The following is a 57,260-nucleotide window of genomic DNA, read 5'->3' as shown; positions in this document are numbered from 1 at the left end:
GGTGCTGCGCCGTTGCAACCACCCCACAAATGAGAGCCGAAATCAAAGGTATGTCAGACCTGCGTGATCCGCCCGATCCCTCCCTGCTGCTTGAATGGTACGACAGGCACGCCCGCCAGATGCCATGGCGCGTCGGACCCAAGGCACGCGCCCAAGGCATGTGGCCTGATCCCTACCGCGTATGGATGTCCGAAATCATGCTGCAACAAACCACCGTTGCCGCCGTCAAAAGCTATTTCGAAGCGTTCACCACCCGCTGGCCCACGGTCAGCGATCTGGCACAGGCGGAAGACGCAGATGTGATGGCCGCATGGGCCGGGCTTGGGTACTACGCCCGCGCCCGCAACCTGCTCAAATGCGCGCGCGTCGTGCAACACGATCATGCAGGCGTGTTTCCCAACACCTATGACGGCTTGATCGCGCTACCGGGAATCGGCCCCTACACCGCTGCCGCCATCGCCTCGATCGCGTTTGACCTGCCGGAAACCGTGCTGGATGGAAATGTCGAACGGGTGATGGCGCGGCTGTATGACGATCACACGCCGCTGCCCGCTGCGAAACCTGTGCTGATGCAATACGCCTCGGCGCTGACACCGCAGACACGCCCCGGCTGCTATGCCCAAGCGGTGATGGATCTGGGTGCCACCATCTGCACCCCCCGCAACCCCGCATGCGGTCTTTGCCCGTGGCGCAAATCTTGCGCGGCATGGGACGCGGGCACCGCCAAGGAGTTGCCCAAGAAATCACCGAAAAAGCGCAAACCCACCCGGTTCGGCATTGCCTACCTTGCCCGCCGGGTAGATGGCGCATGGCTTTTGGAACAACGCCCGGACAGTGGCCTGCTGGGCGGCATGCTGGGCTGGCCCGGCAGCGACTGGGGCGATGCACCGACCGAAGATCCCCCGATCCGTGCCGAATGGCGCACCCTTCCTGCAGAGGCGCGGCACACCTTCACGCATTTCCATCTGCGGCTCACGGTGAAAACTGCGCTAGTGCCAATGGACCGGGCCCCCGCACGCGGCATGTTCATCGAACCAGACACATTTGACCCGAACGACCTGCCAACGGTGATGCGCAAGGCGCATGCGTTGACACTGGGCAAATAACGCAACGTCACGTCAATATTGGTCGACGGCGGTTCTGCCGTTAGTGTGAATGATGTCTGGAAACATATTGGCCCCCATGTCTGACAGCACTCTGCATACGTCCTCAGACCGCCTTCCCTTGAAAGCGGCCCTGCCGTTCTGGCTTTCGCTGTTCATGATCCCACTTGTGCTATCGGCAGCGCTTGTCGGAGGCATTTGGGTGGTGGTGCCCATCATCGCCGCATGGGGCGTCTTCGCCACGCTTGATGCCGCCTTGGGCCTTGATGCCAACAATCTTGATCCACAGACAAAGGACAGCGCACTCTACTGGCACCGAATGATCACGCTGATCTGGCCACCGCTTCAGTTCCTGATGATCTTTGGCCTGATCTGGTACATTCCCCGGGTCGACCATCTGAACCCGCTTGAAATCTATCTGGTGACGGTAGGAATGGGAGTTTTATCGGGCAGCGTCGGCATCGTCTACGCGCATGAACTCATGCACCAGCGCAACAGGCTGGAACGCTGGCTGGGCGACATCCTGATGTGCATGGCGCTTTACGGGCATTTTCGGTCCGAACACCTGCTGGTGCACCACCGCCATGTCGGCACCCCTCGCGATCCGGTCACGGCCCGCTACAACGAAAGCTTCTGGCGGTTTTATCCACGTGTCCTCAAGGGATGTTTGCTGTCCTCGTTTCGCGCCGAACGCGACATGCTGGCCCGCAAGACACTGCCGTGGTGGCATGCCAGCAATCCGTTCTGGCGCTACTGGGGGCTTCAGGCCGCGTTCCTGTTGCTGGCCTTTGGGCTCGGCGGCTGGCTTGGGGTGCTGATCTTCGTGCTACAAGCCTTGTCGGCGATCTTCCAGTTGGAGGTCGTGAACTATGTCGAGCATTACGGACTGACGCGAAAATATCTTGGCGACGGCAAGTACGAGCATGTCAAACCGCGTCACAGCTGGAATGCATCACACAAGGCGTCGAACTGGTTTCTGATAAACCTGCAACGGCACTCCGATCATCACTACAAACCGGATCGGCGCTTTCCTCTGTTGCAAACCTATGAAGAGGACGAGGCGCCGCAATTGCCCTATGGCTATCCGGTGATGACCTTTTTCGCACTGTTCCCGCGCAAATGGCGGGCGATGATGAACCCCCGCGTCACTGCATGGCGCGAGAGGTACTATCCCGAGATCGACGACTGGTCCGACTATAACAAGGCCCGGCACGGACTGTAATCCGGCACCGGGCCAAAACGCTTCGAAGCGTTTTCGGCAATCCTTCGAAGGATTGCCGCGCAGTTCAAAGCTCGGCGAGCAACGCCTCGCCACCGGACACTTCGCAAACGCCGGGGCTTTCCTCGACATGCAGCTTGGTGACTTTGCCATCTTCGACCAGCATCGCATACCGCTTGGAGCGGGCGATCAAGCCAGCGGGCGGGGCGTCGAAATCCATACCGATGGCCTTGGTGAACGCGCTTTCCGCATCGCCCAGCATGGTGATGCCGGCTTCGGTCGCGCCGGTGGCCTCGCCCCAGGCTTTCATCACGAACGGATCGTTGACCGACACGCAGATGATCTCGTCCACGCCTTTTGCGGCAAACTGGTCTTTGGTGCGGATAAAGCTGGGCACATGCGCTGAATGGCAGGTCGGTGTGAAGGCGCCGGGAACGGCGAAGATCACAACTTTCTTGCCTTTGGCATGGTTGGCCAACGCCACGGCCTCAGGGCCGTCAGCCCCCATTTTCACAAGTGTTGCGTCTGGAAGTGTATCACCCTGTGCGATTGTCATCGTCGGTCCCTCGTTGATGAATTGCATTCTCGATGCTCTGCCATATAGGGTCGCGCGCAACCAGACCAATGGCAGGGCGGAAAAAGGTTTAGCGATGAAGCATGTAATTGTAGTCGGCGCCGGGCAAGCCGGGGCATCCTGTGTTGCCCGATTGCGTGCCAAAGGGTTCGACGGCCAAATAACTCTGATCGGCGAAGAGCCGTTTCCGCCGTATCAGCGCCCGCCTTTGTCCAAGGCCTACTTGCTGGGCGAGATGGAGCGAGACCGGCTGTATCTGCGGCCTGAGAGTTTCTATGCGGAACAGGACATCACGTTGAAGCTTGGCACCCCGGTGACGGCGATTGATCCGGTGGAACAAACACTGACTGTGGGCGATGACGTGCTGCACTATGACGATCTGGTCCTGACCACCGGCTCAACCCCGCGCCGCTTGCCTGCCGCTATTGGCGGGGATCTCGACGGGGTAATGGTCGTACGCGGGTTGCAGGACGTGGACGCAATGGCGCCACGCTTTGCCAAGGGCGCGCGGGTGCTGATTGTGGGGGGTGGTTATATCGGGCTTGAGGCGGCGGCCGTGGCGGCCAAACTAGAACTGAGCGTGACACTGGTCGAGATGGCCGACCGCATCTTGCAACGAGTCGCAGCCCCTGAAACCTCGGACTATTTCCGGCAGGTCCACAGCAGACATGGTGTGGATATTCGCGAAGGCGTCGGATTAGATCATCTGACCGGAGCGGAGGGTCGGGTGACCGGCGCTGTGCTAAGCGATGGCAGCACTGTCGAGGTGGATTTCGTGCTGGTCGGTGTGGGGATTGTTCCGAACACGCAACTAGCCGAGATGGCGGGTGTCGAGATCGACAACGGCATCGCGACGGACGCGCAGGGACGCACGTCGGACCCGCACATCTGGGCGGCGGGGGATTGCGCCTCGTTCCCGTTAAATGGTCAGCAGATGCGGCTTGAAAGCGTGGGCAATGCCATCGACCAAGCAGAATGTGTGGCAGACAATATTCTGGGAAGCGACCGCCCCTATGAGGCCAAGCCGTGGTTCTGGTCGGATCAATACGATGTCAAATTGCAGATTGCGGGTCTCAGCACCGGCTATGACAAGATCGTCACGCGCCATGGTGAAGACGGGGTAGTGTCGTTCTGGTACTACGCAGGCGACCAGTTGTTGGCCATCGACGCGATGAATGATCCGCGCGCCTACATGGTGGGCAAGCGGCTTATCGAGAGCGGAAAGTCCCCCGCACCGGATGCGGTGGCTGATCCGGCCACCGACCTCAAGGCGCTGCTCAAGGCGTGAGGATCATTGCGGGCACATGGCGCGGACGGGCGCTGACCAATGTGGGCAAGGGTGATCCCGGTGCGCATCTACGACCCACGACGGACCGGGTCCGCGAAAGCCTGTTCAACATGCTTGCGGGCGGGCGATTTGGTGATCCGTTCGAGGGTGCACATGTGCTCGACCTTTTTGCAGGGACCGGGGCGCTTGGGTTGGAGGCGCTGTCGCGCGCGGCGGTGTCGGCAGTGTTTGTCGATGACGGGCGCAAGGCGCAGTCTCTGATCAAGGAAAACCTCAAGCTGTTGCGCTGCGAAACGGGACGGGTGATCACAAGGGATGCCACGCGGTTGCCACTCTGTGATACGGATCCAGCCACGCTGGTGTTTCTTGATCCGCCCTATGGCAAGGGGCTGGGGGACAAGGCGCTTGCGGCTGCGGTGAAAGCCGGTTGGCTGGCCGAGGGCGCGCTGATCGTTTGGGAAGAAAACGTGCCTCAATTGGCGCCTGAAGGTTTCACCCGACTGGATGCACGGCGCTATGGCGACACGCATGTGACCGTGTTGCGATTTGGGAAAATGGCTGACCTGTGATAGTGTTGTTCTATGGATATCTACAGCCCGACCCTTGAAGAGTTGCGTGTGCTGGAGACGCGCGCGCAGGCAGACACATCATCGCCGCGGCGTGACGGGCCGGTTTTGATGGCCGATTGCACCACGCCGCTGGCCGGAGAAACGCTCTTGTCGCTGCTTTGGAAGCGCTGGGACAGCGAGGACTGAACCCGCGCGGGTGGTTTTGCGTCGACTCAAAACGACGCGGCACCGATGCCGCGTCACTTGTTGTTAGGACTGCGCCTTATCCGTCCGTCCCGCTGGCGGTGCCTCGGGTCGCCTCGACGGCGTTGCGCGCGTCTTCGACTAGCTTAACACCGTCAAGCCCACGTTCGGTCATCTCGGCGATCCAGCCCTGCGTGACCTCATCGCCCAGCGCCACGATCTTCGCTGTGACCTCTTCGCTGAGCGTCGCAATCTCGTTGCCAGCATCTTCCATCAGGACGAACCCGTCGCGATCACCCGTGTCGTGGGCTCGGCCTGCCATTGCAGACGTCTCAAGACCCGAATTGGCGTCGATCACCGCTTTCAGGTCATCGGGCAGCGCGTTGTAGCTGTCGGTGTTCATCGCCCAGATGAAGTAGAGGTTGTAGAGAGACTTGTCGCCTGCCACGTCTGTATGGCTATCGGTCAACTCGTCGAGTTTCAGCGAGGGCGACATTTCCCATGTGATCACACCACCATCGACCACACCTTTGGACAGCGCTTCGGGGAATTGCGGCACCGGCAGGCCGATGGGTTCGGCCCCCAGTTTGTCGAGCAGCAGTGTCGCCGGACGCGATGGGCCGCGCAGTTTGAGGCCTGCGAAATCGCTCAGGTCTTCGATGGCCGCGCCTTTCTTGTGTACGATACCCGGCCCGTGCATGTGGGCGGCGATCAGGTGGACATCGGCGAAATCGTCCATCAGGTGCTTTTGCGTGAATTCCCACGCCGCGCGCGAGGCTTCTTCGGCGCTTTTGGTGACCATGAAGGGGAGTTCCAGCGCCTCGGCTTCAGGGAAACGGCCCGGTGTGTAGCCTGGGATCACCCAGCCGCCGTCGATCACGCCGTCGCGGATCAGGTCATATTGCGCTGTGGCTTTGCCGCCAAGCTGCATGAAGGGATAGATCTCTATCTTGATGCGGCCGTTCGATTCTGCTTCGACTTTTTCGACCCATGGGTCGAGGAAGTACTTGGGGTTCGCCGAATTGGGCGAGACGAAGTGCTGGAACCGAAGGGTAACCTCCTGCGCGATACCAGTGGTTGCGGTGATGCCAAGCATGGCGGTGAGAGCGGCTGTCTTGAGAAAGGTCATGTCAGCGCCTCCTGTATGAAGCTATGTCCAAACGCTGCTGCACTGCAGCGCAGGGGGTATCTATGCTGTCCCTGTTACAGTTGCAAATCGTTCGCAACGCGGCGTGCCCTCGGATTGACCATGAAGTCTATGGCGTGATTGGCGAAATTCCCGATATGGGGGAATTAAAATCAATTCCTCCCCCATAGCGATAAAGCTGAAAATCAGAATTGCAGCATGGCGGACAGTAATGTTATTCACAAAATTGAATTTATCTCTGGGAGGAGACACAATGCTTTTGCGCCCAACCCGCCGGTCCTTTCTGAAAACCGCCGCCGCAATGCCGGCCTTTGCGCTTCCGGGCGCGCAGGCATTTGCTGAACTGGGTGGGCCGGAGGGTGGCAATCCCGGCTATTTCCGTTTCACCATGGGTGAGGCCAAGATCACGATTGTCTCTGACGGCTACCTGAGCCTGCCGACTGATGGTCTGGGCGTGAATGCCGATCCGGCCGAGGTGCAGGCGTTTCTGGCCGCGCACTACCTGTCGACCGAAACCAACACATCCCACACCAATCACCTGATCGTCGAGATCGGGGGCAACACCGTTCTGGTCGATGTGGGATCCGGCAACCGGTTCATGGACACCGCCGGGCGGCTTTGGGCCAATCTGGATGCGGCAGGGATCGACGCTTCTGGCATCACGCACGTGGTCATCACTCATGCGCATCCGGATCACATCTGGGGCGTCCGTGACGATTTCGATGAGGCGATCATTCCGGACGCGGCCTATTACCTTGGCGAAACCGAGCATGATTACTGGATGCAGGACGGGCTGGCGTCGCAGGTGCCTGCCGAGATGCAGCAATTCGTTGTCGGTGCGCAGAATTCGATCAATGTCGATGGTGCTGAATGGGAGCTGATGTCGGACGGGTTCGAAGTCGTGCCCGGTGTGCGGGTGATCGATTCGCCCGGCCATACGCCCGGCCATATGGCTGTGGTGGTGGAAAGCGGCGGGCAGCAGTTGATCGCTTTGGGCGATGCGATGAGCCACGCCTACACCAACTTTGCGCATCCCGACTGGTACAACAGTTTCGATGCTGACGGGGATCAGACCGTGGCGACGCGCACGCGGCTCTTGGATATGGCGGCGACGGATCGGATGGCGGTTCTGGGATATCACTTCCCCTTCCCCGGTGTCGGACATGTGATGCGCGATGGCGATGCCTACAGCTTTGTTCCCGCGCTTTGGAAGTTCGACTGACGGGCCGCGCGGAGATTTGCAGCGCGGTGGGACCACAAGAGGTGCCCCAGCGCGCCGAGCGCCGCAATTCCGGCTGCGGCGCCCAGCCATGTGAGGTCACCGACGGTTTGCACAAGGCCACCCACAGCAGAACCTGACGCAGTGCCAACATAGATCGCGGCAGCGTTGAGGGCGAGCACGACGCCCGCGAGGTTTGGCGCAAGCTGCATCAGGCGCACCTGTTGCGGTGCCATGAAGGACCAACCGAAGGCGGACCAGACGAAGGCCAGCACCAGCACCATCCACGGGGCCAGCGGCAGGCCGGAAAAGATCGGCATTAGAATGATCTGACCCAGACAGAGCAGCACCAGCGATGCGACAGACCCTAGACGGTCGGTGAGAAACCCACCCAGCAGGTTGCCCACAACAGCGCCTGCACCGAACACCAGAAGGACAAGCGTGATCCCGTCACGGCCAAAGCCCATCGTCTGTTCGAGCAGTGGCGCGAGATAGGTGAAGAGAATGTAGATCGCACCAAGGAAGGTTGCGGTGAACAGCACCGCGCCCATGATCAGCCCATCTTTCAGCGCGCGGCCCAGATCAGAAAGCGACACCGGCGTAAAGCGCAGGCCAGCAGGCACTCGGACCCAGATCAGGATCGCGGACAGGATCGCCAGCGCCAGCACCATCCAAAAGGCCATGCGCCAGCCAAAGGTATAGGCGATCCAGCCTCCTGCAGGGACACCGATCACCTGAGACAACGTCAGACCGAAATAGAAGGCCGAGATGGCCTTGCCCTGCGCGGCAGGTGCCGCCAACGCCATAACCACCGCAGCGCCCACAGGGGTGACCACGCCAGCGCCAGCGGCGGCCAAAGCGCGGGCGATGTAAAGGATTGTCACGTTCGGCGCGAGGGCCGCCAGCAGTGCGCCCAGCGCAAAGATCGCCATTCCAGCGGCGATCACACGGCGTCGGCCAATCCGACCGGTGACGGATACCAAAATCGGAGACAGGACTGCATAGGCCAGCGCATAGGCGGTCATCGCCCCTCCGGCTGCAGCGGTGCTGACATCGAGGTCAGAGGCCAGCAGAGGCACCATGCCGATCACTACGAAAGCGCCCATGCCGATCACAAAATTGCAGGCCGACAACAGCGCGATGAGGCCGACGGGCGGTCGGCTTGTATCTGTCTGCGATGTCATTCGGGTTATCCTTCGCGCGGTGCTGCGGCGCGGCTGAGGCGGTCGTTGATCGCGATACCTAGCCCTTCGTGTGGAATAGGCGAGACTGCGATTGTGCCCCCGGCCATTGCATCGAGGCGGTGCAGATAGTCAAAGAGATGCGCCGCTGCCTCGACCAAATCCTCGGCTTCGGACAGGTTGAGGTCGCAGTCCACATCGCCGAACCCGAGACGCAGGTCTCCCGGCTCCCATTCGGTCGCGTTGAGGCGCACCAGCGCTGTCGGCGCGTAGTGGGACATCAGTTGACCGGGGGCAGAAATTGCCTCGGCCTTATGGCGCACAGCAAGGTGGCGACCGAGTGTCTGTGCCAGTTCCTGTTCGGTGATGCCTCCGGGGCGCAGCAAGACAGGTTTGTCGGTGAGACCGACAATGGTCGATTCGACACCAACCTTGCACGGTCCACCATCGAGAATCGCAGCGACCCGCGCGCCAAGGCTGTCGGCCACATGGCGCGCCAGCGTGGGGCTGATTTGACCGGACCTGTTGGCCGAAGGGGCCGCAACGCCGCCACCAAATGCGCGCAGCACAGCGCGCGCAGAGGCGTGGACCGGAAGGCGCACCGCGATTGTATCTAGACCCGCGGACACCAATGGCGAGATCGGACTGTCCCCCTGTTTGCGCAGGACCAGTGTCAACGGGCCGGGCCAGTAGGTCTGCGCCAGAAGCTCTGCCTCTGGGGTCCAGTGGACGTGCTGTTTGAGCATGTCGAGATCGGCAAAGTGCACGATCAGCGGATTGAAGCTGGGTCGGCCCTTGGCCTCGAAAATCCGTGCAACAGCGTGATCGTCGCAAGCATCCGCACCCAATCCGTATACCGTCTCGGTCGGGAAGGCGACCAACCCGCCCGATCGCAGAACAGCCGCGGCTGCGGCGTGGCCCATTTGGGTGTCAGGCAACATATCAGGCAAGGTGGTGTTCATGAGTTATGACGCCGCGTTCTTGTTGATGGGGTGGGCCGCATTCGTCAGGGTCGCATCAAAAGCTGTCGGTTGCTTAGCGATCCAGCTCGCAATTGCCAAGCCACAGAACTTAAGTCCTGACGCCCGAGGAAAGTTGACTATGTCGTACCGCGCCCCTGTTTCCGAAATCCGTTTCCTGTTCGACCATGTGGTCGGCTTTGGCCAGGTTGCCGCAACAGAACGGTTCGCCGAGGCGACGCCCGAAACTGTAGAGGCCGTCCTGAGCGAAGCGGGAAAGCTGTGTGAAGACATCCTGTCGCCGCTTCAGCGTGCAGGCGATCTGCATCCAGCACAGCTCGAGAACGGGATCGTGCGCACGTCGCCGGGATATGCCGAGGGCTACCGCGCCATCGCAGACGGTGGGTGGATCGCGATTGCGGCTGATCCGAAGTACGGCGGGATGGGTCTGCCCATGGCCATGACGACTGCGGTCAATGAAATGATGAGCGCGGCGTGCCTTTCGCTGCAACTGGCGCCGTTGATGACGCAAGGCCAGATCGAGGCGTTGGAGCATCACGCCAGCGATGCCATCAAGGACCTGTATCTGCCCAAGCTGATTTCCGGCGAATGGATGGGCACGATGAATCTGACCGAGCCGCAAGCCGGGAGCGACGTGGGTGCCCTCACCACAAAGGCCGAACCCAAGGGCGACGGCACCTATGCGATCACGGGGCAGAAGATCTACATCTCTTGGGGCGACAATGACATCACCGAGAACGTGTGCCATCTGGTTCTGGCCCGCCTTCCAGACGCGGTCCCGGGCACCAAGGGGATCAGCCTGTTCCTCGTGCCCAAACGCCTTCCTGACGATAACGGTGTTCCCGGGGTGGCCAATGGCCTGAAGGTGGTGAGCTTGGAGCACAAGATGGGTCTGCATGGCAGCCCGACCGCCGTGATGCAGTATGACGGCGCGACGGGGTGGCTGATTGGCCAAGAAAACGATGGTATGCGTGCCATGTTCACCATGATGAACAACGCGCGTCTTGGTGTGGGTGTGCAGGGCATTGGCGTGGCCGACGGAGCATATCAGCACGCGCTGGCCTATGCTGAAGGCCGCAAGCAGGGCCGGACCGAGCATAATACGATCACCGACCATGCCGATGTCCGCCGCATGCTGGCGACGATGAAGGCCGACACCTTTGCCGCCCGCGCCATCGCACTTGCCAATGCGGTCGCAATCGACATGGAAACCGCCACCGGACACACCGATTGGTCCACACGCGCGGCACTTCTGACCCCGATCACCAAGGCGTTCGGAACCGATACGGGGATTGACGTTGCGGAACTTGGCGTGCAGGTCCATGGCGGTATGGGATTCATCGAAGAAACCGGCGCGGCGCAATATTCCCGCGATGTGCGTGTGACCGCGATTTACGAAGGCACCAATGGCATTCAGTCGATGGACCTTGTCGGGCGCAAGCTGATGGATGGGGGTGAAGCCGCCTATCGCCTGCTCGACGAGATGGAGGCCGATGCCGAAGCGGCGCGCACGGCGTTGCCGGATTTGGCAGAGGCCGTCTGGCAGGCTTGTGAAACGCTACGAGAAACAACCGAGTGGATGGTCGCGCATGGCGCGCAGGACCGCTTCGCCGGGTCGGTGCCCTATTTGCGGGGCTTTGCCCGGGTGCTTGGTGCACATTTCCACCTCAAGGCCGCACGCGCAGATCGGGGTGGCAAACACGAACGTTTGGCCACCTTCTATATCCACAGCCTGTTGCCCGAACATGTCGGTCTGCTGACCCACGCACGGCAGGGCGCGGATGACCTCTATGCCTTGAGCATGGATGATCTTGCCGCATGAAAGATCGAAGCACAGGCGGAATTCGCTACCCTTGGGACACACCACCAGAAGAAGGCAGCGCCACAGAGGTTGCTGAGGGCATTCTCTGGATTCGCCTGCCGCTGCCGATGAAGCTGGACCACGTCAATGCCTATGCGTTGGACGATGGCGACGGCTGGACCATTGTCGACACAGGTTTCGCATCAAAACGCGGCAAGGCGATCTGGACCCGGCTGCTGGAGGGTCCGCTGCGGGGCAAACCGGTTCACCGCGTGATCGTCACACACCATCACCCAGACCATGTCGGGCTGGCAGGTTGGTTGAAGTCCGAACATGGCGCTGACCTGATTACAACGCGCACGGCGTGGCTGATGGCGCGAATGCTGCAGCTTGACGAACAGCCGGTGCCCAGCGCGGAAACCCTTACTTTTTGGACCCGCTGCGGGATGGCATCCGATGTTCTGGACAAACGCCGAACGGAACGCCCGTTCAACTTTGCCGATTGCGTTGACCCTTTGCCGCTGGGCTACACCCGCATACAGCATGGCGATACGATCAGCGCCGGTGGGCGGACATGGGACATTCATATCGGCAATGGACATGCGCCCGAACACGCCACGTTCTGGTCGCGGGATGACAACCTGATCCTTGCGGGCGACCAAATCCTACCATCGATCAGTTCGAATATCGGGGTCTACGCGACTGAACCCGAGGCTGATCCGGTCGCGGATTGGCTGGAATCCTGCGAACGCCTGTCCACCATCGCGCGGGATGATCATCTGGTTCTGGGAGGCCACAAACTGCCTTTTACGGGTCTGCCGCTGCGTCTGCACCAGTTGATCGAAAACCACCACGGCGCCTTGCGTCGGCTCGAAGCGCATCTGGACACGCCGAAATCGGCAGGGGATTGTTTTGCGCCCTTGTTCAAGCGGACCATCGGTGACGGCGAATATGGCTTGGCTCTGGTCGAGGCGATGGCGCATTGCCAGCACCTTTGGCATGAAGGGCGGGCCACTCGCCATTTGAATGACGCGGGCGCGTGGGTGTTTCAGACCCGGCCCTGAGCTTTTCGTTTTACAAATGCTTCAGGGTAAGTCTCGGAGACAGTCCGGGACGAGGGGCAGCGCCCTACCCGAAGGTTTCACCTCTGGCACGCGCTTCTTAGGCGCGCCCGCCCGCCGACGACAGGACCAGCGGTGAAATGCCAAGACGGCCAAGCGCGGCTTCCCACTTTTCGGTATCCACAGTGTCGAACACCAACTCACTGTCAGCCTCGCAAACCAGCCAGCCATTCTGAGCGATTTCACGTTCGAGCTGTCCAGGTCCCCATCCCGCGTAGCCAAGAACGATCAGGCGTTTGTCTGGGCCTGTGCCCTGCGCGATGCTTTCCAGAACGTCCAGCGTGGCAGTCATCGCAAAGGCGTCATCCACCTGCAACGTCGTCATGTCGGATTGGAAATCCGGCGAATGCAGAACAAAACCGCGGCCCACTTCGACGGGACCACCGAAATGCACGCGTATTTCGGAAAGGTTGCCTGTATTCTCGATCGGCAATTGGTCGACAAGCGTTTCAAAACTCATCTCGGCGGAGGGCTTGTTGATGATCAACCCCATAGCGCCGTCCGAGGAGTGGGCGCACAGGTAAATCAGGCTGTGCTCAAACCGGGGATCAGGCATCCCCGGCATCGCAATCAGCATTTGCCCGGTCAGGTCTGTGATGGATGTTTTCTGGCTCACGAAAAGAACATGGACAGCGATGCGTGGGGTTGCAAGAGCACAGACACGCCCTGCACACGACGGATCGCCCGTTTGTGACTTTTCATCGCGGCGGAAAACCGCCATCTGCTAATGGATGACGCATTTTCTTCGTACCCTCATGACAGTCCTGGCCGTGGCTTTTGGCCTCGTTACTCCGACGGTTTCCGCGGCCTCGGACACGACGGGCCTGTCCCTGGTCGAACTGCGTCCGGGTTGGCGGATGGCTGACGGCACACATATGGCCGCGCTGCACATTGTGCTGGAACCGGGATGGAAGACCTATTGGCGTGCTCCCGGCGATGTGGGGATTCCTCCGCAATTCGACTGGAACGATTCGAAGAACATCCACACGATCTCGGCCAAGTGGCCGACACCTATGGTGTTCTTTGAACAGGGGATGCGATCGGTCGGCTACAAGTCCGAAGTGGTGATCCCGCTGCAAATGACCGCGCAAAACACTGACCAAAACATGTATCTGTCCGGTGAGATGCAAATCGGCATCTGCAAGGACATCTGCATCCCGGCCAATCTGCGGTTCACTGCGACCTTGCCGCCCAATGTCACACGGCCAGACCCGATGATTGCGGCGGCCCTCACGAACCGACCCTATACTGCATCCGAGGCCGGAGTGCGCGGTGTGACCTGCTCAATCGAACCGGGAGCGGACGGCGCACTGGTGCTGCACGCACGTATCGACATGCCATCGGCCGGCGGCACGGAATATGTCGTGGTCGAGGCTGGAAACCCGCATGTCTGGGTTGCAGAGCCCGACAGTCGCCGCGATGACGGTATGCTGCACGCCAGCACGCGCCTTGTTCACGTAGAGGGGGGCAGCTTTGCTTTGAACCGCTCGGATCTGCGGTTTACCGTGATCGGGACTGCCCGCGCCGTCGATATCCTTGGATGTACGTCCTGAGCGTCAGGCCGAGCGGCTGCGCATCCGAGAGACCACAAGCGCGACAGCAGAGAGCAGGTAGACCGTAAGGCAGATAACTGCAGCTCCAACCAAGAAGAAACCAAGGCTTCGTGCAAGTGTCAGGTCTCCGCCCAAAGGCGTGTCCGCCAGTGCCGATCGAAGTATCTCAGGCAGCGCGCCGGTCAGGGCAAAAGCCCCCATCGTTGCGCCCAGCCACGCCACAATCAACGCTGATGCGGTGCCCAAAAGCACACGGATACCGCCCTGTCGGAACCGCAAGCCGCGCCGGGCGGTCTGGGTCAGACGGCCGATGTCGTTCTGAATGGCAATCAGCGACGGCACGATCAGCAGCACGAGGAACATCCCGAACCCCAGCCCATAAACGAGGGTGATCACCGTCGGTTTCAGGAATTGCGCTTGGCTGGATTGTTCGTAGAGCAAAGGCACAAGTCCAAGAACCGTGGTCGCTGTAGTTAGGAAAACCGGGCGCAGTCGGTCGGCAGCGCCGTCAATGATCGATGGGATCAAGCCACGGTCCTGTGCCTTCTCGTCGATCGTCGTCACCAGAACAATGGAATCGTTGATGATGATCCCGGTCATCCCCAAGAGACCGACCACGGTAAACATGCTCAGCGGGACGTCCCATGCGGCGTGCCCATAGATCGTGCCGACCAGACCAAACGGGATCACGGACATAACCACCAAGGGGCGCGTCCAGCTTGCAAACACCCATGACAACACGAGGTAGATCGCAAGCAATGACAGGATCAGGCCCGTACGCGCGTCGTTCAGGAAATCGCCTTCTTGCTCGCTGAGGCCCGACAAGCGGTAGTCCACCTGACGTTCGCTGGCGATGGTGGGCAGGATCTCTGTCTCAAGCGCCAACATGATGTCATTTGCCCGCGCCGGATCGTCTTCCGAGATGTCCCCGGTGACGGAAATCAAACGGATGCCGTTCTCGCGGCGAACTGTGGAAAACCCGGTGCGGCGTTCGACGCTGACAATATCGGCCAACTGCACATACGCGCCCTCAGGCGTGCGCATTTGGGTCCGTTCAAGAAAATCCGCTGTTAGTTCACCGATGGGCAGTTCCACGCGTATCTCGGCGCTGCGAGGGCCGTCGGGATAGGTCGCCGCTTCGACGCCACCAAGACGCGCGCGCAGAACGCTGCCCAGACCGTCGATGGTAAAGCCCAACGCCTGCCCTTGCGGCGTGAGTTCGAGGATCAGTTCTTCCTTGTCATAGGCAAGGGTGTCTTCGACAGCCGACACTTCGGGATACTGAAGCAGCGCGGTTTTCAAATCCTCGGACGCGGCCTTGAGCGTGTCGGCACTGGCGCCATAGAATTGTACGTCCAAAGCATCGCTTTGAGGTCCGCTGCCCCAGCTTCGAAAGCTGATGGTTTCCACCATCGGGTGGCGCGGCACGCTGTCCTGCAATTCGGTCACGAACGCGCGGCTGGAGAAAGGGCGAAGATCGGCGTCTATCAATTCAATCGAGATGCCGCCCAGCTGATCCGCGTCCTTGGTGTCAGCCCCGGCGATGCCGCGCCCGGCATTGCCGCCGACTTCGGCGATCACGTAGTCAATCGGATTGACGCCATGCCGGTCTTCAAAGCTTTTCGCGACATCTTCGACCGATCTCTGGAAGATACGCATCATTTCGAACGTGTCTTCGCGGGTGGCACCGGGGGCCATTGCGAAATTGCCAGTGACAGAGCTTTGTTCCGGCGAGTTGAAAAACCGCCATTGCACATCGCCCCGGATGAACAGCGCAGCCTGAGAGGCCAGCAGCACCACAGCACCCGCCAACACCGCATAACGCGCCTGAATGATCAACGCCATGAAGGGACGGAACATCGTTTCACGCATCCAGCGGAAGCCCCGGTTCACCACGCGGGACGGGATATCGTACCAGTGTTCCTTGGCACTGTGGGCGATGGCATGGGCCATGTGGTTCGGCAGAATGAGGAAGCATTCCACCAAAGACGCAGCAAGAACAGCTATCACGGTAAAGGGAATGTCGGCTATCAGATCGCCAAATCGACCACCAATCGCCACGAGACCAAAAAACGCAATGATCGTGGTCAGCGTTGCAGCAAAAACTGGCAGTGCCATACGTTGTGCTGCACGTTCCGCCGCCTCGACCGGGGGAAGGCCAGATCGCGCCAGATGATCGGCATGTTCGCCCACGACGATGGCATCATCGACAACGATGCCCAGCGTGATGATGAGCGCAAAGAGCGAGATCATGTTGATAGTGATCCCACCCGCATACATCAGCGCAATCGCCGCCATCATCGCTGCAGGAATGCCTGCGGCCACCCAAAAGGCTGTACGCGCATTCAGGAACAGGAACAGCAACAAGACCACCAGTCCAAGACCCGTCAGACCATTATCAAGCAGGATGTCCAGACGCCCGGTAATCGCTTCGGCGCGGGTGCGGATGAGGTCGACGGACACACCAGCGGGCAAAGAGGCTTCGAATTCTGTCGCCACCTCTTCGACTTTGCGCTGAATCGCAATCGCGTCGCCTTGATCGCTGCGGTCGACGCGAATGGAGATCGCAGGGTTTTCGCCCACGAAGTAGCTGCGTTCGCGATCAATACCTTCGATAATGATCGTGCCCACATCCCCTACGGTGAGGTTTGATCCATCAGGGTTCGACCGCAGCACAATATCCGCGATCTGTTCGGCGCTGCGCTTTTCGACACCAGTGCGGACGCGGGTGTTGGCATTGCCGACGTCGCCCGCTGGATCGGCATCAACCTCTTGTGAAATCGCTTCGGCGATCTGCCGCATGGAGATATCAAAAGCGATCAAGTTGGCCGAAGGCACTTCGATCACGGTACGCGGAGCAGAAAGGCCCCGAATGGTGGTGCGGGTAACCCCTTCGGCGAACAGCCGGGCGCTCAGTTCATCGGCAAATCTTGCCAGTTGATCAACGCCCACGGGGCCCGTGATGACCAGGTCGGTGACCCGGTCCCGCCATGTGCCACGACGGACCACTGGGTCTTCGGCATCGGCGGGCAAAGTGGACACCGCGTCAATCGCGGTCTGCACATCGTCAGCGGCGCGTGACATGTCCCAGCCGGGTTCGAATTCCAGCCGGATACTGGCACGTCCTTCGCGCGACGTCGCTTCAGAACTTTCAACACCTTCCACGGACAATACGGCTGGTTCAAGCACCTGCACGATACCACGATCCACATCATCGGCACCTGCGCCATCCCAGACAACCGACACATCGACATCATCGACGATCACATCCGGAAAGAACTGCGCGCGCATGTTCGGGATCGACACCGCACCTGCCGCAAGCAACAAGATCAGCAGAAGGTTTGCGACCGTCCGGTGGCGCACAAAATAGCTGAGGATGCCCCCGGCCTTGCCTGACAGAACCCGCACCATGCCTTAGCCCCCCATCCGGGATTCGATTCGTTCAACGACCTGCGCAGGCACGGTGCCTTGGGAGAGCTGTTGCAGAATGCGCTGGCGCGCCTCCTCCGGCATCCGCGTGTTGGACTGCACAAAAGCCGTCAAACGCGCGCGGCGTTCTTCGGTGAGTTCGACCATTTCAGGCTCTTCCGGCGCAGCCTGCCCAGCCTCGCGCAATGGGCGCACCTTGATACCCGCGCCGAGAAGCGGGGTCCGTTCGGCCACAACCTCGCGCCCTTCCAAACCCCGTGCGCGCACCAGAACATCATCGCCCTGACGGCGCAGCAGGTTTACGGAAAAGACCTCTAGCCGGTCTTCCCCTTCGATCACCAACACCTCGTTCGCCGCGTTCAATGCAGATGCAGGCAAATGCGCCACATTCTCCAATGGCGGCTCATCGATCTGCACGGTCACGAAGTCTCCGGGACGGAAACCCGGTGCGCTGTTCAAGGTGGCAAACAATTGCCGCCCGGTCTGGCCATCGCCCACGGCAGCGCCGGCGCGGCTGAGCGTGCCGGTCGCAGTCAGGTTGGTCCCGAAGACGTCCAGAATTACAGTGACATCCGACTGTGTCAGTTGCCCGCTTTCGTCCAGCAAACGTGCGAATTGTTGGGTCGAGACCCGAAACGCCACTTCGAGCGCGTCCGCGTCGATCAGGCGGGCAAGTTGTTCGTTCGACGACACCAGCCGCCCCTGCACCACCGACACATCCGCCAAGGTGCCCGAGAAATCCGCCGTGATCAGCGTGTCATCCAGTCGTCGCTGGGCTTCGGCCTCGGCAATGACGGCACGGGACAGGCGTGTTGTTGCCTGATCAATGCGCGCCTCTGCCTGTGCGACGGCTTGTCTGCGAGACAGAACCGCCTGCCGCGCCTGCGCTGCTGCAAGTTCAGCGACTTCGACTGCCGCTGCAGTACCGACGCCGCGATCCTGCAAATCGACCTGCCGCTGATACGCGCGTTCTCGCAGCGTCGCTTGTTCATCGGCGGCGACGAGTTCATCGCGTGCAAGAATGATTGCGCGTTCCGCCTCGCGCTTTTCGGCCTCGGCATCGAGGATATCGCTTTCAACCCGCTGCAACACCGCTTCGGCATCGGTCGGATCAATCCGCACCAGCATTTGGCCTTCGGTGACGGATCCGCCTTCAATGAACTCGGGCGCGATTTCAAGAACACGTCCGCCAACCGCCGCGCGCAGTTCCAAAGTCCGCACACTGTCGATCTGACCAAAGGCTGTCAGAACCGGTGTGACCGTTTCGAAGTTCGCGGGCACGATATTGACCGCAAACACACGTTCACGCTGCGGAAAGCTGCGCGGTTCTTGCGCCATCCGCTCTTGCACCGCATCGCGCACTTGAACTCCGGCGTAAGCCAAGAGCCCAAGCGTCAGCGAAAGTAGAAAAAGCCCGGTCAGGCTACGGCGCAGAAACCGCATAAACGACAATCCTCATTATCCATTCTGCCTAACAGGTAGCCAGAACTGAATGTTTTCCAATAACACATCTCTTCGTTACACGAAGAGAATTGCTATTTCCGTCGCAGATGCTCGTCCAATCGCGGTAAAATCTCGACAAAGTTACAAGGCCGGTGCCGGTAATCGAGTTGCAGGCTCAGAATTTCGTCCCACGCATCCTTGCAGGCACCGGGGCTGCCGGGCAGTGCAAAGAGGTATGTACCATTGCGCACACCGCCCGTTGCACGGCTTTGAATGGCGCTTGTGCCGATTTTCTGGAACGACACCATCGTGAACACGGTGCCAAAAGCGTCGATCTCTTTTTCATAGACATCGCGATGCGCCTCGACCGTTACATCACGACCGGTCAAACCTGTGCCACCTGTGGAGATGACAACGTCGATATCGGGTTGATCGCACCATGCGCGGAGCTGGTCTGCGATCTGATCACGCTCGTCTTGGATGATCTTGCGGTCCGCCACGATATGCCCTGCACCTTCGATCCGCCCGACCAGCGTGTCGCCAGAGCGATCTTCGTCAAGTGACCGCGTATCACTGACCGTCAGAACGGCGATACGGATGGGCAAGAAGTCTTTGGAATCGTCAATACGGCTCATGGATCAGGCTTTCATGGTCAGTCGCGCATTCAGGTCGAGCAGATCGGCCCAAGCCTCACGCTTGGCGGACGGGTTGCGCAGAAGGTAGGCTGGATGGAACATCGGGATCACGGGCAGCCCTTCGGCCTCGGCCCATTGGCCGCGCAGGCGTGTGATGCCCCGTTTGCCCAAAAGAGCCTGACACGAGATATTGCCCATCACAACCAGAACTTCAGGTTTGGCCAGCGCGATATGGCGCTTCAGGAAGGGCAGCATCATCGCCATTTCATCAGGCTTTGGGTCGCGGTTCTGCGGCGGACGCCACGGCAAGACATTGGTGATGTAGACTGCGTGTTCGCCGTCACGGTCTCGGCCGAGATTGATAGCGGCCAGCATTTTGTCCAGCAACTGCCCAGCGCGACCGACAAAGGGTTTGCCGATGCGGTCTTCGTCGCGCCCCGGCGCTTCGCCGATAATCATGACCCGCGACCCGGCCACACCATCGCAAAACACCAGATTTCGTGCGCCTTTCTGAAGCTCGCAATGCGGGTAGGCGGCCATCGCCGCCTGCAATGCGGCTAGGTTAGGTGCCGCGCGAGCTGCTGCTTCGGCCTCGGCTACCGGATCAACCTCTGGCACCGCGTGAACCGGAACAGAGGGCGCGGCAACGCCGGAACCGACACCCGCTTTCGGCGGCGGCGCAGCCTGTTCAAAGCGATTGATGGGCGTTTCCGAGATTGTCTCGGTCACACCCATCTCAAGCTGCCATTCAAGGGCAGCACGCGCAGCATGCCAGTCTATTTGCGAATCCATGACTGCAACCTAGCCTGAGCGACAGGCCGACAAAAGCGGCGTTACACCGCCGCCCTTGGTGTTCAGGTCACAACGGGGGGAACTGCCCCGGATAGCGCTTCCAGTTGGGAAGGATGGGCTGTGGCGCAGAGTACGTCTGAACGTGTGACGGGGCAGGAGCGACCTTTCCCATCATCGTTGGCGCATGGCGTGCAGGGCCAGCGCCGGCAACACATCCCTGTTCAATCATTGCTTTGGAGATCGCGTCGTAGTGACCGCGCGCACTGGCAAGCTGTGCAGACTGGTCAACGCTGATTGGCAAAGCAAAAATTGCCGGCCAGAATATTAGGGCGCTTGCCGTGAAAAACACGGTGTCAGATTGTGCAGCTTTTCGCTGTTCGGCGGTAACGTGTCGGACGTAACCGGCAAGAGTAACCCGCTCGTTGTACAGTTCCTGGCAGTTGGCACCGCGATAGACGATGCTGGGAATGTATGTCGCAGGCACGCGCTGCGCCTGTTCCGCGCAGGCAGAGAGAAAGAGCCCGGCCCCTAAAAAGAGGCCAGTGAAGGTCTTGTTAATATTCATGTTTTCCCCACAAGTTCTACGAACGATTGTATTGACCATGACGAATGTCGTCAACTATATGGAGAGTAATTTTTTAGGTTTATCGCTACATTTAGATTTTGCGGTTCGCTGCCGAGGTCCCAAAGGAGTTGGCTTGCTGCATCGCAATAGGACTCCTATAACCGGGCTGCTCCGGGTTCTAAGGCTCTCATATGATCTTCACACAAAGACACCTGCTTGGGATCGAACCCCTTCGCCCTGACGAAATCACAACGCTGCTTGATCTGTCAGACCAATATGCCGACCGCAACCGTAAGCGAACGCCGAGTACGGATGTTCTGGCGGGGATGACGCAGATCAACATGTTCTTCGAAAACTCCACCCGGACGCAGGCCAGTTTCGAACTGGCGGGCAAACGTTTGGGCGCAGATGTGATGAACATGGCGATGCAGGCGTCGTCGGTGAAAAAGGGCGAAACCCTGATCGACACCGCGCTGACGCTGAACGCGATGCATCCCGATCTTTTGGTAGTCCGACATCCGCATTCAGGCGCGGTAGACTTGCTTTCACAAAAGGTGAATTGCGCGGTTCTGAACGCCGGCGACGGCAAGCACGAACACCCGACGCAGGCGCTGCTGGACGCTTTGACAATCCGCCGTGCAAAGGGGCGTTTGCATCGGCTCTCGATCGCCATTTGCGGCGACATCGCTCACAGTCGTGTGGCGCGGTCGAACATCCTGCTGCTGGGCAAGATGGAAAACCGCGTGCGCCTTGTCGGCCCACCGACACTGATGCCAACCGGTATCGGAGAGTTCGGGGTCGAGGTCTTTGAGGATATGCGCGAAGGGCTCAAGGACGTCGATGTCGTGATGATGCTGCGCCTTCAAAAAGAACGCATGGATGGCGGGTTCATCCCGTCCGAGCGGGAATATTATCACCGCTATGGCCTTGACGCAGAAAAGCTGAGCTTTGCCAAGGACGACGCCATTATCATGCATCCCGGCCCAATGAATCGCGGGGTCGAGATTGACGGCACGCTGGCTGACGATATCAACCGCTCAGTCATTCAGGAACAGGTGGAAATGGGTGTGGCGGTGCGCATGGCCGCAATGGACCTGCTCGCGCGGTCGCTGCGCGAAAGACGCGAGGCGCAGTCCGAAGGCGTCATGGTATGAGCACGGAAATGCACATCAAAAGCAGCGAACGGGGTGTGATCCGGGTCTTTCACATCGACCTTCCCCGCGAGGCGATCGAGCGCTTCACCACACAGGCGGGCACGGGCGAATGGCCGATGCAATACGCTCTTGGCGCGAAATCCCTTCGGTCGGCCTTTGTCGAAGTGATCAACATCCGCGATCTGGGCGATATGTCCCTGTCGCAATATCTGATCAATGCGCATGACGTTTCCGGTGCCGATTTTCAGGCGATGCGCACGCGGCTGGATGCGCTGACCGGGTTCGCGCTAGTGTTGCCGTCGCAAGCGTTTGACCACACAGAACAAGACCTCGCGATCTCCAACCCGCTGCGCTGGATAGGCACATTCAACGAACCGAAAGTTGCGACAATCGCCACCCCGATCCGCACCAACTCTGCCAAAGGCGTGGTCGGTACTGTCGCCGGGGGACCCACACCCAAAACGAACATCGGATTATGGGTTGTTGTTGGTCTTTCTGTCCTGATCCCACTTGCGATCATCATTGCCCGCTTCACGCTTAACTGATTGTATCTGAAAGTTTTTATGATCGAATTCAAACCGGATATGACCACCTACATCCGCGCCCATGCGGTCATGACAGCGTTTGCGATGGCAGCCGGGATGCTGATCCTCTGGGCACTGGGCAATCCACATGTCTGGACTGGTGCGGTTGGCGGATTTGCCGCCGTTGCTCTGCGCGGATGGTATATGGCGGATGAAATCATGGACGAGGTATGGACGATGAACAACACCAGCCTCACAGGCCCATATGAGCGGAAGGCACGACTTGATGACATCACCAAGGTAAGGACGATTGCCGGATCGGTACAGATCATCACCAAATCTGGCGATAAGCACCTTATCAAATACCAGCCGGACACCGGTGCGGTGATCGACCAGATCAACGCAGCGCGTCAGAAACAGGCGGCGTGACATGACCCTTCTCCTCACAAATGCCCGCCTTGTCGATCCAGAGGCAGCAGACGTCAGGCCCGGCGCAATCCTTGTGCGCAATGGCATCATTGCCGAGGTGTTCGACACGCCGACCCCGGAGATCGGTACTGACAAAGTGCCATCCGAAAACCGCCGCGATGCGGGCGGAAAATACCTGGCACCCGGCATTGTCGATATCGGCGTCAAGATCTGCGAACCCGGTGAACGGCACAAGGAAAGCTATGGATCAGCTGGACTGGCCGCTGCGGCAGGTGGCGTGACCACCATCGTCACGCGTCCTGACACCAACCCCGCCATCGACACACCGGAAACGCTCGAGTTCGTACGCCGCCGCGCCAACGAGGCGGCACCAGTGCACGTCCTGCCCATGGCCGCGTTGACCAAGGGGCGCGAAGGGCGCGAGATGACCGAGATCGGTTTTCTCATGGATGCCGGGGCTGTTGCGTTCACCGATTGTGACCGCGTGGTGCGTGACACCAAAGTGCTCAGCCGCGCGATGACCTATGCCCGCGCGTTGGGCGCGTTGGTCGTCGGCCATCCGCAGGAACCCAATCTGTCCGCTGGTGCCGCAACCACATCGGGTAAGTTTGCGTCCCTTCGCGGTCTGCCCAGCGTCACGCCAATGGCGGAACGCATGGGGCTGGACCGGGATATCGCAATGGTCGAAATGACTGGTGTGCGCTACCACGCTGACCAGATCACCACGACCCGCGCCCTTCCCGCACTGGAACGGGCCAAGCGCAATGGCTTCGATGTCACGGCTGGCGTGTCGATGCACCATCTGACGCTCAATGAATATGACGTTGCCGACTATCGCACCTTCTTCAAGGTCAAGCCGCCGCTGCGGTCCGAGGATGACCGACAGGCGGTGGTCGAGGCAGTAAAATCCGGCTTGATCGACGTGATCGGATCGTTTCACACACCGCAAGACGAGGAAAGCAAACGCCTGCCCTTCGAGGAGGCGGCAAGCGGGGCTGTGGGTCTGGAAACCATGCTTCCTGTGCTGATGCGGCTTTATCATTCCGGCGATCTGGATCTGCCAACGCTGTTCCGTGCACTGTCGCTGAACCCGGCCAAGCGGCTTGGTCTGGACTGTGGTCGCCTGACCAAAGGCGCGCCTGCCGATCTGGTTCTCTTCGATCCAGACAAGCCCATTGTGCTCGACCGATTCAAACTGCTGTCCAAGTCGAAAAACACGCCCTTTGACGGCGCGCGCTTGCAGGGTAAGGTTCTGGAAACCTTTGTCAGCGGAAACTCGGTCTACCGGAGCACCTGATGCCAACGCTTGAGACAGGCCTCGCACTCTACGTCCTTTGGGCCGCCATCGGCTACTTGCTTGGCTCGATTCCGTTTGGCTTGCTTTTGACCAAAGCACTGGGTCTGGGCAATCTTCGTGAGATCGGATCGGGCAATATCGGCGCGACCAACGTGCTGCGCACCGGCAACAAAGGGGCCGCTGCGGCGACCCTTCTGCTGGATGGGGCCAAGGGCGCGGTCGCTGTGTTATTGGCCCGCGAGTTCGCCGGCGAAGCGGCGGCGCAGATCGCGGCGCTTGCGGCGTTTCTGGGGCACTGCTTTCCGATCTGGCTTGGCTTCAAGGGCGGCAAAGGGGTGGCAACATTCTTGGGCTTAATGCTTGCCCTTGCATGGCCCGTGGGTCTTTTGGCCTGCGCCACATGGCTGGCCACCGCCGTCATCAGCCGCATTTCCAGCCTCTCGGCGCTGGTCGCCGCATCATGGTCAACGCTGTGGTGCCTGTTGGTCGGTCAAGGTCAGGTGTTTTTCCTGACGCTGATCCTTGCACTGTTGATCATCTGGCGACACCGCGAGAATCTCGCCCGCCTCAAGGCTGGGACCGAGCCCCGCATCGGTGGCAAAAAAGCCTGAAAACAGACGAAACCAGTCTTCACGTCGGCTCGGGTTGCCCTGACGCGCCCTTCAGTATACGAGCGCGTCCAGGTGCCGGGCACCTGCCGCCTGCTGACATTCGTCATGGTGAAGCCCGGAACGTGAACACTGTCTCACCCTCGAAGCATTTCGCAGGTGGGTAACGCAGGCCCCCTCCCCGTCCGAAATGCCTCACTGGAGATGTGAGCAATGTCAGAACGACACTCAAACCAGACAGCCGAAATCCGCGATCCACGACCCCAACCGCGCGTTGCGATGTGCACCGCATACCATGAATGTGAGGCGACATGACGGATCTGTCCCTCGAAACCGCAAAGACGCAGGCAAAGGCGCTTAGGCAGGCATTGCAGGCCAAAGGTACGGTCGTCACGCATGCACAGGCGCTCGAACTGATCGCACAACAACACGGCGCACGCGATTGGAACACCCTGCATGCGCGGATCGCGCACGGTAATGCACCGCACGAACTTGCGCTGGGTGACACGGTGTCAGGCCAGTACCTAGGTCAGGCGTTCAACGGCCGCATCATCGGACTGTCCGGCCCTGAGCATCTGCGGCAGATCGAAATCAAACTGGATCACCCTATCGATACGGTCAGGTTCGACAGCTTTTCCAACTGGCGTCACCGTATCCGGGGCACGCTTGGCGAGAATGGTCAAAGCCACCGAAAGACGTCGGACGGCGTGCCTCAACTGATCGTCGAAAAAGCACGCTGATCACAAAAAAGGGCCGGAACAATGATCCGGCCCTTTCGATTGCATCTCACAGATTTTGGTCACCTTGCCCGCCGGGCAAAATCACTCTGCCGCGTCGCGTTTGGGCAGCACCCAGTCGGCGCGCGGGAAGTGGCAGGTATAGCCGTTCGGGAACCGCTCAAGATAATCCTGATGCTCTGGTTCCGCTTCCCAGAAATCCCCCACGGGTTCGACCTCGGTGACGACCCGGCCTGGCCAGATGCCGCTGGCATTCACATCGGCGATGGTGTCCAGCGCGCACTCTTTCTGCGCCTCGTTCACATAGTAGATCGCCGAGCGATAGCTGAGACCACGGTCATTGCCCTGCCGGTTCGGCGTGGTGGGATCGTGGATTTGAAAGAAAAACTCCAGCAGCTTGCGATACGAAATCACAGATGGATCGAAAATGATCTCAATCCCCTCGGCATGCGTGCCGTGATTGCGATAGGTCGCGTTGGGAACATCCCCACCGGTATAGCCGACGCGGGTTTCCTGCACGCCGGGCAGTTTGCGGATCAGATCCTGCATCCCCCAGAAACAGCCGCCGGCCAGTACTGCACGTTCAGTCATGCCACATCCTCCACTTGATCCAGATAAGCGCCATAGCCTTCGGCCTCCATGTCGTCACGATGGATAAACCGCAGGCTGGCGGAATTGATGCAATAGCGCAAACCACCCCGGTCTTGCGGACCGTCCGGGAACACATGACCCAGATGGCTGTCGCCATGGGTCGAACGCACCTCGGTGCGGATCATCCCGTGGGACATGTCGCGCAGTTCATTGATATGCGCGGGTTCGATCGGCTTGGTAAAGCTGGGCCAACCGCAGCCGGACTCGTATTTGTCGGCACTGGCAAACAGCGGCTCACCACTGACGACATCGACGTAGATGCCGGGTTCCTTGTTATCGAGGTATTCCCCGGTGCCCGGACGCTCTGTCCCGCTTTCCTGCGTGACGTAAAACTGTTCGGGTGACAGCGTGGCAATCACGTCCGGGTTCTTTTCGTATTTGGCCATACGGGCACCTCCATTCGTCGTCTGGACATATAAATGGCGTGCGCAGCCGTAAGTCCAACCCTTGTTACAGCCCGGTCTCGTCCGTGTGAGCCGCAATCCGGGGCCGCCCCGTCGCTTCGACCACGATCCGCGCCTCCACAAACATCTCGCGCGCTTCGATTTCAGCCCGTTTAACCTCGCGCCAGACCTGAACATGCACCGATGCGGCACCTGCCGCTTCGGCGTCTTCAATCGCGGCGGCGCTGAGGGTTGATTCCAGCATCGCCATTGCCGCATCCGCATCGCGGAAATCCTGCGGCGCATCGGGCAGATGCGCCCGGAACAGCCCTTCCGACGGGCTGCTGACCAAGCCCTCGCGCAGCATCCTGATCCGGCCTGTGACAGCCCCGATGGCATTGGCGACATCGCCGTGATCCGGCAACAGCATCTCGGCGTTCAGGTACTGCCCAACCGCAGGATAGGTGGTCTGCGCCGACGCACCCAACCCCACAACGGGGACCGATAGGCCGGCAGTCAGGTGCACCAACCCCGGAGTTTGCCGCAACCCGCGCGCCAGCAGCGGATGCTGGGCGAGTGCGGTCGGATTCTCCATTCCGTCTTCGGCAAACGCCGCCTCCAAGAGCACGGTCCCGGTTGCACGCGTCAGCGCATCAACGATCTGCTCCGCCATCTCTTGCGGAGTCTGGGCATGCTTTTCCCCTGATCCCGCCCGGTTTCGGGCCAACAAGGCCAGTGCCTTTTCCGACGCGGTCGCATCCCAATGGGTGAACCGCCCCAGCACATGCAGCGCATCTGTCGGCGTCGGCCCAGCCACCTGAACCAACCCGCGCGACACCAGAAGGCGCAGCGACTGCGCCTCAAGCCGCGTCTGCACAACAGCGCCCAAGGGCTGTGGCGCGATAGTGATCCGGTCGAGCACCGCCTGCGCGCGCTCTAGCAAGCCAACCGCATCCTGCCCCTCGACCCGACGCACAAACCGCGCATCGTATTCGCCGGGAACTGCGCGGTTCATCTGCTCGTCCAGCGCTTTGTGTACGACCTCAGGCGCATCCTGCGCCACAAGAGCGATCGGAAGCACGCGCCTTGGCCCAAGCGTCACACCACCGGTCAAACCTTCAGTGGCCAAGTGCACTTCGCTGTCACCGCCCAACCCGTGCGTTCGCATCGCCACCGCTTCGACCATGGTGCGATGCGGACCAACCCGTGCGCCATCAGGGTCGATCACCGGCTGACCATTTCGCAGCACGGCAATGTCAGTTGTCGTCCCACCAATATCCGACACCAACGCCTGATCTGCGCCGGTCAACCAGCGCGCACCCACGATTGAGGCCGCAGGCCCGCTCAGAATAGTCTCGATCGGCCGTTCCTGCGCCTGCGCCGCCGACATCAACGCGCCATCCCCCCGCACCACCATCAGTGGCGCATCAATCCCCAATTCTCGCAGCGCCCCTTCGGCCCGCCCGATCAACCGATGGGTCAACCCGATCAGCCGCGCATTCAGCACAGCCGTCAACGCCCGCTTCGGCCCCCCCAGCTTGGCCGACAATTCGTGCGAGCAGGTGACAGGCCGCCCCGTCGCCGCCCGCACTGCCTCGCGCGCCGCCACTTCATGCGCTGGATTGCGCGTACCGAACTGCGCCGCGATGGCAAAGGCCGACACATCCTGCGCCGCCGCCCAATCAGCGATCATCGCGACGTCCAAAGGTGCGACTTCCGACCCACTATGGCTGTGCCCACCGGCTGTCACCAGCACCGGATCACCAGCAAGCGCGTCGGCCAGACCTTGCGCCGCCAGATCGCGTTCAGAGAACCCGATATAGATCAGCGCCACCCGCGCACCTTGCCCTTCGACAAGCGCATTCGTCGCCAATGTGGTCGACAAAGACGCCAAGGCAATGTCCTGCGGAGACACAAAGGACGCCGCCAGCACAGCCTTCACTGCCTCGCTGACACCGATGGCCAAATCCTGCCGTGTCGTCAGCGCCTTGGCACTGGCAATCACCGCGTCTTCGTCGCGCATCAGCACCGCGTCGGTATACGTGCCGCCAGTGTCCACACCCAGTAGAATTGCCATAAACCCGCCTCCTGCGACTGACCTAGCCTAGTCGCCAGACCCGGCCCGCGTGTTTGCGACATCGGCAAGTCGCATCGCGGCCCAACGCGCCGCATCGGCAACGGTTTCGTCGGGATCATCCACCAAGACTTGCGCCACGGCACGCAGACGCGGCGACCCGGAATTGCCGATTGCATAGAGCACGTTGCGCACAAACCGATTGCGCCCGATCCGTTTGATCGGAGACCCCGAGAACCGCTCTCGAAACGCGGCATCGTCCAACTGTGCTAGGTCCGCGAGGTCTGGAGCCTTAAGATCGTCCCGCGCGTGGTATTTCACCTCGGAAGCGCGACTGGCAAACTTGTTCCACGGACACACCGCCAGACAATCGTCGCAGCCATAGATGCGATTGCCCATCAACCCGCGTAGCTCTTCATCGACAGGCCCGTTATGTTCAATCGTCAAATAGGAAATGCAGCGCCGAGCGTCCAACTGGTACGGCGCAGGGAACGCATCGGTCGGACACACATCCAGACAAGCCCGGCACGATCCGCAATGATCCACCTCTGCCGCGTCCGGTGTTAGATCAAGTGTGGTAAAGATTGAGCCGATAAAGAACCACGACCCCAACTCGCGCGAGACGAGATTGGTATGCTTGCCTTGCCAACCAAGCCCTGCCGCCTGGCCCAAAGGCTTCTCGGGCACTGGGGCAGTATCGACAAACACCTTAACCTCGCCACCCGCATCGGCAATCAGCCAGCGCGCCAGCCTTTTGAGCCGCTTCTTGACCACATCATGATAATCGCGGTTCTGAGCGTAAACAGAAATCGCTGCCAGCTCAGGACGCTCCAGTACCTCCAGCGGATCGTGCTCCGGCCCGTAATTTTCCGCCAGCATGATCACCGAACGCGCCTCGGGCCACAGCACCTGCGGCGCGCCACGCCAACGCGAACGCTCGGCAAGCCAGCCCATCTGTCCGTGAAAACCAGCCTCTAAAAACGCTTGCAGCCGCCCAGGAACGTCTGGCACATCCCAAGGTCGGCAAATGCGGCAGGCCGAGAACCCTTCGTTCAACGCCTGCTCTTTCAGTCGGGCCGTAAAATCCATCCATGCTCCCAGCTTCTTCTTTTTTCAAATATGCCGGGGGGTTTGGGGGGCTGGCCCCCCAATCTCCGATTTTTCGGACGAAAAATCGGGCGCGCCTCAGAAATCCAGATCGGCATAATGTGGCGGTTGCGGGAAGCCGGGTACCTGATCGGCAAGGATCGACCGGAACGCCGGGCGCGATTTGATCTTGGCGTACCAGTCTTTGACCACGGCACTGCGGTTCCAATCCACGTCCCGGATATAATCCAGCGAGGACAAATGCGCGGCCGCGGCGAAATCAGCCAGCGTCATCGTATCGCCGGCCAGCCAACGGCGATGATCCAGAAGCCACGCCATATAGTCGAGATGATACTTGATCGCCTTGGCCCCTGCCTTGACATTGGCGCTGTCGGGAAAGCCCTGCTTGGTCACCTTCTTGTTGACCCGCTCATAAAGCAGTTTCGACGTGACCTCGTTGTGGAATTTGTCGTCGAACCACCCCACCAGACGTCGCACTTCGTAGCGCGCATCAAGCGAGCGTGGCATCAGCGGCGGCTCGGGGTATTTTTCTTCGAGATATTCACAGATCGCGGCACTTTCGGCCATCGTGCGCCCGTCGATCTTGAGAACGGGCACCTTGGCAGCGGGATTGCGGCGCAGGAAATCCGGGTCTTTCTCCCAGTATTTCTCTTCCACCAGCTCGCACTCGATCTTCTTTTCCGCAAGGCTCAGCCGGACCTTGCGGCAGAACGGCGACAACGGAACATGATAGAGTTTGGCCATGCGAAACAAGTCTCGAACAAGGGTGAATGGTCCCTCCTAATTGCCGTGAAGCGCCCCGCAATACAATGGGCCGGGGTCCGATTAATCCCCGACGCGCGGTTTTCGTCTCACCCGCACGGGATCAATTCTGGAAACAGGCCGCCCGACCGTCCTGATTGATGGTCTCTGCCCCGCCCCGGATCGACCGCGCGCGACGTTCCACGAAATTGCTGGGATTCGAAGCGGATCGCGTCTTGGGCGACGGCAGGACTGCGGCCAGCCGCGCCGCTTGCAGCGCGCTCAGATCGCTTGCATCGACGCCAAAATAATGTCGTGCAGCGGCCTGAACGCCAAACACACCTTCGTCGAATTCAGCGACGTTCAGATAAAGCTCAAGGATGCGCCGCTTGGACCACATTGCCTCTGACACCGGGGTCAGCACCGCCTCCATGCCTTTGCGCACCCAGGATCGTTGCTGCCACAGAAAGACGTTCTTCACGACCTGCTGCGAAATTGTTGACGCCCCGCGCGCGCCACCCGCTTCGATCGCCGCCTGAATCGCTTCGACATCGAACCCCCAATGCAGGCAGAAATTCGCGTCCTCCGCCGCCACGGCAGACCGGAACATCACCGGCGCAATCTGGTCCGCATCAACCCATACCTGATCAACAGGCGCGCCCAGACGGCGGCCTTCGGACCACATCGTGTGGGTGGTCGGCGGGTTCACCACGCCGAAAAGACCAACGATCACCAACCCCAGAAAGACCAGCCCCAGCCCGGTGCGAAAACCCCATTTCACCAGCCAGCGATAGGGTGCGAGGATCTTGTCGACAACACCGGGTTCCTTGCGGGCACGGCTTCGCTTTGCCTTCGGCTTGTCCAGTCGAGGCCCCTGCTGAGTTGTTGATTTGGGTTTTCCGCCTGCCATAGCCGGCACATTAGGCGCAACTGCCATGCAAGAAAACATCCCCTCTGATCCTGTTCGATCCGAAACGTGCCCGATGAATCCGGTACAAGCTGGGCCACAGAGTGGCGACATGATGAAAACGGTTTACTTTTTTGCCCGATCCCGGAAAACCACGCCCATGCTCTTGGCTCTTGCGCTTCTTGCCTTCTATATCAGCAGCCTTGCTGTGGCGTTTGCCTTCACATTGGCGCGTCAGGCCGTCGTACAAGGCATCGGCCTTTGCGCCGCGGCTGGTGTCGCGACTTTGACATTGTGGTTGCTCATGCGGTCTGGGCTTGTCGAACCGTGGCTCTCAATAGGGATGATCGGCGTGATCGCTTTGCCGGGAGGGTTGATCGGCCTTGGCCTTGCCTTGGGCGGGCTGGTGCGGATCACCGCGCAGCATAGAGGCTGGAAACACGGGCTGGCCTGCGTTTGCGCGGCCACACCCGCCGTTCTGGGCATTTACGCAGCCTTTGCACAATGATCCGCTCATGACATCGACCTCCGCCCGTTAAGGGGCAAGTGGGGAGCGATCCGCTCCCACGTGGTAAGAAGTACCGCACGATATTGCCGGATGGGACGCTCAAAGAGCGTGGCAAAACCAAAGCAGATCGACAGTGTCAGCAGCAAGAGCACAATGTTGTAGGCGGGCAGGGTTTCCGGCAGCGTTGCATCCAGCAGATGCAGCGTTGGGTAATGCACAAGGTAGAGCGAGAAACTGCCGCCTGCGACCCAGCGCACCGTTTTGGCCAGACCACCTTCGGTGCGTTGCGGCCATGTGTCGGCAAGATGACGCACACCCACCAGATGCAGCGCGAGGCATACAGCGATGACCGTGTTCCAAAGTACCTCGTTGGAATAAACCAGAACTGCATGGTGGTCATGGGGCGCCAGCATCCGCGCTGTAAAGCCTTCCAGATCGGCCGGGATCGACGACATTTTCATCATCACCAGCGCTACAATACTACCCACCGCAAAGACCCATGCACGGCTGCGCCCTTGGCCAGCGGTCAGAACCGACGCATGCCGCCAGACCCAGACGCCAACCCACCACGCGGGCAAGAGCGCAAGCGCGGGAGGACCAACCAACAGCACCAGCGTCAGTAGTACGGCGATCCGGACGGCGCCTTTCAGGAACAACACCGCACCAAATATCAGGTAGAACCCCACTTCGTAACTCAGCGACCAGATTGGGCCGTTTGTACCCAGCCGCACCCAGTCACCAGTGCCAGTCCAGAGGTTGGTCAGGGTCAGGCCGCGCCACAGGAATTCACCCAATGACACATCGTGATAGTAGGGCGCCTGATAGGCCGATATGTCCGCCGACGTGCCGACCGCATCAAACACGAGCGTCAGCATCAGGGCCGGAACCAACACAGACATGATCCGCGTGATCCGATTGAAGGCATAGCGCCCCAAGGTGCCATCCCGTTCGGCGGCATAGGCGATGACCACACCGGACAGGACAAAGAACACCGCAACCGCGTCGCTGGCCACGTTCCAGTCGCGCAGGAATTGATATTCACCCCCGGTAAAGCGCGTGTGCGCCATATGTCCGAACAGCACGGTCAGCGCGGCCCCGGCCCGCAGCGCATCCAACCAAAGCGAAAACCCTTGGCTCATGCGCGCGGGATCGGCTTTGGCCTGTCCGCTGCCCCGAGCTTTCCGTAGAACGGCAAGCACGTTTTCCACACTTTCCACAAAGGGTTTGAAAAGCGCGGCACCCAATGTCTCATAGGGTTGTTCGCGGCGTTGGCCCTTTGCGTCCGAAACCCCAAAGGTCAGGTCTTCATAGCTCTCGGGGACATAGAGGGTTCCGAACATCCAATCCCAAATCGCAAAGATCGACCCGTAATTCTTGTCATGGTGTTTCACAGCGACAGAATGATGGATCTGGTGCTGTGCGGGCGAAATCAGGATGTGCTCCATCACCCGCCCATAGCTGATCCAGATGTGGCTATGGCGAAAGTTCGATCCAAGCGTGTTGAAGAGGAAATACGCTGCATTCGCCCCTCCGATGGTCAACATGCTCAACTCACCGACAAGGAAATACAGTGTCAGACCTTGAGCGATGCCGACGAAGAGGGTCATCAAAAGCGAATTGATCATGGGTTCCAACGGATGAACCCGCTGCACCGTCAACGGGGTCAGCACGTCCGCCGAATGGTGGACCGCATGGAACGGCCACAGGGCTTTCCATTCGTGATGTGCCCTATGCGCCCAGTATTTGCAGAAATCACTGACAACCACGACGATAACCGTCACGATCGCAATCCGCATCCATGTGGTTTCAGGCGGTGCATAATCGGCCCCACCGAATTGCGCCAGCAGACCGAAGGCCACTGTGGTCGGAAAGAAAACCGCGCCGAAGACACCCAGCACAGAAAACAGCCGGGATGCAAAGAACAGCTTGATGTCCAACAGGTTGGATCGGTGCCGGTACACTTCTTTCGGCAACAACCAAGATGTGAACGTGCCCGGACTGCCCCGGTATTTCCAGAGGCCAAAGGCAATCAGAATCGTGCAGGTGAGGTAGAAAATGGAGTACCGCACGTTGAAATCGAAGGGCGCATCAAGCGTCGCTGCGACAAAGTCCTGCAGTGTTTCCATATCCCGAACTCCGTAATGGGTCAGGATCGACGTAAGGGGGCATTTGGGCCGTATTGAGGCTCGTTTTTGTCGCCAATACGTAATCAATCGCCCAAAAACACACGACCCGGCCACAGGGCCGGGTCGCTGATCTGGTCACTGATGCCCGATTATTCGGCTGGCACCGCTGTCTTTTCGATACCAAGCGGATGGCTGATCTTGTCCAGCATCTCCTTCGGGCAAACCTGAACAAAATTCGCCAGTTCGATATCCCAATGCTGCAAGATGTCCTGCGCCTTGCGGCTCATGGTTTCATCCACATGCCGTTCAATCAGACCCTTAAGCTGATCCACCCAATGATCCACGGTCACCGGACATGTTACGAGGCTCTCCATGTTCATAAGCGCCTGCGCTTTGCCTTCGGGATCGTAGAGGTAGGCCATCCCGCCAGTCATACCTGCACCAAAGTTGGCACCGATATCCCCAAGGATAACCGCAACCCCACCGGTCATGTACTCGCAACCGTTCGAACCACAGCCCTCGACCACCACTTTCGCGCCCGAGTTCCGCACGGCAAAGCGCTCGCCTGCGCGGCCCGCCGCAAAGAGGTAGCCGTCAGTCGCCCCATACAGAACGGTGTTGCCGATGATCGTATTGTTGGCCGCCACCAGAGGCGACATCATCGGCGGACGCACCACGATCGTGCCCCCTGACAAACCTTTGCCGACATAGTCGTTGGCATCACCTGAGACTTCGAGCTTGAGCCCCGGAGCGGCAAACGCGCCCAGCGACTGGCCCGCAGAACCAGTGAGTTTGACCGTCAGGTGGTTCGGCTGCAGCGCGTTGCGCATCCCGAACTTGCGAACGATGTGGGACGAGGTGCGTGTGCCTACAGTCCGGTGCGTGTTCTGCACCGCGTAGGACAGTTGCATCTTCTCACCCTCCTCAAGGAACCGCGCCGCATCGCGCACGATTTCCGCATCCAGAGTATCCGGCACCGCATTGCGCGGCTTGTTGCGGTCGTAGACAATGTCGTCCGATCCATCGACACGGATCAGAAGCGGGTTGAGGTCCAGATCGTCCAGGTGATCCGACCCACGGCTGACTTGGCTGAGCAGATCGGCCCGGCCGATCACTTCGTCCAGCGACCGTGCGCCGATAGAGGCCAACACGTCCCGCACTTCCTGCGCATAGAACGTGATCAGGTTCACCACTTTGTCCGCATTGCCAGTAAACTTGGCCCGCAGCGATTCATCCTGCGTACACACACCAACCGGGCAGGTGTTCGACTGGCACTGACGGACCATGATACAGCCCATCGCGATCAGCGCCGCTGTCCCGATGCCGTACTCTTCGGCACCCAACATCGCAGCCATGACGATGTCACGGCCCGTGCGCAGACCACCGTCGGTCCGCAGGGTCACACGATCCCGCAGCTTGTTCATCGACAGAACCTGATGCGCTTCGGTCAGACCCATTTCCCAAGGCAGACCGGCATATTTGATCGAGGTCGCAGGCGACGCGCCGGTGCCACCGTTGTGGCCGGAAATCAGGATCACGTCCGCCTTGGCCTTGGCCACACCGGCCGCAATCGTGCCGACGCCAGAAGACGCGACAAGCTTGACCGTCACCTTGCAGCGCGGGTTGATCTGCTTGAGGTCATAGATCAACTGCGCAAGGTCTTCGATCGAATAGATATCATGGTGCGGCGGCGGAGAAATCAGCGTCACACCTTTGGTCGAATGGCGCAGACGGGCGATCAGGTCAGTGACTTTCATCCCCGGAAGCTGACCACCTTCACCGGGCTTGGCGCCCTGTGCGACCTTGATCTCAAGCTCTTCGCACTGGTTCAGGTATTCGGCGGTCACGCCAAATCGGCCCGACGCCACCTGCTTGATCTTGGCAGACGGGTTGTCGCCATTCGGTTCGGGCACGAAATGCGCCGGGTCTTCGCCACCTTCACCAGAGTCGGACTTCGCCCCGATCCGGTTCATTGCCACGTTCAGCGTCTTGTGCGCCTCGGGCGACAGCGCGCCCAGCGACATACCCGGCGTCACGAAACGCTTGCGGATCGAGGTGATGGATTCCACCTGCTCCAGCGGGATCGGCTCTCCCAGCGGCTTGATCGCCAACAGGTCACGCAGATGGATCGGCGGGTTCGCCTGCATCGCCTTGGAATAGGTCTTCCAAATCTCATAAGACGCCTTGTTGCAGGCCATCTGCATGAGGTGCATCGTCTGCGCGCCCCAAGCATGGGTCTCACCCGACTTGCGTGCTTTGTAAAAACCACCAATCGGCAGCACATCCTGCCCGCCCTGAAAGCCCAGCGCGTGAATCTCTTCGGCCTTGCGCTGGAGCCCGTTCAGGCCTATGCCCGAAATGCGGCTCAGCATGCCGGGGAAGTATTCTGCGCACATCGCACGGCTCAGGCCGACGGCCTCAAAGTTCAGGCCGCCGCGATAGGACGAGATGACCGAGATGCCCATCTTGGACATGATCTTGAGCAAGCCCTGATCCACCGCCTCGCGATACTTGGCAACCGCCTCGGTCAAGGTCAGATCAAGCAGACCCCGCTTGATGCGGTCGGCCAAAGAATCCTCGGCCAGATAGGCGTTCACAACGGTCGCGCCCGCACCGATCAGCACAGCAAAGTAATGCGGGTCGATACATTCCGCCGACCTTACATTGATCGAACAGAAGGTCCGCAAACCCTTGCGCGTCAGGTGGCTGTGCACCGCGCTGGTGGCAAGGATCATGGGCATCGCCACCTTGCCGTCACCGCAATACTCATCTGTCAGGGTAATGTGGCCTGCACCAGACCGCACAGCATCTTCCGCCTCGGAGCGGATACGCTCCAACGCGATCTGCAACGCGCCCTGTTCGCCCGTTGCCGGGAAGGTACAGTCGATCTCGCAAAGGCCTGCGTTAAAGTGGTTGGCCAGTTCCTTGAACTGTGCATTGCCGACAAACGGGCTGTCCAGAACAAGGATCTCGGTCTGCGCGCTCGACTCGTCCAGCACGTTCTTCAGGTTGCCGAACCGCGTCTTGAGGCTCATCACGCGGAATTCGCGCAAGCTGTCGATCGGCGGGTTGGTCACCTGGCTGAAGTTCTGACGGAAGTAGTGCGACAGCGGACGGTATTTCTTGGACAGAACCGCAGACGGCGTATCATCCCCCATCGAGGCCAAAACCTCTTTGCCGTCCTCGGCCATCGGCGCAAGCACCTGCTCCAACTCTTCAATGGTATAACCAGCCGCGATTTGGCGACGGCGCAATTCTGCACCTTCATAAATCGGCGCTTCGGACACGCGGCCCAGTTCTTCGTCCAGTTCGTTGATCTTGCCGACCCATTCCCCAAACGGCTGGCTGGCGGCCAGTTTGTTCTTGATCTCGACGTCGTGGTAAAGCTTGCCCTCTTTCATATCGACGGCAAGCAATTGCCCCGGTCCAAGCGCACCTTTTTCACGCACAGTGCCTTCATCGATCGGCACCATGCCTGCTTCCGACCCGGCGATCAGCATGCCATCGCCCGTCACGACATAGCGCATCGGACGCAAGCCGTTCCGGTCCAGACCAGCACAAACCCAACGGCCATCGGTCATGGCAAGTGCGGCCGGGCCGTCCCACGGCTCCATCACAGAATTGCAGTAGGAATACATGTCGCGCCACGCTTCGGGCAGTTCGATCGCCTGCTTGGACCACGATTCCGGCACCAGCATGGTCTTGGCCATCGGCGCATTGCGGCCCGCACGCACCAGCACTTCGAACACCGCGTCCAGCGCTGCGGAATCCGACGCACCATTGGCGATGATCGGCTTGATGTCTTCGGCCATGTCGCCAAACGCGGATGACGCCATGCGGATCTCGTGGCTCTTCATCCAGTTGACGTTGCCCTTGAGCGTGTTGATCTCGCCGTTATGCGCCAACATGCGGAACGGCTGCGCCAACCACCACTGCGGGAACGTGTTGGTTGAATAGCGCTGATGGTAGATCGCAAACGCGCTCTCGAACCGCTCGTCCTGCAGATCGGGATAGAATTCAGCCACCTGTTCGGCCAGCATCATGCCTTTGTAGATGATCGACCGGCAGGACAGCGACGCGATGTAAAGTTGACCGATGCCAGCGGCAGCCGCCGCTTTTTCGATCCGACGGCGGATGACATAAAGCTCACGCTCAAAGGTTTCCTCATCCACGCCCTTGGCGTTGGAGATGATGATCTGTTCGATCTCGGGCCGGGTCGCATTGGCCTTTTCGCCGAGGCACCCAACGCTGACCGGCACGTGCCGCCAACCATAGATGTAATAGCCCATACGCAGGACTTCGGTCTCCACGATGGTCCGGCAGGTCTCTTGGGCGCCGAAATCAGTGCGCGGCAGGAACACCTGTCCAATTGCCATCAGCTCGTCTTTGCGGGGCTCGTGGCCTGTGCGCTTGATCTGATCGTAGAAAAACGGAGCCGGGATCTGCACATGAATACCCGCACCATCGCCGGTCTTACCATCGGCATCGACAGCACCTCGGTGCCAGATCGCCTTGAGCGCATCAATGCCCGCTTCGACCACCTTGCGCGACGGCTTGCCATCAAGACTGACCACAAGGCCAACGCCACAGGACGAATGTTCGTCTTCTTCCGAGTAAAGACCATTCTCCGCCATCCATTTGCGCTTGGCTTCCTCTGCACGGACCCATTTTGCATCATACTTGGTCATGGCGTGTCTCCTTCGACAAAAGGGTTGTTCGCTTCGTATTGCGCCTGCGTCGCGCGCTTGTGGTCGCCTTTGAGCTGCCCGTAAGCGGGTGCGCGGTCGCAGTAGATTTCAGATATGACGGGGAACGAATCCGCCTCGACAAACAGCGCAGGCATCAATTCGTACTCGTCGTCTTCGCCGTTGTTGCGAAGCCAAAGGTTGGTCCCGCACACCTCGCAAAATGTACGCGAGGCAAATGGCGTCGATGCATAACTTTTGGTTGGACCTTCGACATGCACAGCGTCCGGTTTGGCAAGGAAGTATCCAGTGATCGTCCCGGACCAGACCCGACATTTCCGGCAATGGCACACACCAACGGCGGCAACATAGTCACCGTCCACACGGATGCGCACGCCGTTGCACAGGCATGTACCCGCAAGCGTGCCCGTCCGCCGGTAAGGAGCGGCGAGATCGCTCATTCCGCAGCGACGGCACTCGCGCCGTTCAACTGGCGCAGCACGGCCTCGGCACAGTCACGCCCATCACGGATCGCCCAGACGACCAGCGACGCACCGCGCACGATGTCACCCACAGCATAGACACCCGGCAGCGCAGTCGCACCCGAGGTGAATTCGGCTTTGATCGTCCCCCAACGGGTCACGTCCAGCTCCGGCACACCCCACAGCGTCGGCAGTTCTTCCGGCTCGAACCCAAGCGCCTTGATCACGATGTCCGCAGGTTCGATATAGTCCGAACCTTCGATCACCTCGGGCATCTGACGACCGGTCGCATCGGGCAGGCCGAGGCGCATCCGCTCGACGATCACACCATTCACCGGATCGCCGGTAAAGCCTTTGGGCGCGGTCAACCATTCGAACTGCACGCCCTCTTCTTCAGCGTTCTGCACCTCGCGCTGCGAGCCGGGCATGTTGGCACGGTCGCGACGATAGAGGCATTTGACCGACTCGGCGCCCTGACGGATCGCCGTACGCACACAGTCCATTGCGGTGTCGCCGCCGCCGATAACGACCACCTTCTTGCCTTCAGCATTCAGCTTACCGCTATCGAATTCGGACACCTCGTCACCAAAGCTCTTACGGTTTGACGCGGTCAGGTAATCAAGCGCCTTGACGATGCCATCGGCGCCCGAACCCGGACCACCCAAATCGCGCGACTTGTAGACGCCAGTTGCGATGATCACTGCATCATGCTGCGCGCGAATCTCTTCGAACGACATGTCCTCGCCAATGTTACAGTTAAGAACAAAGCGCACACCGCCCATTTCCAACTGCTCGTTCCGGCGCATGACCACCGGCTTTTCCAGCTTGAAGCCGGGGATGCCATAGGTCAGCAGACCACCTGCACGGTCGTACCGGTCATAGACGGTGACCTGCACACCCTGACGGCGCAGCACGTCAGCCGCTGCCAAGCCACCGGGGCCAGCACCGATGATGCCGACGCTTTCCTTACGTTCGTGCGCGGGCTTGATCGGCAGAACCCAACCTTCTTCCCATGCGGTATCCGTGATGTATTTCTCGACCGACCCGATGGTGACAGTGCCGTGGCCCGACTGTTCGATCACGCAATTGCCCTCACACAGACGGTCCTGCGGGCAGATGCGGCCACAAATCTCGGGGAAGGTGTTGGTTGCTTGGCTGACCTCATAGGCCTCCTGCAACCGGCCTTCCGCGGTCAGGCGCAGCCAATCGGGAATGTTGTTGTGCAGCGGACAATGCGATTGGCAATAGGGTACACCGCACTGGGAGCAGCGGCTCGCCTGCTCTTTGGCCTTCGCTTCCGCGTATTCCGCATAGATTTCATGAAAGTCCTCGCGCCGCTCATCGGCAGCACGCTTTGTGGGCATGTCGCGTTCAACTTTGACGAACTTCAACATCGGCTGATTTGCCATGGCTCACATCCTTCCCTTCATGTGGTCGCGATTGATTATAGAAGACCGGAGAGAAAGAAAAGTCACTTATGCTGACCTATTTTTCCAAATTTCGCCGCAGCTCGACTAAAAACATGCTGCATCGCAGCTATTTTAGGTCCGAACCGGACTTAAAATTATCCTTCCCATTGGTTTTAAAGGCTTTATACCCAAGTGAGTTTTTGCTCTTGGACGGCACACCATGCCCCTGACCCATCTGCTTATCCTGGCATTGATTCAGGGCGTTACGGAATTTCTGCCGATTTCTTCGTCCGGCCACCTGATTCTTCTGCCGAATCTGACAGGTATGGCGGATCAGGGACAAGCGTTGGATGTGGCCGTACATGTCGGCACACTGCTGGCCGTCATCCTGTATTTCTGGTCCGACGTGAAGATCGTGACCTCGGGTTTGGGGCGGCTCATCAAAGGTCGGATCGACACCCAAGGTGCGTTCTGGGCTCTGTGCCTGATCATCGCCACCATCCCCGTGATTCTTGTCGGACTTGCGCTCAAGCTGTCAGGGCTGAATGACCTTCTGCGCTCGACCGCCGTGATAGGCTGGACCATGCTGCTGTTCGGTATCGTCCTGTATTGGGCTGATCAAACGGGTCCGATCGTGAAACGTGCCGAAAACTGGAGTTTGAAGGACGCTATCATCATGGGCCTCTGGCAAACGCTGGCCCTGATACCGGGCACGTCACGGTCGGGCATCACGATCACCGCAGGGCGGCAACTGGGCTACGACCGAGAAAGCGCCACACGCTTGTCAATGCTGATGTCGATCCCGACGATCCTCGCGTCCGGTGTCTTGCTCAGCGTCGAAGCGGTACAAGACGCAGATATGAGCATTGTTCGCGACGCCGCTATTGCTGCGATCTTTGCCTTTCTCGCCGCATTAGCAGCGCTGAAACTGATGTTCAAATTGCTGAAATCCGTCAGCTTCACACCATACGTGATCTACCGCGTGATCCTCGGTGTGATCCTGTTGATCATCGCCTATACCTGACCACCCGCGCACGCTTTTCATCAACCGAAAGCTGCAATGCATCCACGCATCGCCCGCCTAATCCCGATGATAGGGCGTCCCGGCGATGATCGACGCCGCTCGATAAAGCTGCTCTGCAATCATCACCCGCACCAGCTTGTGCGGCCAGACCATCTTGCCAAAAGACAGCAGCATATCCGCCTCGGCCCGAAGTGACGGATCAATCCCATCCGCCCCGCCAATGACGAAACAGACATCCGACCGCCCCTGATCGGCCCAACCCTGCAGCTTTTTGGCAAATTCCGGCGAAGACATCAGACTGCCCCGCTCATCCAGACAGATCAGAAGAGACCCGGCCGGGATCGCGGCCCGCAGCAACGCTGCCTCCGCCGTCATCCCACCGTTTTTCTTGTCTTCGACCTCGGTCTCGCCCTCAAAGCGCCAACCAAGGCCGCGCCCTGTCTGGCCAAAGCGAGACAGGTAATCGTCGGTCAGCGCGCGTTCTTCCGAGCGGCCCGCGAGCCGCCCCACCGCGCGAAGATGTACGCGCATCCTAGTTGGTCAGGGCTGTCCCTGCCGGGAGCCACATTTTTTCCAACTGGTAAAATTCGCGAACTTCCGGCCGGAAAATGTGTACGATCACATCGCCTGTGTCGATCAGCACCCAATCACCAGTTTCCTTGCCCTCGATCTTGGACAGGATACCACGCTCTGCTTTGAGCGTTTCGACCAGCTTTTCGGCCAGTGCCGATACTTGGCGGGTGGACCGCCCCGAACACACGACCATGTAATCGCCAATAGACGTTTTGCCGCGCAGGTCGATCTGCACAATGTCTTCGGCTTTGTTTTCGTCGAGTTCAGAAAGAATCACCGCGAGCGTCGCTTCGCTGGCAGATCCGGTTCCGGGTGTGCCGGTCATGGGCAGACCCCCGTCAGTGGCACGCGCCACATCCGTTTGAAAAGACAGGACATCGTCCTCCTAAGTGTAAACGCCGTTCCGCCCCGGCGCTGGGTGAGCAGAAAATAGCATTGCATTGCCGAATTCTCAATGACCTGCGCGAAAATTGGCGATCATGCGCCGTATGGAACCCACACTGTCTTGGTTTCAGTCGCCGCATCAAGGAATGCGCGCCCTTCGCCCTCGCCCCCCATCCAGTCGCGATTGCGCCCATTGTTGACCCATGTCCGCTTGAGATTAAGCGCCGCACCGCGTTCAATCTCAGCCGAAAGGTCGGTCGATGAGAACGACCAAACCGCCTCGACATCCATGTGTTGCGCCAATGTCGGAGCCAGTTCTGCATGCCGCCCGGTAAGGATATTGACCACTCCGCCCGGCACATCCGACGTATCGAGGACCTGATAGAAATCCGTCGCCGCCAGCGGGAACGGTTCCGACGCGACCAGCACCACCCGGTTGCCCATGGCCATCGCCGGGGCCATCACCGACACAAGGCCCAAAAGCGGATGATCATCCGGGCAAAACGCCCCGATCACCCCGCAGGGTTCGCGCATCGCCAAGGCCACCCCCCGCAACGGCACCTGCGCCACGCGCCCGTCGAACTTGTCGGCCCATGCGGCATAGGTGAAGAGCCGGTTTACCGCCACATCCACCTCTTTCGCGCCGGTCTTTGCGCCGGTCATCTGGTTGATCCGTGCCGCAAATTCATCCGCACGCGCCGACAGGTTTTCGCCCAGATAATAAAGGATCTGCGCCCGCAGATGCGCCGTTGTCCCGGCCCAGCCGGATGCACCCCGCGCCGCTTCGACCGCGTTGCGCACATCCTTTCGGTTCGCCAAAGGTGCCTGACCGATCAGCTTTCCCGCCTTGGTGAACACCTCGTAAGCATAGCCCCCATCAGGCCGTGCCTGCTTGCCGCCGACATAAAGCTTGGCCGTCCGGTCCACCGCCTGCGGCTCGGCATCCGGCCCGCTGCTGAACACTGTGATCTTGCCCAGCGCCTTTCCGCTGCCCGACGGCTTGGTGTAGGCCATCATCCCTTCCGGCCCGCCTTCGCGCCCGAACCCGCTTTCGCGCACTCCGCCAAAGGGTGCTGCGGCGTCGAACATGTTGGTGCCGTTGATCCAGACAACCCCCGCCACCAGCTTGGGCGCGATGTCCAACGCGACGTTGATGTTCTCGCTCCACAGCGTCGCCGCCAGCCCGTAGCGCGTGTTGTTCGCCAGATCGACCGCCTCGGACGGTGTACGGAAGGTGGTGCCCACCAGCACCGGCCCAAAGATCTCTTCCTGCATCAGCGGGTCAGCCGTGCTTAGCCCGGTGATCAGCGTCGGCGGGTAGAAACACCCGCTCTCCGGCATCTCGCAAGCCGCGCGATAGGTCTCACCGGCTATGTTGCTGTCGACCAGACGGGTGATGGTCTCCAATTGCTTGGGATCAACAATCGCCCCCACGTCGATCGACTTGTCCAAAGGTGATCCGACCCGCAGCTTATCCATCCGCGCCTTCAGCTTGGCATAGAAACGGTCCGCGACACCTTCTTGCACCAAAAGCCGCGACCCGGCACAGCAGACCTGCCCCTGATTGAACCAGATCGCATCGACAAGCCCTTCAACGGCGCTGTCCAGATCCGCATCCTCGAACACGATGTAAGGCGACTTGCCCCCCAACTCGAGCGTCAGCGCTTTGCCTGACCCCGCCGTTGCCTCGCGAATACGCCGCCCCACGGCGGTGGACCCGGTAAAGGCCACCTTGTCGACATCCGGATGTGTAACGATCATCTCACCGACAGACCCATCGCCGGTGACGATGTTCACCACACCTTTTGGCAACCCGGCCTGACGGCACATATCCGCAAACAAAAGCGCGGTCAGCGACGTGTATTCCGCAGGCTTGAGAACAACCGTGTTCCCAGCCGCCAAAGCAGGCGCGACCTTCCACGTCAGCATGAGCAGCGGGAAGTTCCACGGGATCACCTGACCACAGACGCCATGCGCCTCGCGCCCGGCGAATTCGCTGTCGAACAGCTGCGCCTGCCCGGCGTGATAGTAGAAATGCCGCTGCGCCAAAGGCACGTCGATGTCCCGGCTTTCGCGGATCGGCTTGCCGTTGTCCAAGGTCTCGAGCACCGCAAACAACCGCGCGTGTTTCTGCATCAGCCGCGCCAGCGCATAGATATACCGCGCCCGCCCCGCGCCGCCCAACTTGGCCCAAGCCTTCTGCGCCTTGCGCGCAGCCGCAACAGCCGCATCCACATCGGCCTGCGTGCCTTGCGTCAGATGTGCCAGCACCTCGCCATTCGCCGGATTGCGGCTTTCGAACACCTGACCGGGATCGGTCATCGCGCCACCTATGAAGTGCCCGAACCGGTCCCCCTGATCGACCAGCCATGCCAGCGCATCCGCCGCCGACTCCGGTGCGGTTCCGTAGTCCATACTCTCGAAAATCTCTTGTACGGTCATTGGAAAGTGCCTTTCAAAAGCAGGAAAACAACATAGGCCAGCCAAAGGAGCGCCGCCCCACGCATGACCCATTCAACCCGGCGAGTCCTGTCATGCAAATGGGCGAACCTCTGCAGACCTTCGGGAGGATCGGCAGGCGGCTCAAACGCTGGTTCCGGCCCCAACATCCGCTGCATCAGCGTCGGCAGATCGCGCACCGCGCGTTTCAGTTTGCGCCGCCGCCAGTTCTGCGCCCCCAGCCACATCAGCGCCGAGAGGCCGAACAACAGGACCATCGGGTTATTGCCCATTGTCCCGCCTCACCCAGCCGCGTGTCGCCACGACGCCGAATAGGCCCCGGTCACATGATGCTCCAATTGACGTTCGATATCGCCCAAGAGCGAGGACGCGCCAAAGCGGAACAAATCGTTCTGCACCCAGCGGTCGCCCAACTCTTCCTTCATGAGCGCAAGATACACCACCGCATCCTTGGCTTTGGAAATTCCGCCCGCAGGCTTGTAGCCAACGCGGTAGCCGGTTTCCTCAAAGTAGTCGCGGATCGCCCGGATCATCACCAGCGACACCGGCAATGTGGCGTTCACGCTTTCCTTCCCAGTCGAGGTCTTGATGAAATCCGCCCCCGCCATCATGCAAACCAACGACGCCCTTGCGACGTTCTGCAACGTCCCTAATTCACCCGTCGCCAGAATGGCCTTCACATGCGCCTCACCGCAGGCCGCGCGAAACGCGCGCATCTCGTCATACAGCGCCTGCCAATTGCCGGTCAGCACATGCCGTCGCGAAATCACGATGTCGATCTCTGCAGCACCTGCCTTCACACTCTCTTCAATCTCGGCCACACGCAGGTGAAACGGCGACAGACCCGCCGGGAACCCCGTGCTGACCGCAGCCACTGGAATCCCCGTACCCGCCAGCGCGTCAACCGCAGCCTCGACCATGTCGTGATAAACACAGACCGCGCCCACCTTGAGCCCGTCCATGCCCAGCGCCCCGAGCAAATCACTCCGCACCGGTTGTCGCGCCTTGGCACACAGCCGCGCCACACGCCCAACGGTGTCATCCCCGGCCAGTGTCGTGAGGTCGATGCAGGTGATCGCGCGGCACAGCCACGCCGCTTGATAGGCCTTCTTCACCGACCGCCGCCCCGTCAACGTCGCCGCCCGCCGCTCGATCGCCGACCGGTTCGCGGTCGCCCGCATCACCCAATCCAGATCCAGCGCCATCCCCGGATTGCGCGGCTCAAGCGTCTGCGGCAAATGCACTGCTTCACGTGTCGTCGTCTGCATGGATCACTCACTCCTTGAACGCGAATGCTGACACGGCCACACAGCGCGCACAAGTCACGACGCCGCGTAGCGCGCCTATCGGATCAGGTTCGAGAACCACCGCTTGAACGCACCCTTCTGTGGCCGCAGGATCGGCAAGTGCAGGATGCGCGGTTTCGGCTGATCGGAATAGATCAACTCCGACGCCTCGAAGATCCGCTTGTTGAATTGCGGCGGGAACACGTAAAATCGCAGGTCCGACTTCCACAAAGTCTCGCGGAAGGTCGGCTGGTCGATCTTGAACCCCGCCGCATCATAGGCCGCCTGCCAATCGTCAAAAAACTGCTCCGTCGCCGCGGTCTTGCGATACAGCAGCACCCCGCAATTGATCTCGGGAAAGGTCTCCGGCACCTCGGTCTGCCATATCCGCTTGTGCCGGGGCCTATGCCACAGCATCACATGGGCGCCACACAGATCGAACTTCTGCAACAGATCAAAAAGCGACGACAGATCCGCCCGGATCATCGTGTCATTGTCGAGGTACAGCGTCTCGTCAAACGGGCTGAACTTCAGCGCCCCCACCTTGGGCCGGGTCATCTCGGCCGGAATGACAAAGCTCTGATCGAACCCGCTGGTGTCGTCATCCGCCGCACACCAGATCGCCGCCTGCAAACCCGGGTTGTGCTGTTTCACCGACGCCGCAGACCGCCGCGCCACATCCACATGCGCCTTGCCCCAGGCCACGTACATCACGCCGCGTGTCCGGTTCTGCTCTGACATCCAACCACTCCTTCAGACATCCGCTGCCTAGCGCCCCGCCTGCCCCAAGTAAATCCGCCACGCGCTTTCCCCTTGACCACCCGCACCAGAGCGGGAATGCAGAAAGGCGATGACGACACCGTTCTTCTCTGATCTGCACGCCGATGCACACGGGTTCCTGTCTGACATCGCACAGGAGGACAGCCTGATCCCTGCCGCGGTTCTGGTCACGGCCAGCTATGACGAGACCGTCTTTTCCGACGATCTCTTCACACAGCTGGGTATTTTCCAACCACCCTCTCTCAGCCGCGCCATCCCCCGCCGCAGGGCCGAATTCCTTGCAGGCCGCGCCATGGCGCAAGCCGCAATGGCCTGCCTCGGCCTTCCCCCCAGCCCGGTCGACACCACCCCCAGCCGCGCACCGCTCTGGCCCAAAGGCCTCTCCGGCTCGATCAGCCACGCACGCGGCCGCTGCGCGTGCCTGCTGTCACAAGACACCGGGCGCAGCTTCGGCATCGACACCGAGGCCATCGCCGAAGGCCGCCCCCTCGACGCGATCCTGACACAGACGCTGTCCCAGACCGAACGCGCACTGCTCACGCAGGGGCCCTATCCGGCCAACATCAACGCGACACTGGCCTTCTCGGCCAAAGAGGCGCTCTTCAAGACGCTCTACCCGCAGGTCGGCCACCATTTCGGCTTTGACGCCGCCAATCTGACCGAACCGCCCCACCAGAACAACTTGACCCTGTCCCTGACCACCAACCTCACAGACAATTTGCCGAAAGGCCGCCGCTTCGACATCCACCTGTCGCTCACGCCGACCCATGTGTCGACATGGCTTTCCGTGCCAAATCCCTGATCTTCTTCTTTTCCCAAATATGCAAAAGCGCCTTCTGCCACAGCGCGGACCGCCTTCCTGACTCGAATCACTGGAAAAAGAACAAAATAAGAACATAAAAGAGGAGTATGTTCGCAGAGCTGTCGATCACCTCCAACTTCACCTTCCTCACCGGGGCCTCCCACCCCGAGGAGTATATGGAGCGTGCCGCCACTCTGGGCCTCTCGGCCATCGCCATCACCGACACCAATTCCGTGGCAGGCATTGTCCGCGCTTGGTCCGAGGCCAAAAACCTCCAGCGCCTCCTCCGTGAACGCACCGAACTCGAGGCCAAGAACGGCCCCATCGGCCCCCCCGTGCCGGATCACATCAACCACCAGCGCAGCCACATCCTCATCCATGTCCCCCGGCTGATCCCCGGCGCAAAGATCGTCACCGACACCGGCTTCACTGCCACGGCGCTGGCCAGCACACGGCAAGGCTGGGCACAGCTCTGCCGCCTGATCACCACCGGACGCCGCCGCGCGCCCAAGGGCGATTGCCACCTGACCCTCGACGATCTGGTCCAATGCACAGCCGGTCTCATCTGGCTCCTGCACCCGCCAACACAAGCGAACACGACGCAGCGCGGCGCGGGCGACTGGCAGCCACAGGCAGAACGGCTGTCGCGCCGCTTCCCCGAACAGACCCATCTCCTGCTCAGCCCGCTTTATGACGGTCAGGACGGACCTCGCTTCGACCGGATCGCGAAACTGGCCAAAGATCTGAACCTGCCCACCATCGCCTCCGCCATGCCCATCATGCACCATGGCCGCCGCCGCAAACTGGCCGATGTTGTCACCGCCATCCGCCAAGGCTGCCGCGTCGACGAGTTGGGCACCAAGGCGCTCGCCAATGGCGAACAACGCCTGCGTTCCGAGGCCGAAATGCGCCGCCTGCTCGGCCCCCATGCCGACGCCGTGACCCGCGCCGCGCAACTCGCCGAGGCGTGCCAATTCGATCTTGGCGAACTCCGCTACGAATATCCAAGCGAAATCACCGGGTCCGAGACTGCCCCCCAACGTCTGTCCCGGCTCGCCCACGAAGGGCTGAAATGGCGCTACCCGCACGGCGCGTCCGACAAGGTGAAAAAGCTGCTGGCGCATGAGCTCACCCTGATCGGCAAGCTGAAATACGAGCCCTATTTCCTCACCGTACGTGACATCGTGGCCTTCGCCCGCGACCGCGGCATCCTCTGCCAAGGCCGTGGCTCTGCCGCCAATTCGGTCGTCTGCTACTGCCTCGGCGTGACCTCCGTCAGCCCCGAAATCGGCACCATGGTTTTTGAGCGGTTCGTGTCAGAGGCCCGCGACGAGCCCCCCGACATCGACGTGGATTTCGAACATGAACGCCGCGAAGAGGTGATCCAACACATCTACGAACGATACGGCCGCCACCGCGCCGGGCTTTGCGCCACGGTCATCCACTATCGCGGCAAACGCGCCATCCGTGAGGTCGGCAGCGCCATGGGTCTATCCCAAGACACCATCGGCGCGCTCTCTTCCCAGCTCTGGGGCTTCTTCTCGACCAATGGCCTCGAAGAACACCGCATGCGCGAGATCGGTCTCGATCCCGACGACCACCGCCTCAAACTCACGATGGAGCTGATCTTCGAGATCATCGGCTTCCCCCGCCACCTGAGCCAGCATGTCGGCGGCTTCATCATCACCGAAGGGCGGCTTGATGAACTGGTCCCGATTGAGAACGCCACGATGGAGGACCGCACCGTCATCTGCTGGGACAAGGACGATATCGACGCGCTTGGCATCCTCAAGGTCGATGTGCTGGCCCTCGGCATGCTGTCCTGTATCCGCAAGGCGTTCGACCTGATGACACTGCATCACGGCCAAAGCTACAACCTCGCCACGCTCCCTCCCGAAGACCCGGCGGTCTACGACATGCTCTGCAAAGCCGACAGCATCGGTGTCTTCCAAGTCGAATCCCGCGCACAGATGAACTTCCTGCCGCGCATGAAACCGCGCACCTTCTACGACCTGGTGATCGAGGTTGCGATCATCCGCCCCGGCCCCATTCAGGGCGACATGGTTCACCCCTATATCCGCCGCCGCAATGGCGAAGAGGCGGTCAGCTTTCCCTCGGACGAATTGGGCGCGGTGTTGGGCAAGACCCTCGGCGTGCCCCTGTTTCAGGAACAGGCAATGCAGATCGCCATCGTCGGCGCGGGCTTCACCCCCGAACAGGCCGACCGCCTGCGCCGATCCCTCGCTACGTTCAAGAAACACGGCAACGTGTCAGAGTTCCGCACCCTCTTCATGCGCGGCATGCGCAACAAAGGCTACGACGAGGATTTCGCCGAACGCTGTTTCTCGCAGATCGAAGGTTTCGGATCTTACGGTTTTCCCGAAAGCCACGCCGCCAGCTTTGCCTTGCTGGTCTATGCCAGTGCCTGGATCAAGCACCACCACCCCGGCATCTTCGCCTGCGCGCTGCTGAACTCCCAGCCGATGGGCTTCTACGCCCCCGCCCAGATCGTCCGCGATGCGCGCGAACATGGCGTGACCGTCCTGCCCGTCTGCATCAACGCCAGCTTCTGGGACAACGTGATGGAACCAGACGCCAAGGGTGGCCTCGCCCTCCGGCTGGGCTTCCGCCAGATCAAAGGCCTGAACGAAGAAGACGCGTCATGGATCGCCGCCGGGCGCGGCAATGGCTACCAGAGCGTCGGCGACCTCTGGCGACGCGCCGGGCTGGACCCGGCCACCATCGCCCGTCTGGCCGAGGCGGACACCTTCCGCGACTTGCAGTTAAGCCGCCGTCAGGCGCTGTGGGAGGCCAAGGCGCTCACCACCCGCAAGACCCTGCCGCTGTTTGACGGTGATATCGACGGCGAAGCGATCCATGAACCCGCCGCTTTGCTGCCGCAGATGACCGAGGGCGAACAGGTGGTCGAAGATTACGTCGCCATGCGCCTCACCCTGCGCCGCCACCCGCTGGCGCTCCTGCGGCACATTTTGACACCGGACGCCAACCGTACGGCGCAACCGTACGTTTCAGGAACCAAACCGTACAAGCCACCAATGCCGCTACCATTCACCCGTGCGAACCCGGATTAACAGGAAACGCCATGTTGAACTGCCGCAATCCATCGCTGGAAAACTGCACCGCACGCGTGTCCCGCACCCGATAGGCCCAGCCCATCATCTCGAACCGCTTGAACAGCGCCCGCCCCAAAGACCCTGCCAAATGAGGCCGCCGCGCGCTCCAGTCCAGACAGGTCCGACACACCGGCGCACGAGATTTTACCAACTGGTCAAAATCTACACCAAGCGTTCGAACAAACCCTTGCCCAGCCTCCGTCAGAAACAGATCGTCTCCGCGCAACTCCATGAAATCCCGTGCAAAAAGACTATCGTAAAGCTGTATCCCACGGGAACCAGCCAAATGGTTGTAGCACACCCGCGCCTCGCGCAATTGCGCATCTTTTGGCCCAGTCCGTGTCCTCAGATGCCCCTGACCAGCGGCAAATCCCATGAGCACCTCAAGAACCTGCGCCACATCCTCACCTGCCAGCGCGAAGTACTTGTGTCGCCCCTGACGCGCTTCCTTGACCAGCCCACCCTCCAGCAACCGCCCCAGATGCGACGACGCAGTCGAGGCAGAAACCCCGGCCTCTCCCGCCAACTCACTGGCCGTCAACGCTTTTCCACTCATCAGCGCCGACAGAATATTCGCCCGCGCCGGATCACCAATCAGCGCCGCAATTCGCGCAATGTCAGGTCCATGTTTCATGACGATCACCTTACACGCATGATCAACACGCACAATTCGATCCAGATCGAAATATTAGCGTCGCAATCCATGCCACAAACAGGTCAGCAACCGGAAAGGACACCCATGCTCACCTGCATCATCCGCTACGAAATCGACCCGACCAAGAAAGCGCAGTTCGAAACATATGCCCGCAACTGGGGTCAGGCGATCCCGCGCTGCGGCGCTGATCTGATCGGATACTTTGCCCCACACGAAGGCTCCAGCACTCTGGCCTATGGCATCTACAATATTGAAAACCTTGCAAAATACGAAGCGTACCGCGCCCACCTTGCCGCTGATCCTCTGGGGCAGGAAAACTACGCCTTTGCCCAATCCGAAAGGTTCCTCTTGCGCGAAGATCGCACCTTCCTAAAACTCTGCTCGACGCCACATGGGAACCAGACATGATCGCCATTATCTTCGAACTCATGCCGGCAGACGGCCAAAAAGACGCCTATCTCGACATCGCCGCCACCATGCGCCCCATGGTCGAACAGGTCGAAGGCTTCATCTCGGTCGAACGTTTTCAAAGCCTCACCAACCCCGACAAGCTTCTGTCGATCAGCTTCTTCGAAGACGAAGACGCCGTTCACCGTTGGCGCAAACTGGCCGCACACCGGAATGCGCAATCCAAAGGCCGCACCGGCGTCTTCTCGGATTACCGCCTACGCGTCTGTCACGTCATGCGCGACTACGGCATGTTTGACCGCGATCAAGCTCCCGAAGACAGCGTCAAGGCGCATGGCTAGCGGCTTCTTCTTTTTGCAAATATGCAAACGCAACTTTGCAAATCACACTGCGCCCGATCCCGCGTCACATCACGACTGGCCCGAGGACAAAGCCGAAGGCGGCGGACGAGACAAAAAGAATGGGCGCCCAAAGGCGCCCATGCAGTTCAAAACAAGATTCAGGTCAGATCCCGACGTCGATCATCGCCTTGGCAAGGATCGGTATCGACTCCTTGTTCAAACCCGCGATATTCAACCGCGAGTCCCCAACTAGGTAAATCGCGTGCTCTTCGCGCAGACGCTCAACCTGTTCGGGTGTCGCTCCAAGCCGCGAGAACATACCGCGGTGCTGTGCGATAAAGCCAAACCGGTCCGAGCCTGACAGACGCTGCAATTCGGCCGCCAGCTGCTCGCGCAGACCCAGCATGCCATTGCGCATCTCTTCCAGTTCCGCAGCCCATTCAGTGCGCAGTGCATCGTCGGTCAGAACCATGGTCACCAACCGCGCGCCATGATCCGGCGGAAAGGAATAGTTCTGACGGTTGAGATACGCCAGAGTCCCTTGGTTCAACTTGTGTGCCGATGGATCGGCAGCAACAGCCATCAGCAGCCCCGTGCGTTCGCGGTAGATACCAAAGTTCTTGGAACAGCTGGCCGCAATGATGGTTTCCGGCACCGACGACGCGATAAGGCGGGTCGCCGCCGCATCTTCCTCGAGACCGTCACCGAAGCCCTGATAGGCGATATCGACCATCGGGGTCGCGCCTGTCTTGATCAGCAGATCGACCAGCGCCTTCCATTCGGTGATATTCAGGTTGGCCCCGGTCGGGTTGTGACAGCAGCCATGCACCAGAACGATGTCTCCCGGACCCGCCTTGGCGAGATCTTCCATCATGCCGTTGAAATCCACACCGCGCGACTCGTCGTCGAAATAGCGGTAGGGCACCATAGTCATGCCCATGTGCTTGAGGATCGACAGGTGGTTCGGCCATGTCGGATCGCTGACGAATACCTTGGCGTCAGGATTGGCCATCTTCACCATGTCAAAACCCTGACGCACGGCACCCGTACCACCCGGAGTGGCAACTGCGGCCACGTTCGCACGCGGCACCGCATCGCCCAGAACCATCGCGATCATGGCATCGGCAAAAGCTGGATCACCAGCAAGTCCGGTATAGGCCTTGGTGGTCTCGGCCTCCCACAACTGCTGCTCGGCGTTCTTGATCGCGCGCATGATCGGCGTGTTGCCCGACGCGTCCTTATAGACACCGACGCCAAGGTCGATCTTCACCTCGCGCGGGTCGTCGCGATAGGTCTGCATCAGGGTAAGGATCTTGTCTGCGGGTTGTTCCTTGAGGGACTCGAACATCAATTGTCTCCAGTGGCTACGGGAACCGTGGGGAACATCCCCCATTCGGACCACGAGCCGTCGTAAAGGGAATGGTCGTCTTTGCCCATACGTGCCATCGCCAGCGACAGGATCGCCGCGGTCACGCCAGAGCCACAAGTGGTGATTGCCGGTTTCGACAGGTCGACACCGGCCGCTTCAAAGATCGCACGCGTCTCCTCGGGCGACTTCATCGTCTGGTCTGCATTCAGCAGGCTGGAATAATGCACGTTCTTTGAACCGGGAATATGTCCGCCGCGCATGCCTGGACGAGGTTCCGGTTCTTCTCCACGGAACCGCCCGGGGGATCGCGCGTCAATGATTTCCTGATCGCGCAGCTTGGAGGCGGCAGAGACCTGCGTCACATCCTTGACCAGATGCGCCTGACGCCGCACCGTCATGTGCCGGTCGCGGATGATTGGCGGCATGTCCTCAAGCTCGCGGCCTTCTGCGACCCATTTTGGCAAACCGCCATCCAGAACAGCCACGTCGTTCTGGCCCATCAGCTTGAACAGCCACCAAACGCGGGCGGCGGAAAAAAGACCGGCACCGTCATAAACAACAACCTGATGGCCGTCGCCCACGCCCATAGCTCGCAAACGCGACATGAACTTTTCAATGGGCGGCGCCATATGCGGCAGGTCGGACCTGCTGTCGGAAATATCGTCGATATCAAAGAAGCGCGCACCGGGGATATGACCCTGGGCATATTCTGCTTTGGCATCCCGGTCGCTGCCCGGCATATACATCGACGCATCCAGAATGCGCAGATCGGGATCGCGCATGTGAGACGCCAGCCAGTCTGTCGCAACCAGAGTTTTCGGGTCGTCCTGTGCCATATCATTCGCCACATCTGATTAGGATAAGTTCTGCATAGAACCGACAGGTCCGACTCGCAAGCGATTGACCTCAGCGCGACGGATGATGCGTCAAGGGAAAGCCGCCTCGGCGCTAGCCTGCGTTCTTCAGAAGACGCTGCTTCTGACGGCCCCAATCCCGTTTGGCCTCGGTCTCGCGCTTGTCATGGTTTTTCTTACCCTTCGCGATGCCCAGCTTCATCTTCACCATGCCTTTGTGATTGAAGTAGAGCACCATAGGCACAAGCGTCATGCCTTTGCGCTGGGTCTCGTTCCACAGCCGCGACAGTTCCTTTCGCGACACCAAAAGCTTGCGGCGGCGGCGTTCCTCGTGCGGGAACATCGCGCGATTGTAGGGCGCGATATAAGAATTCACGAGCCACAACTCTCCGTCTTCGACGGCCGCATAACATTCGGTGATGTTGGCACTGTTCTCGCGCAGCGATTTCACCTCTGAGCCTTGGAGGATAATGCCCACTTCGAGATCGTCCTCGATGGCATAGTCGAACCGCGCCCGACGGTTGTCGGCGATCACCTTGTAGTTCGGATTGTCCTTCGGCTTGGCCATCACTGCGGTCTCCTTTGCCCGCGAGAGGGCTAGATATAAGATGTCGCGCAGGTTTTGAAACCGCTTTTGCACAGATCACGGAAAAGGGCGGACCTTGCAGCCCGCCCTTTCGCATTTTGGTTCCGTCACGCGGATCAGCTGAACTTCTTGATCTCACCCGACTTGAGACGCGACCAATAGCTGTTCAGTTCGCGCTTCACTATGGGCATCAAGACGTAAAGCCCGATGATATTGACCACCGCCATCGCAAAGATCGCCGCATCCGAGAAATCGATGACCGGACCAAGGCTGGCCGCCGCGCCAATGATGACGAAAAGGCAGAAGATGACTTTGAAGGTCAGTTCCTGTCCCTTGCCTTCACCAAAGAGGTAGGTCCATGCCTTGAGGCCGTAATAGGACCACGAGATCATGGTGGAGAAGGCAAACAGGATCACAGCCAGTGCGAGGATATACTTGAACCCACCGATGGAAGACGAGAACGCCGCAGAAGTCAGCGCCACACCGGATGTGTCGCCCACGGTCTGGATCGCGGTGCCCGCTTCGTTCAACAGGTAGTTGCCTGTGTTCGGGTCCGAGACAAGCTGACCGGTGATGATGATCACAAGTGCCGTCATGGTGCAGACCACGACAGTGTCGATCAGCGGTTCAAGCAGGGACACAAAGCCTTCGGTGATCGGCTCTTTCGTGCGAACTGCCGAGTGTGCGATGGCTGCCGAGCCAACACCGGCCTCGTTCGAGAACGCCGCCCGCTTGAAGCCCTGGATCAGCGCTCCGACAAAACCGCCTGCAACGCCAAGTCCGGTAAAGGCACCTGCGAAAATCTGGCCAAAGGCCCAACCGATCTTGTCATAGTTCATCAAGATGATGATCAGCGCTGTGCCGACATAGATCACACCCATGATCGGCACGACTTTTTCTGTGACGCGGGCGATGGACTTGAGGCCACCGACGATCACAGCAAACACGATGCCTGCAAAAACGATACCCGTGATCCAGCCGGGATATTCGCCGAACACATTGGTTAACTGCGCATGGGCCTGATTGGCCTGGAACATGTTACCACCGCCCAGCGCGCCAAGGATACAGAAGATCGAGAACATGATCGCAAGGAACCGACCACCCGGCATGCCACGCTCGGAAAAGCCCTTGGTCAGGTAATACATTGGACCACCGGACACGGTGCCGTTGGGGTATTCATTGCGGTATTTAACACCCAGCGTACATTCGGTGAACTTGGACGCCATGCCCAGCAAACCGGCAAGGATCATCCAGAACGTGGCACCCGGCCCGCCAATGCCGATGGCCACGGCCACACCGGCGATGTTGCCGAGACCCACGGTGCCCGAAAGGGCTGTGGCTAGCGCCTGAAAGTGGCTGACCTCACCCGCATCGTTCGGATCAGAGTAGTCCCCTTTGACCAGCGCGATGGCATGGCCGAAGGCGCGGAACTGAATCACACCGAAATAGACGGTGAAGACGGTAGCGGCGACCACCAGCCAGCCGACGATCCACGGAAAACTGGTACCGGGGAAGTTGCTAAAGATCAGGTTGACGAACCAGCCTGTAGAGCTGGCGAAGATGCCGTTGATAGTCTCATCGATGGATTGCGCCGAGGCCGAGAGGGCCGCGAAGAGAGTGAAAAAGACGGCCAGAACCGCCGTCGGAAAAAGACGTGTCATCTGTTAAATTCCCTATGCGGTTATGGAACGATTGTGCAGGGCACTGGGGCGACCTGAACCAGAGACCCGGCGACCGAGCCAAACACGCGGCTCGACAGACCGCCATCGCCATCGCGGCCAATGACCATCTGCGTTGCGCCCTCTTTCTTGGCGACCTCGCACAGCGTTTTGGCGACGTGACCGTATTTGATCTGGGTTTCCACCGGAACACCGGCCGCAGATATGGTGGCTTTCAGAGGTGCCATCAGCGCCTTTTCAGCACGATCCAGCTCTTCGGTGCGGCGCGCATGACGCTCTTCAATTTCTTCTGGTGTCACCC

The 57,260-nt window shown here is 60.1% G+C and carries 53 protein-coding genes; 21 read left to right on the top strand and 32 right to left on the bottom strand.

What is annotated here, in order from left to right:
* Window positions 1-50 precede the first annotated feature (50 nt).
* Both mutY and MCRY_RS17830 read left to right on the top strand, forming a co-directional pair.
* On the top strand, window positions 51-1,106 hold the full coding sequence (gene mutY / locus MCRY_RS17835; RefSeq protein WP_138487772.1) for an A/G-specific adenine glycosylase: 1,056 nt from the start codon (window positions 51-53) through the stop codon (window positions 1,104-1,106).
* A 76-nt stretch (window positions 1,107-1,182) separates the two neighbouring features.
* Window positions 1,183-2,325 carry an alkane 1-monooxygenase gene (locus MCRY_RS17830; protein WP_085632386.1) on the top strand — a complete coding sequence of 381 codons (1,143 nt, stop codon included), beginning with the start codon at window positions 1,183-1,185 and terminating at the stop codon, window positions 2,323-2,325.
* Between the two features lie 64 nt (window positions 2,326-2,389).
* On the opposite strand, the gene MCRY_RS17825 is transcribed toward MCRY_RS17830, so the two are convergent.
* The gene (locus tag MCRY_RS17825) at window positions 2,390-2,878 is read right to left on the bottom strand and encodes a peroxiredoxin (protein WP_085632437.1); all 489 of its coding nucleotides are present in this window, start codon (window positions 2,876-2,878) and stop codon (window positions 2,390-2,392) included.
* A 94-nt stretch (window positions 2,879-2,972) separates the two neighbouring features.
* On the opposite strand from MCRY_RS17825, the gene MCRY_RS17820 reads away from it, so the two are divergent.
* The 3 genes from MCRY_RS17820 to MCRY_RS22990 are packed head-to-tail and all read left to right on the top strand — an operon-like array spanning window position 2,973 to window position 4,939.
* Window positions 2,973-4,184, top strand: coding sequence for an NAD(P)/FAD-dependent oxidoreductase (locus tag MCRY_RS17820; RefSeq protein ID WP_085632384.1), 1,212 nt, complete (start codon window positions 2,973-2,975; stop codon window positions 4,182-4,184).
* A complete protein-coding gene (gene rsmD, locus MCRY_RS17815) occupies window positions 4,181-4,753 on the top strand; it encodes a 16S rRNA (guanine(966)-N(2))-methyltransferase RsmD (RefSeq protein WP_085632382.1) in 573 nt (190 codons plus the stop codon). The genes MCRY_RS17820 and rsmD overlap by 4 nt, the downstream gene beginning before the upstream one ends.
* Before the next feature lie 12 nt (window positions 4,754-4,765).
* Window positions 4,766-4,939: a hypothetical protein gene (locus MCRY_RS22990; RefSeq protein ID WP_171046053.1), complete on the top strand. Its 174-nt coding sequence runs from the start codon at window positions 4,766-4,768 to the stop codon at window positions 4,937-4,939.
* Window positions 4,940-5,015: 76 nt separating this feature from the next.
* On the opposite strand, the gene MCRY_RS17810 is transcribed toward MCRY_RS22990, so the two are convergent.
* Complete coding sequence (locus MCRY_RS17810) at window positions 5,016-6,065, bottom strand: TRAP transporter substrate-binding protein (RefSeq protein WP_085632380.1); 1,050 nt, start codon at window positions 6,063-6,065, stop codon at window positions 5,016-5,018.
* Window positions 6,066-6,336: 271 nt separating this feature from the next.
* Between MCRY_RS17810 and MCRY_RS17805 the strand changes: the two genes are divergently transcribed.
* Window positions 6,337-7,305 carry an MBL fold metallo-hydrolase gene (locus tag MCRY_RS17805; RefSeq protein ID WP_085632378.1) on the top strand — a complete coding sequence of 323 codons (969 nt, stop codon included), beginning with the start codon at window positions 6,337-6,339 and terminating at the stop codon, window positions 7,303-7,305.
* Here the strand turns inward: MCRY_RS17805 and MCRY_RS17800 are convergent.
* Together MCRY_RS17800 and MCRY_RS17795 are read right to left on the bottom strand one after the other, a co-directional pair.
* A complete protein-coding gene (locus MCRY_RS17800) occupies window positions 7,269-8,486 on the bottom strand; it encodes an MFS transporter (RefSeq protein WP_085632376.1) in 1,218 nt (405 codons plus the stop codon). The two genes, MCRY_RS17805 and MCRY_RS17800, sit on opposite strands and share 37 nt — an antisense overlap.
* A gap of 5 nt (window positions 8,487-8,491) precedes the next feature.
* Window positions 8,492-9,445 carry an L-threonylcarbamoyladenylate synthase gene (locus tag MCRY_RS17795; RefSeq protein WP_085632374.1) on the bottom strand — a complete coding sequence of 318 codons (954 nt, stop codon included), beginning with the start codon at window positions 9,443-9,445 and terminating at the stop codon, window positions 8,492-8,494.
* Window positions 9,446-9,584: 139 nt separating this feature from the next.
* Between MCRY_RS17795 and MCRY_RS17790 the strand changes: the two genes are divergently transcribed.
* Entirely contained in the window at window positions 9,585-11,285 is a 1,701-nt protein-coding gene (locus tag MCRY_RS17790) for an acyl-CoA dehydrogenase (RefSeq protein ID WP_085632372.1), read from the top strand.
* Window positions 11,282-12,328, top strand: coding sequence for an MBL fold metallo-hydrolase (locus MCRY_RS17785; protein ID WP_085632370.1), 1,047 nt, complete (start codon window positions 11,282-11,284; stop codon window positions 12,326-12,328). Before MCRY_RS17790 ends, MCRY_RS17785 begins: the two co-directional genes overlap by 4 nt.
* 97 nt (window positions 12,329-12,425) lie before the next feature.
* On the opposite strand, the gene MCRY_RS17780 is transcribed toward MCRY_RS17785, so the two are convergent.
* Complete coding sequence (locus tag MCRY_RS17780) at window positions 12,426-13,001, bottom strand: YqgE/AlgH family protein (protein ID WP_280523437.1); 576 nt, start codon at window positions 12,999-13,001, stop codon at window positions 12,426-12,428.
* 115 nt (window positions 13,002-13,116) lie between these two features.
* On the opposite strand from MCRY_RS17780, the gene MCRY_RS17775 reads away from it, so the two are divergent.
* Complete coding sequence (locus MCRY_RS17775; protein WP_238939845.1) at window positions 13,117-13,938, top strand: protein-disulfide reductase DsbD domain-containing protein; 822 nt, start codon at window positions 13,117-13,119, stop codon at window positions 13,936-13,938.
* A 3-nt stretch (window positions 13,939-13,941) separates the two neighbouring features.
* On the opposite strand, the gene MCRY_RS17770 is transcribed toward MCRY_RS17775, so the two are convergent.
* The 5 genes from MCRY_RS17770 to MCRY_RS17750 form a co-directional block, all read right to left on the bottom strand.
* On the bottom strand, window positions 13,942-17,349 hold the full coding sequence (locus tag MCRY_RS17770) for an efflux RND transporter permease subunit (RefSeq protein ID WP_085632364.1): 3,408 nt from the start codon (window positions 17,347-17,349) through the stop codon (window positions 13,942-13,944).
* A gap of 3 nt (window positions 17,350-17,352) precedes the next feature.
* Window positions 17,353-18,810: an efflux RND transporter periplasmic adaptor subunit gene (locus MCRY_RS17765; RefSeq protein ID WP_085632362.1), complete on the bottom strand. Its 1,458-nt coding sequence runs from the start codon at window positions 18,808-18,810 to the stop codon at window positions 17,353-17,355.
* Between the two features lie 92 nt (window positions 18,811-18,902).
* Complete coding sequence (moaB, locus tag MCRY_RS17760; RefSeq protein ID WP_085632360.1) at window positions 18,903-19,445, bottom strand: molybdenum cofactor biosynthesis protein B; 543 nt, start codon at window positions 19,443-19,445, stop codon at window positions 18,903-18,905.
* A gap of 3 nt (window positions 19,446-19,448) precedes the next feature.
* Window positions 19,449-20,237, bottom strand: coding sequence for a uracil-DNA glycosylase (locus tag MCRY_RS17755; RefSeq protein ID WP_085632358.1), 789 nt, complete (start codon window positions 20,235-20,237; stop codon window positions 19,449-19,451).
* 67 nt (window positions 20,238-20,304) lie between these two features.
* Window positions 20,305-20,802, bottom strand: a complete 498-nt coding sequence (locus MCRY_RS17750; protein ID WP_085632356.1) for a hypothetical protein — start codon at window positions 20,800-20,802, stop codon at window positions 20,305-20,307.
* A 191-nt stretch (window positions 20,803-20,993) separates the two neighbouring features.
* On the opposite strand from MCRY_RS17750, the gene MCRY_RS17745 reads away from it, so the two are divergent.
* The 6 genes from MCRY_RS17745 to MCRY_RS17720 all read left to right on the top strand — a co-directional run bounded on the left by MCRY_RS17745 (window position 20,994) and on the right by MCRY_RS17720 (window position 25,554).
* Window positions 20,994-21,956, top strand: a complete 963-nt coding sequence (locus tag MCRY_RS17745) for an aspartate carbamoyltransferase catalytic subunit (protein WP_085632354.1) — start codon at window positions 20,994-20,996, stop codon at window positions 21,954-21,956.
* Window positions 21,953-22,501 (top strand): aspartate carbamoyltransferase catalytic subunit, encoded by a 549-nt coding sequence (locus tag MCRY_RS17740; protein ID WP_138487773.1) that lies wholly within the window; start codon window positions 21,953-21,955, stop codon window positions 22,499-22,501. The genes MCRY_RS17745 and MCRY_RS17740 overlap by 4 nt, the downstream gene beginning before the upstream one ends.
* Window positions 22,502-22,519: 18 nt before the next feature.
* The gene (locus MCRY_RS17735) at window positions 22,520-22,909 is read left to right on the top strand and encodes a hypothetical protein (RefSeq protein WP_085632352.1); all 390 of its coding nucleotides are present in this window, start codon (window positions 22,520-22,522) and stop codon (window positions 22,907-22,909) included.
* Between the two features lies 1 nt (window position 22,910).
* Window positions 22,911-24,206 carry a dihydroorotase gene (gene pyrC / locus MCRY_RS17730; protein WP_085632350.1) on the top strand — a complete coding sequence of 432 codons (1,296 nt, stop codon included), beginning with the start codon at window positions 22,911-22,913 and terminating at the stop codon, window positions 24,204-24,206.
* Window positions 24,206-24,817, top strand: coding sequence for a glycerol-3-phosphate 1-O-acyltransferase PlsY (gene plsY / locus MCRY_RS17725; protein WP_085632348.1), 612 nt, complete (start codon window positions 24,206-24,208; stop codon window positions 24,815-24,817). The genes pyrC and plsY overlap by 1 nt, the downstream gene beginning before the upstream one ends.
* Before the next feature lie 308 nt (window positions 24,818-25,125).
* A complete protein-coding gene (locus tag MCRY_RS17720; RefSeq protein WP_085632347.1) occupies window positions 25,126-25,554 on the top strand; it encodes a glyoxalase superfamily protein in 429 nt (142 codons plus the stop codon).
* Between the two features lie 81 nt (window positions 25,555-25,635).
* Here MCRY_RS17720 and msrA read toward each other — a convergent pair whose 3' ends face one another.
* The 6 genes from msrA to mtgA form a co-directional block, all read right to left on the bottom strand.
* Window positions 25,636-26,142, bottom strand: a complete 507-nt coding sequence (msrA, locus tag MCRY_RS17715) for a peptide-methionine (S)-S-oxide reductase MsrA (protein WP_085632345.1) — start codon at window positions 26,140-26,142, stop codon at window positions 25,636-25,638.
* Window positions 26,139-26,588: a peptide-methionine (R)-S-oxide reductase MsrB gene (msrB, locus tag MCRY_RS17710; RefSeq protein ID WP_085632344.1), complete on the bottom strand. Its 450-nt coding sequence runs from the start codon at window positions 26,586-26,588 to the stop codon at window positions 26,139-26,141. The genes msrA and msrB overlap by 4 nt, the downstream gene beginning before the upstream one ends.
* Window positions 26,589-26,652: 64 nt before the next feature.
* Entirely contained in the window at window positions 26,653-28,662 is a 2,010-nt protein-coding gene (locus MCRY_RS17705; RefSeq protein ID WP_085632341.1) for a hydantoinase/oxoprolinase N-terminal domain-containing protein, read from the bottom strand.
* Between the two features lie 27 nt (window positions 28,663-28,689).
* Window positions 28,690-29,748, bottom strand: coding sequence for a tRNA epoxyqueuosine(34) reductase QueG (gene queG, locus MCRY_RS17700; protein WP_085632339.1), 1,059 nt, complete (start codon window positions 29,746-29,748; stop codon window positions 28,690-28,692).
* Between the two features lie 96 nt (window positions 29,749-29,844).
* Window positions 29,845-30,510 (bottom strand): FtsZ-binding protein FzlA, encoded by a 666-nt coding sequence (gene fzlA, locus MCRY_RS17695; protein WP_085632337.1) that lies wholly within the window; start codon window positions 30,508-30,510, stop codon window positions 29,845-29,847.
* A 121-nt stretch (window positions 30,511-30,631) separates the two neighbouring features.
* Complete coding sequence (gene mtgA, locus MCRY_RS17690; protein ID WP_085632433.1) at window positions 30,632-31,417, bottom strand: monofunctional biosynthetic peptidoglycan transglycosylase; 786 nt, start codon at window positions 31,415-31,417, stop codon at window positions 30,632-30,634.
* A gap of 109 nt (window positions 31,418-31,526) precedes the next feature.
* On the opposite strand from mtgA, the gene MCRY_RS17685 reads away from it, so the two are divergent.
* Window positions 31,527-31,922: a hypothetical protein gene (locus tag MCRY_RS17685; RefSeq protein ID WP_085632335.1), complete on the top strand. Its 396-nt coding sequence runs from the start codon at window positions 31,527-31,529 to the stop codon at window positions 31,920-31,922.
* Window positions 31,923-31,927: 5 nt separating this feature from the next.
* Here the strand turns inward: MCRY_RS17685 and MCRY_RS17680 are convergent, their stop codons facing one another.
* From MCRY_RS17680 to MCRY_RS17665, 4 genes are all read right to left on the bottom strand, one after another.
* The gene (locus MCRY_RS17680; protein ID WP_085632333.1) at window positions 31,928-34,048 is read right to left on the bottom strand and encodes a sterol desaturase family protein; all 2,121 of its coding nucleotides are present in this window, start codon (window positions 34,046-34,048) and stop codon (window positions 31,928-31,930) included.
* Window positions 34,049-34,197: 149 nt separating this feature from the next.
* A complete protein-coding gene (gltB, locus tag MCRY_RS17675; RefSeq protein WP_085632331.1) occupies window positions 34,198-38,736 on the bottom strand; it encodes a glutamate synthase large subunit in 4,539 nt (1,512 codons plus the stop codon).
* Window positions 38,733-39,194 carry a GFA family protein gene (locus MCRY_RS17670; protein ID WP_085632329.1) on the bottom strand — a complete coding sequence of 154 codons (462 nt, stop codon included), beginning with the start codon at window positions 39,192-39,194 and terminating at the stop codon, window positions 38,733-38,735. The genes gltB and MCRY_RS17670 overlap by 4 nt, the downstream gene beginning before the upstream one ends.
* Window positions 39,191-40,624: an NAD(P)-dependent oxidoreductase gene (locus MCRY_RS17665; protein WP_085632328.1), complete on the bottom strand. Its 1,434-nt coding sequence runs from the start codon at window positions 40,622-40,624 to the stop codon at window positions 39,191-39,193. The genes MCRY_RS17670 and MCRY_RS17665 overlap by 4 nt, the downstream gene beginning before the upstream one ends.
* Before the next feature lie 220 nt (window positions 40,625-40,844).
* On the opposite strand from MCRY_RS17665, the gene MCRY_RS17660 reads away from it, so the two are divergent.
* Window positions 40,845-41,648 carry an undecaprenyl-diphosphate phosphatase gene (locus MCRY_RS17660; protein ID WP_085632326.1) on the top strand — a complete coding sequence of 268 codons (804 nt, stop codon included), beginning with the start codon at window positions 40,845-40,847 and terminating at the stop codon, window positions 41,646-41,648.
* 57 nt (window positions 41,649-41,705) lie between these two features.
* On the opposite strand, the gene rlmH is transcribed toward MCRY_RS17660, so the two are convergent.
* The 6 genes from rlmH to MCRY_RS17630 form a co-directional block, all read right to left on the bottom strand.
* Window positions 41,706-42,179 (bottom strand): 23S rRNA (pseudouridine(1915)-N(3))-methyltransferase RlmH, encoded by a 474-nt coding sequence (gene rlmH / locus MCRY_RS17655; RefSeq protein ID WP_085632324.1) that lies wholly within the window; start codon window positions 42,177-42,179, stop codon window positions 41,706-41,708.
* Window position 42,180: 1 nt separating this feature from the next.
* Complete coding sequence (gene rsfS / locus MCRY_RS17650) at window positions 42,181-42,546, bottom strand: ribosome silencing factor (protein ID WP_085632323.1); 366 nt, start codon at window positions 42,544-42,546, stop codon at window positions 42,181-42,183.
* A gap of 152 nt (window positions 42,547-42,698) precedes the next feature.
* On the bottom strand, window positions 42,699-45,047 hold the full coding sequence (locus tag MCRY_RS17645) for an aldehyde dehydrogenase family protein (protein WP_085632321.1): 2,349 nt from the start codon (window positions 45,045-45,047) through the stop codon (window positions 42,699-42,701).
* Window positions 45,044-45,337 (bottom strand): hypothetical protein, encoded by a 294-nt coding sequence (locus MCRY_RS17640; protein WP_138487775.1) that lies wholly within the window; start codon window positions 45,335-45,337, stop codon window positions 45,044-45,046. The genes MCRY_RS17645 and MCRY_RS17640 overlap by 4 nt, the downstream gene beginning before the upstream one ends.
* A 9-nt stretch (window positions 45,338-45,346) precedes the next feature.
* On the bottom strand, window positions 45,347-46,333 hold the full coding sequence (deoC, locus tag MCRY_RS17635; protein WP_085632317.1) for a deoxyribose-phosphate aldolase: 987 nt from the start codon (window positions 46,331-46,333) through the stop codon (window positions 45,347-45,349).
* Window positions 46,334-46,408: 75 nt separating this feature from the next.
* A complete protein-coding gene (locus tag MCRY_RS17630) occupies window positions 46,409-47,092 on the bottom strand; it encodes a hypothetical protein (protein ID WP_085632315.1) in 684 nt (227 codons plus the stop codon).
* Between the two features lie 109 nt (window positions 47,093-47,201).
* On the opposite strand from MCRY_RS17630, the gene MCRY_RS17625 reads away from it, so the two are divergent.
* Both MCRY_RS17625 and MCRY_RS17620 read left to right on the top strand, forming a co-directional pair.
* Window positions 47,202-47,933 carry a 4'-phosphopantetheinyl transferase family protein gene (locus tag MCRY_RS17625; protein WP_085632313.1) on the top strand — a complete coding sequence of 244 codons (732 nt, stop codon included), beginning with the start codon at window positions 47,202-47,204 and terminating at the stop codon, window positions 47,931-47,933.
* A 107-nt stretch (window positions 47,934-48,040) separates the two neighbouring features.
* Entirely contained in the window at window positions 48,041-51,025 is a 2,985-nt protein-coding gene (locus MCRY_RS17620; protein ID WP_085632311.1) for an error-prone DNA polymerase, read from the top strand.
* Here MCRY_RS17620 and MCRY_RS17615 read toward each other — a convergent pair.
* Entirely contained in the window at window positions 51,003-51,701 is a 699-nt protein-coding gene (locus MCRY_RS17615; protein WP_085632309.1) for an ArsR/SmtB family transcription factor, read from the bottom strand. The genes MCRY_RS17620 and MCRY_RS17615 overlap by 23 nt on opposite strands.
* A gap of 105 nt (window positions 51,702-51,806) precedes the next feature.
* On the opposite strand from MCRY_RS17615, the gene MCRY_RS17610 reads away from it, so the two are divergent.
* Both MCRY_RS17610 and MCRY_RS17605 read left to right on the top strand, forming a co-directional pair.
* On the top strand, window positions 51,807-52,130 hold the full coding sequence (locus MCRY_RS17610) for an NIPSNAP family protein (protein WP_085632431.1): 324 nt from the start codon (window positions 51,807-51,809) through the stop codon (window positions 52,128-52,130).
* Window positions 52,127-52,471 carry an antibiotic biosynthesis monooxygenase family protein gene (locus tag MCRY_RS17605; protein ID WP_085632307.1) on the top strand — a complete coding sequence of 115 codons (345 nt, stop codon included), beginning with the start codon at window positions 52,127-52,129 and terminating at the stop codon, window positions 52,469-52,471. Before MCRY_RS17610 ends, MCRY_RS17605 begins: the two co-directional genes overlap by 4 nt.
* Window positions 52,472-52,634: 163 nt before the next feature.
* On the opposite strand, the gene MCRY_RS17600 is transcribed toward MCRY_RS17605, so the two are convergent.
* From MCRY_RS17600 to MCRY_RS17580, 5 genes are all read right to left on the bottom strand, one after another.
* Complete coding sequence (locus MCRY_RS17600) at window positions 52,635-53,819, bottom strand: amino acid aminotransferase (RefSeq protein ID WP_085632305.1); 1,185 nt, start codon at window positions 53,817-53,819, stop codon at window positions 52,635-52,637.
* A complete protein-coding gene (sseA, locus tag MCRY_RS17595) occupies window positions 53,819-54,676 on the bottom strand; it encodes a 3-mercaptopyruvate sulfurtransferase (RefSeq protein WP_085632304.1) in 858 nt (285 codons plus the stop codon). Before sseA ends, MCRY_RS17600 begins: the two co-directional genes overlap by 1 nt.
* A gap of 112 nt (window positions 54,677-54,788) precedes the next feature.
* Window positions 54,789-55,262 (bottom strand): SsrA-binding protein SmpB, encoded by a 474-nt coding sequence (smpB, locus tag MCRY_RS17590; RefSeq protein WP_085632302.1) that lies wholly within the window; start codon window positions 55,260-55,262, stop codon window positions 54,789-54,791.
* Between the two features lie 134 nt (window positions 55,263-55,396).
* The gene (locus MCRY_RS17585; RefSeq protein WP_085632300.1) at window positions 55,397-56,941 is read right to left on the bottom strand and encodes an alanine/glycine:cation symporter family protein; all 1,545 of its coding nucleotides are present in this window, start codon (window positions 56,939-56,941) and stop codon (window positions 55,397-55,399) included.
* A gap of 20 nt (window positions 56,942-56,961) precedes the next feature.
* On the bottom strand, window positions 56,962-57,260 hold a 299-nt coding region (locus MCRY_RS17580; protein WP_139834113.1), incomplete at its 5' end, for a universal stress protein.

Source organism: Marivita cryptomonadis, assembly GCF_002115725.1.
GTDB lineage: Bacteria > Pseudomonadota > Alphaproteobacteria > Rhodobacterales > Rhodobacteraceae > Marivita > Marivita cryptomonadis.
The sequence above is the reverse complement of the archived record's forward strand: the minus strand, read 5'-3'. Positions and strand labels throughout refer to the sequence as shown.

Coding starts and splice junctions, on each gene's coding strand:
- smpB (WP_085632302.1), bottom strand. CDS start 55,262: ATGGCCAAGCCGAAGGACAATCCGAACTACAAGGTGATCGCCGACAAC.
- MCRY_RS17625 (WP_085632313.1), top strand. CDS start 47,202: ATGACGACACCGTTCTTCTCTGATCTGCACGCCGATGCACACGGGTTC.
- MCRY_RS17620 (WP_085632311.1), top strand. CDS start 48,041: ATGTTCGCAGAGCTGTCGATCACCTCCAACTTCACCTTCCTCACCGGG.
- MCRY_RS17680 (WP_085632333.1), bottom strand. CDS start 34,048: ATGGAAACACTGCAGGACTTTGTCGCAGCGACGCTTGATGCGCCCTTC.
- MCRY_RS17755 (WP_085632358.1), bottom strand. CDS start 20,237: ATGGATTCGCAAATAGACTGGCATGCTGCGCGTGCTGCCCTTGAATGG.
- msrA (WP_085632345.1), bottom strand. CDS start 26,142: ATGACTGAACGTGCAGTACTGGCCGGCGGCTGTTTCTGGGGGATGCAG.
- MCRY_RS17750 (WP_085632356.1), bottom strand. CDS start 20,802: ATGAATATTAACAAGACCTTCACTGGCCTCTTTTTAGGGGCCGGGCTC.
- sseA (WP_085632304.1), bottom strand. CDS start 54,676: ATGGCACAGGACGACCCGAAAACTCTGGTTGCGACAGACTGGCTGGCG.
- MCRY_RS17805 (WP_085632378.1), top strand. CDS start 6,337: ATGCTTTTGCGCCCAACCCGCCGGTCCTTTCTGAAAACCGCCGCCGCA.
- MCRY_RS17585 (WP_085632300.1), bottom strand. CDS start 56,941: ATGACACGTCTTTTTCCGACGGCGGTTCTGGCCGTCTTTTTCACTCTC.
- msrB (WP_085632344.1), bottom strand. CDS start 26,588: ATGGCCAAATACGAAAAGAACCCGGACGTGATTGCCACGCTGTCACCC.
- gltB (WP_085632331.1), bottom strand. CDS start 38,736: ATGACCAAGTATGATGCAAAATGGGTCCGTGCAGAGGAAGCCAAGCGC.
- MCRY_RS17825 (WP_085632437.1), bottom strand. CDS start 2,878: ATGACAATCGCACAGGGTGATACACTTCCAGACGCAACACTTGTGAAA.
- MCRY_RS17830 (WP_085632386.1), top strand. CDS start 1,183: ATGTCTGACAGCACTCTGCATACGTCCTCAGACCGCCTTCCCTTGAAA.
- MCRY_RS17735 (WP_085632352.1), top strand. CDS start 22,520: ATGATCGAATTCAAACCGGATATGACCACCTACATCCGCGCCCATGCG.
- MCRY_RS17720 (WP_085632347.1), top strand. CDS start 25,126: ATGACGGATCTGTCCCTCGAAACCGCAAAGACGCAGGCAAAGGCGCTT.
- MCRY_RS17665 (WP_085632328.1), bottom strand. CDS start 40,624: ATGGCAAATCAGCCGATGTTGAAGTTCGTCAAAGTTGAACGCGACATG.
- deoC (WP_085632317.1), bottom strand. CDS start 46,333: ATGCAGACGACGACACGTGAAGCAGTGCATTTGCCGCAGACGCTTGAG.
- MCRY_RS17610 (WP_085632431.1), top strand. CDS start 51,807: ATGCTCACCTGCATCATCCGCTACGAAATCGACCCGACCAAGAAAGCG.
- MCRY_RS17790 (WP_085632372.1), top strand. CDS start 9,585: ATGTCGTACCGCGCCCCTGTTTCCGAAATCCGTTTCCTGTTCGACCAT.
- MCRY_RS17820 (WP_085632384.1), top strand. CDS start 2,973: ATGAAGCATGTAATTGTAGTCGGCGCCGGGCAAGCCGGGGCATCCTGT.
- plsY (WP_085632348.1), top strand. CDS start 24,206: ATGCCAACGCTTGAGACAGGCCTCGCACTCTACGTCCTTTGGGCCGCC.
- MCRY_RS17630 (WP_085632315.1), bottom strand. CDS start 47,092: ATGTCAGAGCAGAACCGGACACGCGGCGTGATGTACGTGGCCTGGGGC.
- MCRY_RS22990 (WP_171046053.1), top strand. CDS start 4,766: ATGGATATCTACAGCCCGACCCTTGAAGAGTTGCGTGTGCTGGAGACG.
- MCRY_RS17600 (WP_085632305.1), bottom strand. CDS start 53,819: ATGTTCGAGTCCCTCAAGGAACAACCCGCAGACAAGATCCTTACCCTG.
- MCRY_RS17810 (WP_085632380.1), bottom strand. CDS start 6,065: ATGACCTTTCTCAAGACAGCCGCTCTCACCGCCATGCTTGGCATCACC.
- pyrC (WP_085632350.1), top strand. CDS start 22,911: ATGACCCTTCTCCTCACAAATGCCCGCCTTGTCGATCCAGAGGCAGCA.
- MCRY_RS17605 (WP_085632307.1), top strand. CDS start 52,127: ATGATCGCCATTATCTTCGAACTCATGCCGGCAGACGGCCAAAAAGAC.
- moaB (WP_085632360.1), bottom strand. CDS start 19,445: ATGAGCCGTATTGACGATTCCAAAGACTTCTTGCCCATCCGTATCGCC.
- MCRY_RS17740 (WP_138487773.1), top strand. CDS start 21,953: ATGAGCACGGAAATGCACATCAAAAGCAGCGAACGGGGTGTGATCCGG.
- MCRY_RS17770 (WP_085632364.1), bottom strand. CDS start 17,349: ATGGTGCGGGTTCTGTCAGGCAAGGCCGGGGGCATCCTCAGCTATTTT.
- MCRY_RS17660 (WP_085632326.1), top strand. CDS start 40,845: ATGCCCCTGACCCATCTGCTTATCCTGGCATTGATTCAGGGCGTTACG.
- MCRY_RS17795 (WP_085632374.1), bottom strand. CDS start 9,445: ATGAACACCACCTTGCCTGATATGTTGCCTGACACCCAAATGGGCCAC.
- queG (WP_085632339.1), bottom strand. CDS start 29,748: ATGGATTTTACGGCCCGACTGAAAGAGCAGGCGTTGAACGAAGGGTTC.
- rlmH (WP_085632324.1), bottom strand. CDS start 42,179: ATGCGCGTACATCTTCGCGCGGTGGGGCGGCTCGCGGGCCGCTCGGAA.
- MCRY_RS17800 (WP_085632376.1), bottom strand. CDS start 8,486: ATGACATCGCAGACAGATACAAGCCGACCGCCCGTCGGCCTCATCGCG.
- mtgA (WP_085632433.1), bottom strand. CDS start 31,417: ATGGCAGGCGGAAAACCCAAATCAACAACTCAGCAGGGGCCTCGACTG.
- MCRY_RS17640 (WP_138487775.1), bottom strand. CDS start 45,337: ATGGGCAATAACCCGATGGTCCTGTTGTTCGGCCTCTCGGCGCTGATG.
- MCRY_RS17745 (WP_085632354.1), top strand. CDS start 20,994: ATGATCTTCACACAAAGACACCTGCTTGGGATCGAACCCCTTCGCCCT.
- MCRY_RS17615 (WP_085632309.1), bottom strand. CDS start 51,701: ATGAAACATGGACCTGACATTGCGCGAATTGCGGCGCTGATTGGTGAT.
- rsfS (WP_085632323.1), bottom strand. CDS start 42,546: ATGACCGGCACACCCGGAACCGGATCTGCCAGCGAAGCGACGCTCGCG.
- mutY (WP_138487772.1), top strand. CDS start 51: ATGTCAGACCTGCGTGATCCGCCCGATCCCTCCCTGCTGCTTGAATGG.
- MCRY_RS17685 (WP_085632335.1), top strand. CDS start 31,527: ATGATGAAAACGGTTTACTTTTTTGCCCGATCCCGGAAAACCACGCCC.
- MCRY_RS17765 (WP_085632362.1), bottom strand. CDS start 18,810: ATGCGGTTTCTGCGCCGTAGCCTGACCGGGCTTTTTCTACTTTCGCTG.
- MCRY_RS17705 (WP_085632341.1), bottom strand. CDS start 28,662: ATGGCAATTCTACTGGGTGTGGACACTGGCGGCACGTATACCGACGCG.
- MCRY_RS17785 (WP_085632370.1), top strand. CDS start 11,282: ATGAAAGATCGAAGCACAGGCGGAATTCGCTACCCTTGGGACACACCA.
- fzlA (WP_085632337.1), bottom strand. CDS start 30,510: ATGGCCAAACTCTATCATGTTCCGTTGTCGCCGTTCTGCCGCAAGGTC.
- MCRY_RS17670 (WP_085632329.1), bottom strand. CDS start 39,194: ATGAGCGATCTCGCCGCTCCTTACCGGCGGACGGGCACGCTTGCGGGT.
- MCRY_RS17775 (WP_238939845.1), top strand. CDS start 13,117: ATGACGCATTTTCTTCGTACCCTCATGACAGTCCTGGCCGTGGCTTTT.
- MCRY_RS17645 (WP_085632321.1), bottom strand. CDS start 45,047: ATGACCGTACAAGAGATTTTCGAGAGTATGGACTACGGAACCGCACCG.